This window comes from Pseudomonas sp. BIGb0164 (assembly GCF_024810135.1).
Classification (GTDB): Bacteria; Pseudomonadota; Gammaproteobacteria; order Pseudomonadales; family Pseudomonadaceae; genus Aquipseudomonas.
Genome location: NZ_JANUEA010000003.1, coordinates 511,102 through 568,772 on the forward strand (window position 1 = coordinate 511,102; position 57,671 = coordinate 568,772).

Sequence of the window (57,671 nt, forward strand, 5' to 3'; positions counted from 1 at the left end):
CGAGGATGAAGCTGGCGCTGTCGATCAGGGTCTTGTCGGCCAGCATCGCCACGTGGATGCCGTAGGCTTTCTCGACAATCGGGATCGGCGTGGCCTTGCTGTCGATCAGCATCGACAGGGCCTCGCGCAGCGCTGCCATCACCGGGGCAAAGCTCAGGGCCAGGTCGTCGTGCTGGTAGTGCGGGTATTCCTGGGGGCGCCGGCCGGTGGTGGAGAAGGTGGAGAACTCGCCGGCCAGGCTCACCAGCTCGCTGAAAAAACGCTCCGGGTGCAACGGGCTCAACTGGCTGAAATGCTGGATCAGCGGCTGGGCGCGGTTGACCAATTGCAGCAGCATGAAGTCGGCAATCTCCGACGCGCCACCGGCGCCCGAGGCGACCACGCGGCCGGCCAGGGCTTCGCCACGCTGGTGCAAAAGGCCCAGCAGTTCGCTGCGGAACGCCGTGAGCGGTTTGCTGGCGGCCACGTCGAGCACCGGCGGGATGTAGGTGTCGTCGAGCACCAGCGCACGGTCGGCGCGTTTTTCCTTGATGCGCACCAGGCCCACGGCGGCGTAATCGCTGATGCCGTCCTGGGCGGTCAACAGGCGCAGGGCCCGGGAACCCACGGCCACCGGCGCGCGGTTTTCGAACGGCGCGTTGTCATCACGCACTTCGCGCACCTGGCTCACATAGCGCGCGGCGCCAAGGGCTTCGCCCTCGTCGACCGTGTCGCGGGCGCCTGCACGCTTGAGCGGCAAGGCCAGGTACACCAGACCGTCACGCAGGTTGTCGTCGATGTTCAGCGGGCTCGGCGCCAGGTCGTCCTGGGGGATATTGAACGGTGTGCCGTCGGGCAACAGGCCGCGTGCAGACACAATGGCCAGCTTGCCCTGGGCCAGCAGGCCCTGGTCGATCAGCAATTCGGAAAACCCCCAGCTGCCTGCCGACAACGGGCGGCTGCGGGCATCGATGAGGTTTTCCAGGTAACGGTCATGCTGCTGGAAGTGCTGCGTTCCGATGAACATGCCTTCCGACCAGACCACGCGATTGTTCCAGGACATGGGGGCTCCGATTGCTTCTTATCTGGCAGGGCTGGATGGGGGAACCACGACGTCGGCGCGCACGGCACGCACATCGAGGCTGATCTGGTATTCGGTGTATTGGCGCGCCGGCACATTGATCACCGTGCGCCATTGCGCGCGATCAAGCTCGCGGTAACCCACCAGCAAGCCGATCTGGCGGGTGGACGGGTCGAGGTCGCGCTGAATGCTCAATTGCTGGCCGGGCTGCACCATCACTTCGTCTTGGTCGAGCAGGTCCAGGCCGAGGGTGGATTGCGCACGGTCGGCCAGGGCGAAGTAATCGGAACGGCCGAAGGTGGCGGCGTTTTTCAGCTCGAAGATGCGCACCCGCACCGGTGCCGCCTGGCCGTTGGCACCGGGGTTGAGCCCGGCAATCGCGTGGAAGTGCAATTCGACGGCGGCGGTGTCGGCTTCAGCCTCGGCCGGTGCGTCGGGTTTGGCGGCGTCCGTGGCACACGCCGCCAGCAGAAGCGCCGTGGCGGCTGCGAGTAAAAACCTGGGAATCATCCTGCGTCCTCAATGACGTACTTAGCTATCCGTTAATCCATGTACTGCGTGTCAGCGTCGCTGTCGGGCGCTGTGTTCTTCGTAGGCTCGGCTGAATTCGCGGCCGAACAGGTCCTGGAAGTCTTCCTGGGCCTCGCGGGAAATATTGCTGTAGAGCTCGGTGAACTGTTGCCAGTACTGGGCCTGACGCGAACCGTTGAACAGGCTGGAGAGCCCGCCCGGCTTGCCCATGCGCTCTTCCAGCTGGGCCGGTTCAAAGCGCTTGAGCAGGTGCTTGATGGCCGCTTCCACCCCGGCCATTACCGCCAACTGGTGAGCGCGCAAGTCGTCGAAACTGTCGCGCACTGCTGCGTCCGGCGCCATGAACGCCTGATTGCCGTGGCGAAGCAGCAGCAGTAAGGCTTCATCGGCATTCGGGGCGAATTTCAACGGGTTGTTTTCGGCGGGCTGGATCATCGTCTGCTGCATGCGGAACTCGCCCTTGAGGCTGGCCCGGGCACGCAACACATCGATCAGGCCTTCGACCATCAGGCGGTAGCTGCGGCCGATGTTTTCCATCTGGGCGCAGGCGTCGGCCTTGTCCAGGCGCAGCTGGTCCAGGCCGGCACCGCGCAGGAAGGCTTGCAGCAGGTCGGGTTGCGCGGTATCGGCAAGCACCGGCGGCGCGATGACGGGCGCAGGGGGCGGCTCAGGTGTGGCGACTGGTACGGGCGTGGCCACCACAGGCGCGGGCGCGGGCGTGTCGCCGAACAGGTCCCAGTCCTCGGGGATCACCGAGCCGGACACCACGGGTTTTTCGACCACTGGGACTGCCACGGGCGTCGGTGGGCGGAAATCGTGCTGCTCGGAAGGCACATGGTCCGCCACGGTCGGCGGCGGCACGGCGGTGGGGCTGAGGAAGTCGAACAGGTCGGGCAAGGTGTCCATCGAGGACGCGCCCTGAAATTGCGGGGCGATCACCGGCACGGGGGCCGGCGTGGGCGTGTTCACCACGGCCCCCATCAGCGCTTCGAAGCTGTTGGGTGAATCTCCGACAAACGGCTGGCTGTCGACGGCCTGCACGTTGAAGTCGATGCGGGCCTGGATCTCGTAATCGCCGATACGGATCAGCTCGCCGTCCTGCAGGGGCTCGCTGTTGCCCCGGCGCAAACGAATACCGGCGTTGACCAACTCCACGCCGTTGGTGCTGTTATCGGTTAAATAATAACGGCCATCTTTGTATTGAATAACACAGTGTTGCGAAGAAACCAGACGCTCAGGATCAGGCAATACCCAGTCATTATCCGAGCTGCGGCCAATAGCCATCGAGCCCTGGTTCAAGGACTTTTCCGGACACTGCCCAGGGGTAATCTTGTGATAACTAGTGATAGTCAAACACAGCGACATCTTGCCTCCTTGCTGATACTTCGCGCGCGGTCGGCTCCCAGGACAGCGTTTCCCGGGAGATCCCCACCAGGCCGTGCAATCGACCTTAAAAACCTGCTTTTGTCAGCATGATCGCTGATCTTAACTGGCCTCTATGACAAAAATCCTGTCCTGGTGCGCCACCAGACCCACCAGTCGCGCAGGTTGTTAAGCACCGCACATCTGTCACAGAGGGCGAATAGCTTACCTTGACAAGGCATAAGTACTACACCAAAAATGCACAACTTCTTGAATACCAGTGATGGCACTTTGAAATCAACTTGAGTTCAAAGTTCCAATATGACCAAGAAAACATGCCTAGTTCCTCGCGCAACTAATGCATGCATTGCCCGCCATCTAACGGGCTGATAGGGAGATCAATTTCAGTGGATGTGCCGTTGCTGCTCACCGCCGTTTCCGCGACTTCGCCCTGTGGCGAAGACATGGAATATGACGCGGACTTTCTCCACCTGGAGCGTGCCGCCAAGGGTCAACCCGAGCGCAGCATGGGCGACTCGATCCTGCCCGCCGAACCTCCGGAATGGCGCAGCATCCAGCAGCAAAGCCTCGACCTGCTGGCGCGCAGCAAAGACCTGCGCATCACCCACTTTCTGGTGCAAAGCTCGCTCGCCCTGCAAGGCGTTGCCGGGTTTGCCGAAGCCCTTTCGCTGATCAACGCGCTGTTGCGCGACTACTGGGCCGAGCTGCACCCGCGCCTGGACGCCGACGACGATAACGACCCCACCGTGCGCATCAACGCCCTCACCGGCCTGACTTGCGACACGAACATCCGCCTGCTGCGCGAAAGCATCCTCACGCGCTCGCGCACCTTCGGCCCCGTGAGCCTGCGCGCCGCGCTCAACGCCAGCGGCCTGCAGAGCTTTGCCGACGAGCAACTGGGCACCCAGCAGCTCAACGCCGCCTTCCTCGACAGCGACCCCGAGCAACTGCAAGCCACCCGCGATGCCTTGAGCGCCGCGCGCGCGGCCTGCGAAGCCATCGAGCAACAGGTCAACGATCAAGTCGGTTCCGCCCAGGGCGTGGACCTCAGTGCCCTGAAGCAGCCGCTCAAGCAAGCGCTGCAGATACTCAACCAAGCGGTGCCCGGCACCGACAGCAGCAGCGAACCCGAGGCCGTCAGTGACGACAATGCCCCCTCGGCCGACTTCGCTGCCCCCCCCGCAGTACAGCGTCCGGTCGGCGATATCGCCAGCCGCGACGACGTGCTGCGCAGCCTCGACAAGATCCTTGCGTACTACACCCGTCACGAGCCTTCGAGCCCGCTACCGGTGCTGTTGAACCGGGCGAAGCATCTGGTGCACGCCGACTTCGCGGCCATCGTGCGCAACCTGATTCCCGACGGCATGTCCCAATTTGAAAACCTGCGCGGTCCGGACGGCGAGTAAGCCGCGCCAACGTGCAGTAACAACACCGTCGCTCAAGCGACCAGGAGCAGCAACGTGGCGAAGCAAAGTTCTCAGAAATTCATCGCGCGCAACCGTGCGCCTCGAGTGCAGATCGAGTACGACGTCGAGCTCTACGGCGCCGAGAAAAAGGTCCAGCTGCCCTTCGTGATGGGTGTGATGGCCGACCTCGCCGGCAAGCCTGCCGAGCCGCTCGCGCCCGTGGCCGACCGCAAGTTCCTTGAAGTGGACGTCGACAATTTCGACTCGCGCCTCAAGGCCATGCAGCCGCGCGTGGCGTTCCACGTGCCCAACGAGCTGACCGGTGAAGGCAACCTGAGCCTGGACATCACCTTCGAGAGCATGGACGACTTCAGCCCGGCCGCTGTGGCCCGCAAGGTCGACTCACTGAACCAACTGCTCGAAGCCCGCACCCAGCTGGCCAACCTGCTGACCTACATGGACGGCAAGACCGGCGCTGAAGAAATCATCATGAAGGCGATCAAGGACCCGGCACTGCTCCAGGCACTTGCCAGCGCGCCGAAGCCTGCAGGGGACCAGTAATCATGACCGACAATACCGCCCGCGAAGGCTCCCAGATCCTGGGTACCCAGACCGAAGAAGCCAGCGAATTCGCGAACCTGCTGCTGCAAGAGTTCAAGCCCAAGACCGAGCGTGCCCGCGAAGCCGTGGAAACCGCCGTGCGCACCTTGGCCGAACAGGCATTGGCGCAAACCGACCTGGTGTCCAATGACGCGATCAAGTCGATCGAGTCGATCATCGCCGCCATCGACGCCAAGCTGACCGCCCAGGTCAACCAGATTATTCATCACCAGGATTTCCAGCAGCTGGAAAGCGCCTGGCGTGGCCTGCACTACCTGGTCAACAACACCGAGAGCGATGAGCAGCTCAAGATCCGCGTGCTCAACATCTCCAAACCGGACCTGCACAAGACCCTGAAGAAATTCAAGGGCACCGCGTGGGACCAGAGCCCGATCTTCAAGAAGATGTACGAAGAAGAATACGGCCAGTTCGGTGGCGAACCTTACGGCTGCCTGGTGGGCGACTACTACTTCGACCAGTCGCCTCCCGACGTGGAGCTGCTGGGCGAGCTGTCGAAAGTCTGCGCCGCCATGCACTCCCCGTTCATCGCCGCTGCTTCGCCAACCGTGATGGGCATGGGCTCGTGGCAGGAACTGTCGAACCCGCGCGACCTGACCAAGATCTTCACCACCCCGGAATACGCCGGCTGGCGTTCGCTGCGTGAATCGGAAGATTCGCGCTACATCGGCCTGACCATGCCGCGCTTCCTGGCGCGCCTGCCGTACGGCGCCAAGACCGACCCGGTGGAAGCCTTCGCCTTCGAAGAAAACACCGACGGCGCCGACAGCTCCAAGTACACCTGGGCCAACGCCGCCTACGCGATGGCAGTGAACATCAACCGTTCGTTCAAGCACTACGGCTGGTGCTCGCGTATCCGTGGCGTGGAATCGGGCGGTGAAGTGGAAAACCTGCCGGCTCACACGTTCCCGACCGATGACGGTGGCGTGGACATGAAGTGCCCGACCGAAATCGCCATCAGCGACCGCCGCGAAGCGGAACTGGCCAAGAACGGTTTCATGCCGCTGCTGCACAAGAAAAACACCGACTTCGCCGCGTTCATCGGCGCCCAGTCGCTGCAGAAACCGGCCGAATACGACGACCCGGACGCCACTGCCAACGCCAACCTGGCCGCGCGCCTGCCGTACCTGTTCGCCACCTGCCGTTTCGCCCACTACTTGAAGTGCATCGTGCGCGACAAGATCGGTTCCTTCAAAGAGAAGGACGAGATGCAGCGCTGGTTGCAGGACTGGATCCTCAACTACGTGGACGGTGACCCTGCGCACTCCACCGAAACCACCAAGGCCCAGCACCCGTTGGCGGCGGCCGAAGTGATCGTGGAAGAAGTCGAAGGCAACCCGGGGTACTACAACTCCAAGTTCTACCTGCGCCCGCACTACCAGCTTGAAGGGCTGACGGTGTCGCTGCGCCTGGTATCGAAGCTGCCCTCGGCCAAGAGCGCGTAAGTAGCTGTTGAACCGGCTCTTCTGTGGGAGCCGGGCTTGCCCGCGATGCAGGCGGCGCGGTCCGGCAGGCAGACCGCGGTGATGCCATCGCAGGCAAGCCAGCTCCCACAGAAAAGCAAAGCCCCCTTGGGCTTAACCAAATTTCGTGGCCTGGGCCACACAGGGAGAAAACATGGCTGTTGATATTTTCATCAAGATCGGCGACATCAAGGGCGAGTCCATGGACAAGGCCCACAAGGACGAAATCGACGTGCTGAACTGGAGCTGGGGCATGGCCCAGTCCGGCAACATGCATGTGGGCGGTGGCGGTGGCGCGGGCAAGGTGAATATCCAGGACCTGTCGCTGACCAAGTACGTCGACAAGGCCTCGCCCAACCTGATGATGCACTGCGCCAGCGGCAAGCACATCGACAAGGTCAAGCTGACCGTGCGCAAGGCCGGTGGCGAGAGCCAGGTCGAGTACATGGTGATCAACCTGGAAGAAGTGCTGGTGACGTCCCTGAGCACCGGCGGTTCGGGCACCGATGACCGCCTGACCGAGAACGTCACCCTGAACTTTGCCCAAGTGATGGTCGACTACCAGCCGCAGAAAGCCGACGGCACCAAAGACGGCGGCGCGATCAAGTTTGGCTGGAACATCCGTTCCAACACCAAGCGCTGATAGCCCTTGAGGCCGTGGCTTCGCGCCACGGCCACAGCCCACTTGCCCCTCTCAAACCCCGTCCGTGGAGCCGCTTTGGTGGTCACTGAAATCGCTTCCCGCGACCGTCTGCAACCGTCCCTGCTGGACCGGTTGACCGACGACGATCCGACCAATCCCAAGGAAAGCGCCGATAAACGCGTGCTATCCCTGACCCAATTGAAAGCCTCGGTGCTGCGTGACCTGGCGTGGCTGCTCAACACCACGTCGTTGCTCGATGCCGATGCCACACTGCACACCCCGGCCGGTACGTCGGTGGTCAATTACGGCCTGCCGGCACTGGCGGGCAACAGTGTTTCCAGCGTGGACATCAAGGCCCTCGAAGCCCTGATCTACCAGGCCATCGCCACCTTTGAGCCACGTATTCTGCGCCACACCCTGCGCGTCAAAGCCCGCGTCGGCCATGGCGAGATGAACCACAACGCGCTGAGTTTCGAGATCGAGGGCGACCTGTGGGCACAGCCCGTGCCGTTGCGCCTGCTGCTGCAAACCGACCTGGACCTGGAGTCAGGCCACGTGCGCGTGGTCAATGCCGACCAGCGGAGACGCCCATGAACCCGCGCCTGCTGGAGCTGTACAACCAGGAACTGCACCACGTGCGCGAAAGCGCCGCCGAGTTCGCCAAGGAATACCCGAAGATCGCCAGTCGGCTGACCCTGTCCGGCATGGACTGCGCCGACCCGTACGTCGAACGTTTGCTCGAAGGTTTTGCCTACCTCACCGCCCGCGTGCAGCTCAAGCTCGACGCCGAGTACCCGACCTTCACCCACAACCTGCTGGAAATCGCCTACCCGCACTACCTGGCGCCGACGCCGTCGATGACCGTGGTGCAATTGCAGACCGACCCGGACGAAGGCTCCCTGGCCAGTGGGTTTCCGTTGCCCCGCGACAGTGTATTGCGGGCCGCGTTGGGCCGCGAAACCCAGACCTGCTGCGAGTACCGCACTGCCCAGCCGGTGACGTTGTGGCCGTTGCAAGTGGCCAATGCCGAATACTTCGGCAACCCCGCTGCCGTGCTCGGGCGTCTGGCCGCCAGCGAACCGAAAGCCAAGGCCGGCTTGCGCCTGACCCTGCGCACGGGCGCCGAATTGCCGTTCAACAGCCTCGACCTCGACAGCCTGCCGCTGTACCTCAGCGGCGCCGACGAGCAGCCGTTCCGCCTCTACGAGCAACTCTTGGGCAATGCCTGCGCAGTGTTCGCACGCAAGCCGGGGGGCGACTGGGTCGAGCGACTGCCCCAGGATGCGCTGCGCTCCCGTGGTTTCGACGATGCAGACGCCGCCATGCCCGTGGTCGCGCGAGCGTTCCAGGGCTATCGCCTGCTGCAGGAATACTTCGCCCTGCCCCACCGCTTCCTGTTCGTCGAGTTCGCCGAGCTGAGCCGTGCGGTCAAGCGCTGCGACGGCCAGGAGCTGGAACTGATCGTGCTGTTTGACCGCCATGAGCCGAGCCTGGAAGGCAGCGTCGGCGCGGCGCAGTTCCTGCCGTTCTGCACGCCGGCGATCAACCTGTTTCCCAAGCGGGTGGACCGTATCCACTTGTCTGACCGGGTCAACGAACACCATGTAATCGCCGACCGCACGCGGCCGATGGATTTCGAGATTCACTCGTTGAGCGGCATCACCGGCCACGGCACCGGGCCGGAGCAACCATTCTTGCCGTTCTACGCGGTGCGCGACCCGTCGCGGTACGGCCGCGACCAGGCCTACTACACCGTGCGCCGTGAGCCGCGTGTGCTGTCCAGCGACCAGCGCCGCAACGGCCCGCGCTCGACCTATGTGGGCAGCGAGACCTTTGTCAGCCTGGTCGACAGCCGGCAGGCCCCCTACGGCCACGACCTGCGCCAGCTCGGCGTGACCGCGCTGTGCACCAACCGCGACCTGCCGCTGTTCATGAGCGTGGGCAATGGCAAGACCGACTTCACCCTGGCCGACAGCGCACCGGTATTGGCCGTGCGCTGCGTGGCCGGCCCGAGTCGGCCACGTGCCAGCCATGCCCATGACGCCAAGGCCTGGCGCCTGATCAGCCAACTCTCGCTCAACTATCTGTCGTTGAGCGAGCAAGGCCAGGGCGCCGGTGCCTTGCGCGAACTGCTGCGCCTGTACGGCGACAGCAACGACGCCGCCCTGCAATTGCAGATCGAAGGCCTGCGTGAAGTCAGCAGCAAGGCCGTGACCCGGCGCCTGCCGATGCCCGGCCCGATTGTGTTTGGCCGTGGCTTGGAAATCACCTTGGAATTCGATGAAAACGCGTTTCGCGGCACCGGCGTGTTCCTGCTCGGTGCCGTGCTGGAACGTTTCCTGGCGCGCTACGTGTCGATCAACAGTTTTACCGAGACGGTGATCCGTACCACCGAACGCGGCGAGATCATGCGATGGAAAGCCAAGCCCGGACGGCGTCCGACCCTGTGAACACACTGGATGCGATGCATCAGGAACCCTGGGAATACGATTTCTTCCAGGCGCTGCGCCGTCTCGAGTGTGAATCGCCGGAGCTGCCCCGCCTGGGCCATTCCCTGCGCCTGGCCGATGACCCGTTGCGCCTGGGCCAGCAGGCCGATTGCACCTTTGCCCCGGCCACCCTGGCGTCGGTCGACCCCGGTGGCGACGGCAAGCCGGCGCGCCTGGAGCAGTTCTTCTTCGGCCTTGGCGGCCCCAACGGCCCGCTGCCGCTGCACATCACCGAGTACGTGCGCGAACGTCAGCGCAACAACGCTGACAGCACCAGCAAACAGTTTTTGGATGTGTTCCACCATCGCCTGCTCAGCCTGTTCTATCGGGCCTGGGCCGAGGCGCGACCGACGGTCAGCCATGACCGACCGGACGACGACTACTGGTCGGCACGCCTCGCCGCTCTGAGTGGACGCGGCATGCCGAGCCTGCTCAACCAGGGGCTCATCCCGGATACCGCGAAGCTGCATTACAGCGGCCACCTGTCGGCGCAGACCCGCTACCCAGACGGCCTGAAAGCCATTCTCGGCGAGTATTTCGGCCTGCCGGTGCAGATCGAAGAGTATGTCGGCCAATGGCTCGAATTACCCGAGCGCAGCCGCGTCAGCGTGAGCGCCAACCGGTTGGGCGTGGACTTTTGCCTGGGCAGCTTCGTGTGGGACCGCCAGCACAAATTCCGCATCCGCCTGGGCCCGCTCAAGCTTGATGACTACATGAGCATGCTGCCCGGCCAGCAGCCGTTCAACGAGCTGGTGGCGTGGGTGGCCGAGTACCTGGGCCATGAACTGGACTGGGACCTGAACCTGGTCCTGCAACAACCCGAAGTCCCGGCGCTGCAACTCAACGGCAGGTTCCGCCTGGGCTTCAACACCTGGCTTGGCCAGCCCGAGCGAGACGCCAACGACCTAATCCTGGCCCGGCATTACGCCGATCAGGCCACCACCTCAAGGAATCCAGAGCATGGGTGAAATCAGTCGCGCCGCACTGTTCGGCAAACTCAACAGCGTGGCCTACAAGGCCATCGAAGCCGCCACCGTGTTCTGCAAACTGCGGGGCAACCCGTATGTGGAACTGGCCCACTGGTTTCACCAGTTGCTGCAACTGCAGGACTCGGACCTGCACCGCATCATCCGCCAGTTCAACGTGGAACCGGCGCGCCTGGCCCGTGACCTCACCGAAGCCCTGGACCGCCTGCCGCGCGGCTCAACCTCGATCACCGACTTGTCGTCCCATGTGGAAGAAGCCGTGGAGCGCGGTTGGGTCTACGGCAGCCTGATGTTCGGCGAAAGCCAGGTGCGTACCGGCTACCTGGTGCTCGGCATCCTCAAGACGCCAAGCCTGCGCCATGCATTGCTGGGCCTGTCGTCGGAGTTCGACAAGATCAAGGCCGAGGCCCTGAGCGAACGCTTTGACGAGTACGTCGGCGACTCGCCGGAGAACGCGCTGAGCGCCAGCGACGGTTTCAATGCCGGCGCCGTACCGGGCGAAGCCAGCGGGGCCATGGCGCCGAGCGCGATGGGCAAGCAGGAAGCCCTCAAGCGCTTTACCGTGGACCTGACCGAACAAGCGCGCAGCGGCAAGCTCGACCCGATCGTTGGCCGTGATGAAGAGATCCGCCAATTGGTGGACATCCTCATGCGCCGCCGCCAGAACAACCCGATCCTCACCGGTGAAGCCGGCGTGGGCAAGACGGCCGTGGTCGAAGGTTTCGCCCTGCGTATCGTTGCCGGTGACGTACCACCCGCCCTGAAAGACGTGGAGCTGCGCAGCCTGGACGTGGGCCTGTTGCAGGCCGGCGCCAGCATGAAAGGCGAGTTCGAACAGCGCCTGCGCCAGGTCATCGAAGACGTGCAGGCGTCGCCCAAGCCGATCATCCTGTTCATCGACGAAGCGCACACCCTGGTGGGTGCCGGTGGTGCTGCGGGCACGGGCGATGCGGCCAACCTGCTCAAGCCGGCCCTGGCACGCGGCACCTTGCGCACCGTGGCCGCAACCACCTGGGCCGAGTACAAGAAGCACATCGAGAAAGACCCGGCCCTGACCCGCCGCTTCCAGGTGGTACAAGTGGCCGAGCCGTCGGAAGACAAGGCGCTGCTGATGATGCGCGGCGTGGCGTCGACCATGGAAAAACACCACCAGGTGCAGATCCTCGACGAAGCGCTGGAAGCCTCGGTGAAACTGTCTCACCGTTACATCCCGGCGCGCCAGTTGCCGGACAAATCCGTGAGCCTGTTGGACACCGCCTGCGCCCGCGTCGCCATCAGCCTGCACGCGGTGCCGGCCGAAGTGGACGACAGCCGCCGCCGCATCGAGGCGCTGGAAACCGAGCTGCAAATCATCGCCCGCGAGCATGCCATCGGCATTGCGATTGGCGCGCGCCAGACCACGACCGACGCGCTGTTGAGTGCTGAGCGTGAGCGCCTGGCGACCCTGGAAAGCCGCTGGGCTGAAGAGAAAACACTGGTGGACGAACTGCTCGCCACCCGTGCAACGCTGCGTGAAACCGCAGGCGTGGTGGATAGCGCTGCTGGTAATAACGAGAGCGACGAACTGCGTGCCCAACTGGTCGACCTGCAACACCGCCTCAGCGCCCTGCAAGGCGAAACCCCGCTGATCCTGCCGACCGTGGATTACCAGGCCGTGGCCTCAGTGGTCGCCGACTGGACCGGCATTCCGGTGGGTCGCATGGCGCGCAACGAGCTGGAGACGGTGCTCAACCTCGACCAGCACCTGAAAAAACGCATCATCGGCCAGGACCATGCCCTGCAGATGATCGCCAAGCGCATCCAGACCTCCCGCGCCGGCCTCGACAACCCGAGCAAGCCGATTGGCGTGTTCATGCTGGCCGGCACCTCCGGCGTGGGCAAGACCGAAACCGCCCTGGCCCTGGCCGAAGCCATGTACGGCGGCGAGCAGAACGTCATCACCATCAACATGAGCGAGTTCCAGGAAGCCCACACCGTGTCGACCCTCAAGGGCGCGCCACCGGGTTACATCGGCTATGGCGAAGGCGGCGTGCTGACCGAAGCCGTACGACGCAAACCCTACAGCGTGGTACTGCTGGACGAGGTGGAAAAAGCCCACCCGGACGTGCATGAGATCTTCTTCCAGGTGTTCGACAAGGGCGTGATGGAAGACGGCGAAGGCCGGGTGATCGACTTCAAGAACACCCTGATCCTGCTCACCACCAACGCCGGTACCGAGCTGATCTCCCACGTGTGCAAAGACCCGGCGAACGTGCCGGAGCCAGAAGAGATCGCCAAGGCCCTGCGCCAGCCGCTGCTGGAAATCTTCCCGCCGGCGCTGCTCGGCCGCCTGGTGACTATTCCGTACTACCCGCTCAGCGACGAGATGCTCAAGGCGATCACCCGCCTGCAGCTCAACCGCATCAAGAAGCGCGTGGAGAGTACGCACAAGGTGGCCTTCGACTACGACGACGCGGTGGTCGACCTGATCGTCTCGCGGTGCACCGAGACCGAAAGCGGCGGGCGCATGATCGACACCCTCCTCACCAACAGTTTGCTGCCGGACATGAGCCGTGAGTTCCTCACGCGCATGCTGGAGGGCAAGGCGTTGGCGGGTGTGCGGATCAGCAACCGGGATAACGAATTGCACTACGACTTCAGCGAAGTCGAGTAACTAAAGGTGGATGCGGTCAGTGTGGGAGCTGGCTTGCCTGCGAAAGCGGTCTGACATTCAACTTTGATGTTGACTGATACACCGCTTTCGCAGGCAAGCCAGCTCCCACATTTGATCCGGTTCCGTCAGTGAAAACGGTATTTACGGGTTAACCGATGCTATTCAACCAAGCCTCACGCCTGGCCAAAGTCACCAGCCCCCTCGGGCCGGATGTGCTGCTGCTCAATGAAATGGGCGGCGGTGAAGAGCTGGGCAGGCTGTTCAACTATGAGCTGCAACTGACGTCCCTGGACGCCAACATCGACCTCAATCAATTGCTCGGCAAACCCATGAGTGTGGGCCTGCAATTGGCGGATGGCGGTGAGCGGCACTTCCACGGCATCGTCGCGCGGTGCAGCCAGAATATCGACCAGGGCCAGTTCGCCAGCTACCAGGTGACCCTGCGCCCGTGGTTGTGGTTGCTCAGCCGCACCTCCGATTGCCGGATTTTCCAGAACCTGAGCATCCCGCAGATCATCAAGCAGGTGTTCCGCGACCTGGGGTTTTCCGATTTCGAAGACGCCTTGAGCCGGCCGTACCGCGAGTGGGAATACTGCGTGCAGTACCGCGAGACCAGTTTCGATTTCGTCAGCCGCCTGATGGAACAGGAAGGGATCTACTACTTCTTCCGCCATGAGCAGGACCGCCATGTGCTGGTGCTGGCCGATGCCTACGGTGCCCACACCACGGTGCCCGGCTACGCGTCGATCCCGTATTACCCCAAGGACGAGCAGCAGCGCGAACGTGACCACATGCATAACTGGCACCTGGCGCACGAGGTGCAGCCGGGCTCGCTGGAGCTCAACGACTACGACTTCCAACGCCCCAGCGCCAGCATCGATGTGCGTTCCGTCATGCCGCGCCCGCACACCGCCGGCGACTACCCGCTGTACGACTACCCCGGCACCTACGTGCAGAGCGAAGACGGCGAACACTACGCGCGCACCCGCATCGAAGCCCTGCAAACCTTGCACGAACAAATCGAGTTCAGCGGCAATGCGCGAGGCCTGGGCTCAGGCCATTTGTTCAGCCTCACCGGCTTCAGCCGCCAGGACCAGAACCGCGAATACCTGATCGTCGGCTGCCGCTACTACATCGTCCAGGAAAGCCTGGAAAGCGGCGGCGGCTCGGGTTCGGCACAGTTTGAAAGCAGCCTCACCTGTATCGACGCCCAACAGAGCTTCCGCCCGCTGGCCAACACCCACCGGCCTGTCGTCAAAGGCCCGCAAACCGCCCTGGTGGTGGGCCCCAAGGGCGAGGAAATCTGGACCGACCAGTACGGCCGCGTGAAGGTGCATTTCTATTGGGACCGCCATGACCAATCCAACGAAAACAGCTCGTGCTGGATTCGTGTATCGCAGTCCTGGGCCGGCAAGAACTGGGGCTCGATGCAGATCCCACGGATCGGCCAGGAAGTGATTGTGAGCTTTCTTGAAGGTGACCCCGACCGGCCGATCATCACCGGCCGCGTCTACAACGCCGAGCAGACCGTGCCCTACGACCTGCCGGAAAACGCGACCCAGAGCGGCATGAAAAGCCGTTCGAGCAAGGGCGGCACGCCGGCCAACTTCAATGAAATCCGCATGGAGGACAAGAAGGGCCTGGAGCAGCTGTATATCCACGCCGAGCGTAACCAGGACATTGTGGTGGAGGTGGATGAAAGCCACTCGGTGGGGCATGACCGCAACAAGAGCATCGGCCACAACGAGACGGTGACCATCGGCAACAACCGCCTGCGCATCGTCAAGCAGGAAGACATCCTCTCGGTGGGCCAGCGCAAGACCGATAGCATCAGCCAGAGCTATGTCATCGAAGTGGGTGAAAACCTGCGGCTGGTCTGCGGCGAAAGCATTCTGGAGTTGAACGCCAGCGGGCAGATCAACCTGACCGGCGTGCAAATCAGCTTCTATGCCAGCGGCGATGCCGAATTCAACACGGGCGGCGTGCTGCACTTGAACAACGGCGGTGGCCCCGGCGCCACGCCCGATGGCCAGGGCCAGAAAGGCGCCATCGACGCCAATATCAAAGCCGCGTTCCCCGCGCCTAAAAGCTCCTGACGAGACCTGCTTTCATGACGTATCGAATCAACGAATTCCAGTTTCAACTGCCGGCCAGCGAGCTGCAGGACGCGACGATCAATATCCTCAAGTTCCCGGAACTGGGGACTTCACTGATCGTCAGCCGCAGCCTGCTCGCCGAGGGTGAAACCCTGCACAGCAACTTCAATGACCAACTCCAGCGCCTGGAAAAACAGGTGCAGGATTTACGCTATCAACCCGGTGTCGACGTGCGTTTGGGCGCGGCCCAAGAGGTGGAAGGCATCGAGCTGCGCAGCCAATTCAACAAGGGCAATGACAAGGTGTTCCAGTATCAGTTGGCGCTGGTACTACCGGGTACGCGCAAGATGCTCGCCTTGAGTTACGTGAAGGCCGACAAGCTTGGGGATGCCGAGGCGGCGCACTGGGCGTTGATCAAAAACTCGCTATCGTTCGACGCTGTTTCCTGATGAGCTGCCTGCATGTCTGACGCGTTATGGGCGGCCCGTATGGGCGATGCGCTGACCCACACCTCCATGATGGCCGATATCCTCGGCGGCGTGCTGGAGGTGGCGGCCAACGTGGCGATTACTGCGCTGGCGACTGCAGCTGTAGCGGCTGCCGTGGGGGTGACAATTGCTACCGCCGGTATCGGCGGCTGCATCCTCGGTGCGGTGGTGGGCATCGTCGTCGGCATGGCCATGAGCAAGACGGGGGCCGACAAGGGCCTCAGTAAGATGTGCGAGAGCTTCGCCAATGCGCTGTTCCCGCCCGTGGTGGAAGCTACGATTGCGGTGGGTTCGACCGACACCTTCGTCAACAGCATTCCGGCTGCGCGGGCTGCGGGCTCCATTCCCTCGCACGTGGCGCCCGCTGGTACGGAGCTTGAGCAAGCGCCGCCGGAGCTCGACCCCGAGCCAAAACCCGAGCCTGGCTTCCTGGACATGGCCGAGGGTTTCTTCTCCCAGCTATGGCGGCCCACCGTCGCCACGCCTGCACCGGGTGTGGTGCCGGCCCTCACCGACATGGTCCTGTGCGCCCGCCATCCGCCGATGCCGCCACAGCTTCTGGCCGAAGGGTCTGACAAAGTCACCATCAACGGCCAGCCCGCCGTGCGCAGCGGTGATCGCAGCATGTGCGAGGCGACGGTGGTGTCATCGGGGCTGATCTCGCCAAACGTCACCATTGGTGGTGGGACGGTGGTGGTGCAGGAAATTCGCAGCGGGAAGACCCCCGGCGTTGGCTTGGCGATTGAAGCATTAATGATGCTTAAAGGAGCCAAGGGCAAGACGCTGAGTAATTTGCCGTGCATGTTGTTGGGCGGTGTCAGCTCCTTTGCCGTGAGCCAGGCCATCGGCGCCATGACAAACGCCGCCATGTCTTCACTTAACCCCGTGCATACCGCGACAGGCGCCAAAATACTGGGCGGCACGAATGAATTGGATTTCGTGCTGCCAGGTGCGTTGCCCATGGCCTGGCAGCGCGTCTATAACAGCCACGATATACGCACAGCAGGTCTCTTCGGCGCGGGCTGGAGCGTTGCCTATGAGGTGAGTGTCGAAGTCCTGATGCATCCTGAAGGCGGCGAAGAGCTGATCTATACAGATGAGCAAGGGCGGCGTATCAACCTGGGTTCGCTTGTGCCAGGCAGCGCAATGTTCAGCCCTGCAGAAGTACTGAGCTTCAGGCGCCATTACAACGGTCAGTTATTGATCGAGAGCGATGATGGGTTGTATCGCCTCTTCGATCTCACACCAGGTTCGACCACGCACCTTCGGTTGAGTCAGTTGGGGGATCGCAATGACAATCGGATTTTCGTCGGTTACCACGAGAACGGCCGCATTGCGCGCCTGCGGGACACATCGAACCAGGTCCAGGTTGAGCTGGTTTACGACCAGGATCGCCTGGAGCGAATCGAACGCCTGTACGCCGACCAGTCGCGTGAGGTTCTCGTCAGCTACCGCTACAACGCGATAGGTGAATTGGCGCAAGTAAGCAACGCCTCCGGCGAGGTTCAGCGACGCTTTGCCTACGACGCCGGTCGCAGGATGATTGAACACCAGCTCCCTACCGGTCTGCGCTGCTTTTATGAGTGGGGCCACATCGACAACACTGAATGGCGAGTGGTACGACACTGGACCGACGAGGGCGACGCCTACCAATTCGAGTATGACTTGCAAAAGGGCATCACACGCGTCACAGACAGCCTGCAACGTGTCAGTACTCGTCAGTGGAATGCCCAGCATCAGATAATCGCATTCACCGACAATCTGGATAAAACCTGGCTATTCGAGTGGAACGACGAGCGTCAGTTACTGAGCGCTACGGACCCTCAAGGAGGGCGCTACGAATACAGCTACGATGAGTCCGGCAACCTGACGGCTGAGACGGATCCACTCGGGCGTAGCGTATCCACACTTTGGCTGGAGCATTGGTCGCTGCCACGCACACAAACCGACGCCGCCGGTAACACGTGGCAGTATCGCTATGATCAACGCGGTAATTGTGTCGCCGAGACCGACCCGCTGGGCCATATGACCCGTTATCGCTATAACGCACAAGGCTTGGTGGTGGAGGTCATAGATGCAACCGGCAAAAGCAAACAGTTGAAATGGAACACGCTCGGGCAACTGACCGACCACTTGGATTGCTCGGGATTCCCGACTCGCTTTGGCTACGACCTTCACGGGTACTTGCAGGAGATTACCAATGCAATGGGCGAACGCACGCAGTTCCAGCATGACCGCCAGGGTCGGCTGATCAGCAAGCAATTTCCGGACGGTCGAACCGAATATTTCCAGCGCGACAGTGCCGGCCTACTGCTGGGTCATACAGACCCTGCGGGGCACACGACTCTTTACCAGCACAATCGCAGGGGCCAGGTCTGCCAACGTACGGATGCACAGGGTCGCCAGGTTAGCCTGGGCTATGACACGTTCGGCCGGTTACAGTCGTTGAGCAACGAAAATGGTGAGCACTATCGGTTCACCTGGGATGCCTGTGATCGGATGATCCAGCAACAAGGCCTCGACGGGGGCACAAAATCCTACGCCTACGATGGGCTGGACAACCTGATCCGCGTGACGTCCACTCCAGCGCCTTATGGCACCGGGCTCGCAATTGTCCCCCGAGCACCTGAAGCACCGATCATTCATCAATTGGAACGCGACGCCGTTGGACGACTGATCGCAAAAGTCACGGATGATGGCCGCACCGAATACCACTACGATCCACTGAACCAACTCAGCGCCGTCACGTTCAAGGAGGCGTCGGGCGCTGAACAGAGGCTTGGCTTTGCCTACAACGCGCTCGGCCAATTGCTTGAGGAACACAGTGCCTCTGGCAGCCTTCACCATCGCTATGATGAACTCGGCAACCTGATACAAACCCAAGTACCTGATGGCCGCTGGCTCAACCGCCTCTACTACGGGAGCGGTCATTTGCACCAAATCAATCTTGACGGCGAGGTGATCAGTGACTTCGAGCGTGACCGACTCCATCGTGAAGTCTTGCGCACTCAGGGTCAGCTTAGTACGCGCAGCGACTACGACCCCGTCGGCCGCTTACGTGCTCGCATACGCCGTCATGACAGCCAGCCCGCCTTGCTGCCACCCGATATGCAAAGACAGTTCGAGTACGACCCGGCTGACAATTTGATCGGAAAGCTGGATCAGCGGTCCTCTGCGCGCCATCAACAACTGTTTCATTACGACGCAACAGACCGCCTTATCGCGAGCCAAGACTCTTTGTACGGCACTCGTGAGACCTTTGCATATGACGCAGCAGCCAACTTGCTTGACAGCGTCCACCCCAGCCAGGGGAAGGTGCTCCACAACAGGTTGGTCAGCTTTCAAGACAAGCGTTATCGCTATGACGGCTTCGGCCGAGTAATCGAAAAGCGCAGCGGGCGATACGGTGTACAAAGGTTTAGCTATGACGCCGAAAGCCGCCTGGTAGAAGTACGCAATGAAAAGGGCCATGTGGTTCGGATGGCCTACGACGCGCTGGATCGGCGTATCAAAAAGACCGAACAGGATCGCAATGGTTATACCTTGAGCCAAGTCAGCTTCATTTGGGACGGTCTGCGACTGCTCTCAGAGACGCAAAATGAACGCAGCAGCCTCTATCTCTATCTCAATCAAGGACACGAGCCCTTGGCGCGAGTCGATGGATTGGGCGTGCACAAGAAGACCCGTTATTACCACAACGACCTCAATGGTTTGCCCGAGCAATTGACCGAGAGCGATGGAAACATCGTCTGGAAAGCGATCTATCAGGTGTGGGGCAATACCGTTAGTGAAGAACGGGAACCCTATTATCTGGAAGATCAGAATATTCGCTTCCAAGGCCAGTATCTGGACCGGGAAACCGGACTGCACTACAACACGTTCCGCTTTTATGACCCCGATATCGGCAGATTCACTACAGAAGACCCGGTTGGATTACTGGGTGGCATTAACCTCTATCAGTACGCCCCCAACCCTCTGGGCTGGAGTGACCCACTGGGCTGGTGCTCGACGAAGCTAGGCAAGAACATGGGGGCTCGCAAAGGTGACGGTATGGCCAACCATCACCTGATACCCGAGGAGCTGATCAAACACAAAGAGTTCGGCAAAATGTTCTCCAGGCTGAAAAAGATAGGTTGGGACCCGGATGGCGCCTCCAACGGTGCTTTCCTGCCAGGATCAAAGGACCTTGCCGCCAAAACGCAGCTTCCTGGACATTGGTCGAACCATAACAAGTACACCGATGCTGTCAGGGACAGGCTCAGGGGCTTGAACAAACAACAAGCCGGGTTATCTGACATGGACCTCGCACTGGAAGTCTCGAACATCCAAAAATGGGCGAGCGGCGGGCTGCAGAATGGCCTCTTCAAAACTGATGCAGTTACAGGACGACTTTTATGACCGGCGCCAGCGCTGATTTCTTCATCGTGAACTACCACACCAACGGGGCGGATGCGCCCAGCTTCTTTGAGTCGGACTGGACTCCTGGCGTCCCGGAGTTTCATTACCCTTCAGAAACACCGGATGAGAGTCAGTTTGCCAGTGCTTATAAAGTCAAGGCCAAGATCAAGGAGTTGAAAGCGGACCTCATGATTGAGGAATTGCTGGCGACAGATGCCGTCTTGAACATCTGCGCAACGCTCGAAATTCCTCATATCACGCGTCAGGTCGAGATAGAGTTAAAAGGAAAAAAAACACCTGAAAAACGCTACAACCTTTTCATTCCGACCGCCCGACTCAGCCTGCTTGATCTTGAGCATTCGGTATTCACCATCGACCGCGACAAATACACCGGCAAACTCAAGACACCAGAAGAAAGTGATGTACCCGCTATCGTTTTTGAGTCCATCGAATCATTCAAGATAAAACCCGGTATTCATCAACACCTGTTTCTATGCACGGATATTAACGAAACGGTCTGTTCGGCTGAATTCAAGGCGATGTTCGAATCCAAGGCGCTTTTTGGGCTAGCGTTCACACCGTTGGATGCCACTTATAAATTCGATCCTTGGGGGGAGTTGTAACCGGGAGGTGTCTACGGGTCTGACATTCTCCAGCCTACAAAAAATGGGCACCCGACCCTGTCGGCGTGCCCATTCTTTTACCGCCCCGCCTCCCTTCGAGACGGTGTCGCTGTTACGGGTTGACGCTGTCTTTGAGCGACTTGCCCGGCTTGAACGCAACGGTGTTGCTGGCCTTGATCTTCACAGGCTCACCGGTTTGCGGGTTTTTACCGGTGCGGGCGCCGCGGTGGCGTTGCAGGAAGGTGCCGAAGCCAACCAGGGTGACGCTGTCCTTGCGGTGCAGGGCGCCAGTGATTTCTTCGAGAACGGCGTTGAGGACGCGGTTGGCCTGTTCTTTGGTGAGATCCGCTTTTTCAGCGATGGCGGCTGCGAGTTCTGGTTTACGCATAAGTGAAGCCTCTTTGACGGTTTTTTGTTGTTATGTCCGTGCTGCTCTCTGCTGGAGCAGCGCCCAAGGCGCCGCAGGCTCTACTCTGCGGCAGACGGGAGTGAGGATGGCATGCCCTCGCACGCTCCGCCAGTCTCGCGGCGACCTTTCTAGGGGTAAGAACGTGCTGATTCCGACAGAACGACAGGTATTTACGCCAGCAACGGCGGAAGTTCTTTGTTCAGGGCCAGTTTTTCCATGACGGCGGTGCCGGTCAGGGCGTAACCCAGCAGGCGCCCGCCTGCGTCGCGGCACAGGGCCTTGATGTCGGCGCCCTGGCCTTCAACGCTCCACACACCTTCGGTGCCCCGTGGCGGTGGCGATACCACCAGCGGGCAGACCGGCGTCTTCACGGTGACCGGCATCGGCCCATAGCTGACGGCCGTGGCGTTGCCCGCCAGGGTCTGGGCCAGGGCACGGGCGCAGCTCATCAACGGCATCACGTACAGCAGGTTCAGGCCATCAACCTCGGCGCAGTCGCCCAGGGCGTAGATATTGGCATGGGAGGTCTTGAGATGGCGGTCTACCATGATCCCACGGTTGGTTTGCAAGCCGGCAGCGGCCGCCAGGTCGACACGCGGGCGCAGCCCGATGGCCGAGACCACCAGGTCGCAGTGCACCACTTCACCGTCGGACAGGTGCGCTTCCAGGCCGTCCGCCGTGCGCTGCAAGCGGTTGAGCACGGGGCCCAGGTGGAAGCGTGCACCGAGCCCTTCGAGCCCGGCCTGCACGGCAGCGGCGGCCGCCGGGTGCAGCAGGGTCGGCATGACTTGCTCGCAGGGCGCCACCAGGTCGATCTCATAGCCACCGAGGATCAGGTCGTTGGCAAACTCGCAGCCGATCAGGCCGGCGCCGAGCAGCAACACCCGGCGTTTGCCGGCAGCAGCCGCGCGAAAGCGCGCATAGTCTTCGAGGTCGTTGATCGGGAAAATCAGTTCAGCGGCGTCGCCCTCGACCGGCACGCGCACAGTCTCGGCGCCCCAGGCCAGGACCAGGTCGCGGTAGGCCACTGCTTCCTCGCCGATCCACAGGCGCTTGTGGCCGGGGTCGATGCCGCTGACGCGGGTGTGGGTGCGCACTTCGGCCTTGAGTTGCTCGGCCATCGCGCCGGGTTCAGCCATGCTCAGGCCATCGGCTTCCTTGTTCTTGCCAAAGCCGGTGGAGAGCATGGGCTTGGAGTAGGAGCGCCCGTCGTCTGCGGTGATCAGCAGCAATGGGGTCTCGCTGTCGAGCTTGCGAAACTCCCGGGCCACGTTATAACCGGCCAATCCTGTGCCGATGATCACGACAGGTGCGTTCATTCCTTTCTCCTTGTAGTACGGTTCTTAAAAATTCAGATCAGCCGATTTCGATCATCTCGAAATCCATCTTGCCCACGCCGCAGTCCGGGCACAGCCAGTCTTCCGGGACGTCTTCCCAACGGGTGCCAGGCAGAATTCCGTCATCTGGCCAGCCGTCTTTCTCGTCATAGATCAGGCCGCAGACTACACATTGCCACTTCTTCATTTACTTGCTTCCTCAGGGTCCAGGCTTCTTGGCCGACGGTCGATAGACCCGCGTTGCCGTGCGGCTCAGGGCGTTTTGTACTGATCGGGGCCGGCAGATGCAAGCACGATCGACGCATGGGGCCGGTTCAGCCCGGCAAAAGATCAAGACGCCATGGTAAGCTCGCCGCCTCTTTTGCTGCCAATACTGACTCACCGTGCCGCACTCAATCGCCCGTCCCGATGCTTGCCAATGGCTGACCCAGAGCCTTCTGAGCCCCTTGCCCACGCCCCTGACCCTCAATTGGCTGTTCAACGAAGACTCGCTGACGCGACGGCTGACGTGGCTGTCCAACGATGGTTTCAGCGTGACGCCGCTGTTCGAAGGCTGGCAGCCACTGCGCGAAGACGAGTGCGCGGCCCTGGGCCTGCCTGCGGCCACCATCGGCTGGGTGCGCGAGGTGTACCTGCGTGGGCACGGCCAGCCGTGGGTGTTCGCCCGTAGCGTGGCCTCACGCAGTGCCTTGCAAGGCGACGGCCTGCACATGGATGAACTGGGCAGCCGCTCGCTGGGCGAGCTGCTGTTTTGCGACCAGGCGTTCACCCGCCAAGCCATTGAGGTGTGCCATTACCCAAGCGACTGGCTGCCTGCGGCGGACAAGGCCGAGGGGTTGTGGGGGCGCCGTTCGCGCTTCGACCGTGGGGCGTTGAGCGTGCTGGTGGCGGAAATCTTCTTGCCGAGCTTCTGGCACGCGCTGCACGACCACCCGGAGAACTGCTGATGTACCAACGTCTGCTCAAGTCCTTGAACCACCTGAATCCCAGGGCCTGGGACTTCATTCAGCTGACCCGCATGGACAAGCCGATCGGCATCTACCTGCTGCTGTGGCCGACATTGTGGGCGCTGTGGATTGCCGGCAAGGGCTCGCCTTCCCTGATCAATATCGTGATTTTCGTGCTGGGCGTGGTGCTGACCCGCGCCGGTGGTTGCGTGATCAATGACTGGGCCGACCGCAAGGTCGATGGCCATGTGAAGCGCACCGAGCAGCGCCCGCTGGTCAGCGGCAAGATCAGCTCAAAAGAGGCGCTGGTGTTTTTTGCGGTGCTGATGGGCATCAGTTTCCTGCTGGTATTGCTGACCAACGCCACCACCATCCTGCTGTCCTTGGGCGGCCTGGCCCTGGCGGCGAGCTACCCGTTCATGAAGCGCTACACCTATTACCCGCAAGTGGTGCTGGGTGCGGCGTTTTCCTGGGGCATGCCGATGGCGTTCACCGCAGAGACTGGCCACCTGCCGGCCACGGCCTGGCTTCTCTATATTGCCAACCTGCTGTGGACGGTGGGCTACGACACCTATTACGCGATGACCGACCGTGACGACGACCTGAAGATCGGTGTGAAATCCACCGCCATTCTGTTCGGCGATGCCGACCGCGTGATCATCCTCACCCTGCAGGGCCTTTCTCTGGTGTGCCTGTTGCTGGCGGGTGCACGGTTCGAACTGGGGGGCTGGTTCCATTTGGGACTGTTGGCCGCGGCGGGCTGTTTTGCCTGGGAGTTCTGGTACACACGGGACAAGGACCGAATGAAATGCTTCAAGGCATTCCTGCATAACCATTGGGCAGGGTTGGCGATCTTTGTCGGTATCGTCGCCGACTACGCCCTGCGCTGAAATTTTGCGGCGGCTGGGCTGACGCCTTCGCGGGCAAGCCCGCTCCCACATTCGACTGTGTTCACAAATCCAAATGTGGGAGCGGGCTTGCTCGCGAAGGTCTCAGCGGCGCCTCGGGCTCAAGGTTTGATGACGTGCCACGCCCCACCCTTGCCGTCGCCAGTCTTGTCCCCAGCCTTATGGTCATCCTTGTAGGTGTAGACCGGCTTGCCTTTGTAGGCCCATTGGCTGCTCTGGTCATCGCGGGTGATGACGGTCCAATCGCCCATGGACTTGTCGGTAGACTCAGCCTTCAGCGGCGGCCAGTTGGTTGCGCACTGATCCTTGCATACAGACTTGCCGCCTGCGTCTTTGTCGAAGGTGTAGAGCGTCATACCCTTGTGGTCGACCAGCATCCCGTCTTTCGTCATCGCGGGTTCCGCCGCGAAGGCCAGCGTCGGCAGCGTCAACGCCGCCGTGACCAGCAGGGCTTTCCAGGAAACACTGTTGATAGCCATCGGAACCTTCCTTTTGTGGTTGTAAGGATTCGGACCCAAAGCGTAGTCCAGAGAGGCGCGAATTGCCCAAGCGACTAAATTACTGTCACACGACTGCAATAATTCCGTTATCTAATGCGGCGCAAGACAGTTAAATGACAAGAGGATTTAGGCATGGTTGGCAGGAGCATTCTGATCGTTGACGACGAAGCGCCCATTCGCGAAATGATCGCCGTTGCGTTGGAAATGGCCGGCTATGACTGCCTGGAGGCGGAGAACTCCCAGCAGGCCCATGCCATTATCGTCGACCGCAAGCCGGACCTGATCCTGCTGGACTGGATGCTGCCCGGCACCTCCGGCATCGAGCTGGCCCGTCGCCTCAAGCGTGACGAGCTGACCGGGGATATCCCGATCATCATGCTCACCGCCAAGGGCGAAGAGGACAACAAGATCCAGGGCCTGGAAGTGGGCGCCGACGACTACATCACCAAGCCGTTTTCCCCACGGGAGCTGGTCGCGCGTCTGAAGGCCGTATTGCGCCGTGCCGGCCCGACCGACGGTGAAGCGCCGATCGAAGTCGACGGCCTGATCCTGGACCCGATCAGCCACCGCGTGACCATCGACGGCAAGCCGGCCGAGATGGGCCCGACCGAATACCGCCTGCTGCAATTTTTCATGACCCACCAGGAGCGCGCCTACACCCGTGGCCAACTGCTGGATCAGGTCTGGGGCGGCAACGTATACGTGGAAGAGCGCACCGTGGACGTGCATATCCGTCGCCTGCGCAAAGCCTTGGGCGATGCCTACGAGAATCTGGTACAAACCGTGCGCGGCACTGGCTATCGCTTTTCCACCAAAGGCTGAGCCAGCCCCTTTCCTTCCTTAACAGCTGACAAGGACGCATGTTTAAGTGAACCAGAACTGGCATGGCACCCTGATCCGCCACATGCTTCTGTTGATCACCGGCTGCCTGTTGGTGGGCCTGGTCAGCGGTTATTACGGCTGGAGCCTGGCCGTTGGTATCGGCCTGTATCTGGGCTGGACCCTCAAGCAACTGTTGCGCCTGCATGAATGGCTGCGCCAGCACAAACCCGATGAAGCACCACCCGACGGCTATGGCCTGTGGGGCGAGGTGTTCGACAGCATTTACCACCTGCAACGCCGCGACCAACGGGTACGCGGGCGCCTGCAAGCGGTGATCGACCGCGTGCAAGAGTCCACTGCCGCGCTCAAAGACGCGGTGATCATGCTCGACAGCGACGGCAACCTGGAATGGTGGAACCGCGCCGCCGAGACCTTGCTGGGCCTCAAGACACCCCAGGACAGCGGCCAACCGGTGACCAACCTGGTGCGCCACCCGCGCTTCAAGGAGTACTTCGAACAGGAGAACTACGAAGAAGCCCTGGAAATCCCTTCGCCCACCAACGACCGCGTGCGCATCCAGCTGTACCTGACGCGTTACGGCAACAACGAACACTTGATGCTGGTGCGCGACGTCACCCGCATCCACCAGCTTGAACAGATGCGTAAAGACTTCGTCGCCAACGTCTCCCACGAACTGCGCACGCCGTTGACGGTGATCTGCGGTTACCTGGAAACGTTGCTGGACAACGTCGACGAGATCAACCCGCGCTGGAGCCGCGCCCTGCAGCAGATGCAGCAGCAAGGTTCACGCATGCAGACCCTGCTCAACGACCTGCTGTTGCTGGCCAAGCTGGAAGCCACCGACTACCCGTCGGACAACCACCCGGTGGCCGTGCAGAGCCTGCTGCAGACCATCAAGAACGACGCCCAGGCCCTTTCCGGCCAGCGCGGGCAGCAGATCACCCTGGAAGCCGACCCGGCCGTGTTGCTCAAGGGCAGCGAAGGCGAGTTGCGCAGCGCGTTTTCCAACCTGGTGTTCAACGCCGTGAAGTACACCCAGGACAAGGGCAATATCCGCATCCGCTGGTGGGCCGACGAGCACGGCGCGCACCTGAGCGTGCAAGACTCGGGCATCGGCATCGACGCCAAGCACCTGCCGCGCCTGACCGAACGTTTCTACCGTGTCGATTCCAGTCGCAACTCCAACACCGGCGGCACCGGGCTGGGGCTGGCCATCGTCAAGCACGTGTTGCTGCGCCATCGTGCGCGCCTGGAGATCAGCAGCGTGCTGGGCCATGGCAGTACCTTTACCTGCCACTTTCCCCCGGTGCAGATGACCCGTTCGCGGCTGGTCGAAAATGATGAATAACCTGAAGTAACAGTTGCCCGGTGTGGGAGCTGGCTTGCCTGCGATGACATTGGCACAGCCAATAGAGAGGTCGCCTGACACTCCGCTATCGCTGGCAAGCCAGCTCCTACAGGGGTTCGGCTATACGACTTTCCACGTCCCACCCGGCAGCGGGCACTAGGCAAGCGCCCCGTCAGCCGCTACATTGGCCGACTTGCGCCTGCCTTTGCGGCCCACCTGCCACCCCTTATTGAACACACGGAACCTGCAAAACCCCATCATGGACCCTTCCCCTGGTATCACCCTCGCCACACTCTTCGCCGACTTCGGCATGATTCTTTTTGCACTGATCCTGGTACTGCTCAACGGTTTCTTCGTTGCGGCGGAATTTGCCATGGTCAAACTACGCGCCACCCGGGTCGAGGCCATTGCCCACAAAAACGGCTGGCGCGGACAGATCCTGCGCACCGTGCACAGCCAGCTCGACGCTTACCTGTCGGCCTGCCAGTTGGGTATCACCCTCGCCTCCCTGGGCCTGGGCTGGGTCGGTGAGCCGGCGTTTGCGCACATCCTCGAGCCGCTGCTGAGCGCGGTGGGCGTGCAATCGCCGGAAGTGATCAAGGGCGTGTCGTTCTTTGCGGCGTTCTTCGTGATTTCCTACCTGCACATCGTGGTCGGCGAGTTGGCGCCCAAATCCTGGGCCATCCGCAAACCCGAGTTGCTGTCGCTGTGGACGGCGGTGCCGCTGTACCTGTTCTACTGGGCCATGTACCCGGCGATCTACCTGCTCAACGCCAGCGCCAACGCGATCCTGCGCATTGCCGGCCAGGGTGAGCCCGGCCCGCACCACGAACACCATTACAGCCGCGAAGAACTCAAGCTGATCCTGCACTCCAGCCGTGGCCAGGATCCGAGCGACCAAGGTATGCGCGTGCTGGCCTCGGCCGTGGAAATGGGCGAACTGGAAGTGGTGGACTGGGCCAACTCCCGGGAAGACCTGGTGACCCTGGACTTCAACGCCCCGCTCAAGGAAATCCTCGCGCTGTTCCGTCGCCACAAATTCAGCCGCTATCCGGTGTACGACGCCGACCGCAACGAATTCGTGGGCCTGTTGCACATCAAGGACCTGCTGCTGGAACTGGCAGCCCTGGACCACATCCCCGAGTCGTTCAACCTGGCCGAACTGACCCGCCCACTGGAGCGCGTATCGCGGCATATGCCGCTGTCGCAGTTGCTGGAGCAGTTCCGCAAAGGCGGCGCGCACTTCGCCCTGGTGGAAGAGGCTGACGGCAAGATCATCGGCTACCTCACCATGGAAGACGTGCTGGAAGTGCTGGTGGGCGATATCCAGGACGAACACCGCAAGGCCGAACGCGGCATCCTGGCGTACCAGCCGGGCAAGTTGCTGGTACGCGGTGACACCCCGCTGTTCAAGGTGGAGCGCCTGCTGGGCGTGGACCTGGACCACATCGAAGCCGAAACCCTGGCCGGCCTGATCTACGACACGCTCAAGCGCGTGCCGGAAGAGGAAGAAGTGCTGGAAGTGGAAGGCCTGCGCATCATCATCAAGAAGATGAAAGGCCCGAAGATCGTGTTGGCCAAGGTCCTGTTGCTCGACTAACCCCCCCTCGTAGGAGCCCGGCTTGCCGGCGATGGGGCCCGTGAGAACATCACAGTTCTCGAGGTCGCTATCGCCGGCAAGCCGGGCGCCTACAGGCCTGCTGCAAAATTGGGCAGCGTGCCCACCGGCTGGTTGAACTCATACGGAATCGATACCAGCCCCGCCTCCGTGGCACGCTGCACCACAAAGTGCAGGTGCGGCCCGCTGCTGTTGCCCGTATTGCCCGACAGCGCCAGCGGGCTCCCCACACTCACACGCTGCCCCGCCCTGACACTCACCGAGCCTTGCTTGAGGTGCAGGTACACCGCCTCGCTGCCATCGTCATGGCGCACCCGTACAAAATTCCCTGACGCATCATTGCCGCGCCCGACTTGCTCGTTCTCGGTCTTCACCACCATGCCACTGCGCGCCGCAATGATTGGCGTGCCTTCAGGCATGGCGATATCCATGGCGTAGCGGCTTTTGGCGTCGGTATGGCTGAAGTTGCCGTTGGGCCCTTGGGTGAGGCGAAACGGGCCGCCGCGCCAGGGCAGCGGGTAACGGTAGGCTTGTTGGGGATAAGTCGGCTTCGGCCTTTCGAGCAACAAACGCGCAGGTTTGCGCTCCTGGATCACAAACGCCTGGGCCCCGGGGGTTTGCCGGTCGCTGTAGACCACGTTGCCCTGGGCATCGATGGATTTGTAGACGGTCATGGCCAGGGCCGAAGGAACGACCGTGGCCAGGCCGCAGCACAGCAATACGCGCATGAGCATGGCGTGTCCCTGCCAGAATGACTGAACGGCAGGCTAGCAAGCGAACATGACGATTGTAGTGAGCGGGCTTGCCCCGCGCTGGGTGGCGAAGCCGCCCGGCACCTGGACGAAGGACCGCAGTGCCTGAATGGGGGCCGCTGCGCGGTCCGGCGTGGGGCCCGGCGCGGGGCAAGCCCGCTCACTACAAAAGCCCTGCAATCGGGCGATAGGTTTTTATCAGGCGCCTGGTACGAAGTGTTTTTGCGCCGTGCCGCGGGCGATCAGGCGGGAGATGTAGTCGAGCTTCTGCGCATCCTGGTCGATGAACCGGAAGGTCAGTTGCAGCCAGTCGCTGTCGGGCTTGGGTTCGTAGGCGACGATAGCGTGCAGGTAGCCGTTGAGGCGCGCCACTTCGGCGTTGTCACCTTGCTCAAGGTCGAGCACCGCGCTTTCCAGTACCTGAGGCAGCACTTCACCGCGGCGTACCACCAGCAGCGCTTCCTTGATGCTCAGCGCCTTGATCACACATTGCTGGTTGCCGCTGGACAAACGCAGTTGGCCCTGGCCACGACCACCCGCCGGCGCGGCAGCAGGCGCCTGGACCGGTGGGCTGTTGAGCAGGCCTTTGCTCGGTGCGGGTGCCGCTGCAGCCACCGGTGCCGGGCGCACGGCTTCGGGCTTGCCGCCCGTCAGGGCGCTCAGGGAGTCGTTGCCAAAGGCCGAGTTCATCTTGGTCGGGGCGCTGGCGATCAGGGCGTCGAGGCGGCCGATCTTGTGCAGGGCTTGCTTGACCTTGTTCAACAACTGCTCGTTGGTGAACGGCTTGCTGACGTAGCCGGAGACGCCGGCCTGGATCGCCTGGACCACGTTTTCCTTGTCACCACGGCTGGTCACCATCACGAAAGGCATGGCCTTCAGATGGGCTTGCTCACGGCACCAGGTCAGCAGCTCCAGGCCCGACATTTCCGGCATTTCCCAGTCGCACAGCACCAGGTCGAAGGTCTCGCGCATCAGGATGGCCTGGGCCTTTTTGCCGTTTACCGCATCTTCAATCTTGATCCCGGGGAAGTAGTTGCGCAGGCACTTCTTCACCAGGTCGCGGATAAACGAGGCGTCATCCACCACCAATACACTGACTTTACTCATCGACCCTTCACCCTATAAACGGCACGCAAGACGCCTGACTGATGGCATTTTGCCAAAACTCGGTAGTCACAGTCGGACTTTATTGCCCCGGCTGCGCAAAAAATTCATGTGCCACAAACAAAAACGCCCGGCCTGAGGCCGGGCGTTAATTTCTCGGGCAACCTTACTTATCGTCAGGTTCGCCCGGAACATTAGGGATTTGGTCGGCTGTGCCTTCAACTTCGGCTTTCATGCGCTTGAGGCCCATGTGCCGCACATCGGTGCCGCGCACCAGGTAAATCACCAGCTCGGAAATGTTGCGTGCGTGGTCACCGATACGCTCCAGGGAACGCAGCACCCAGATAATGTTCAAGACCCGCGAGATAGAGCGTGGGTCTTCCATCATGTAGGTGGCCAGCTCACGCAACGCGGTCTTGTATTCGCGGTCGATGATCTTGTCGTACTGCGCCACCGACAACGCCAGCTCGGCGTCGAAGCGGGCAAACGCGTCCAACGCGTCGCGCACCATGTTGCGCACCTGGTCGCCGATATGGCGCACTTCCACATAACCGCGCGGGGCTTCGCCTTCTTCGCACAGCTGGATGGCACGACGGGCGATCTTGGTGGCTTCGTCGCCGATGCGCTCCAGGTCGATCACCGACTTGGAGATGCTGATGATCAAGCGCAGGTCGGAGGCCGCTGGCTGGCGACGGGCCAGAATGCGCAGGCATTCTTCGTCGATGTTGCGCTCCATCTGGTTGATTTGGTCATCGATCTCGCGCACTTGCTGGGCCAGGCCCGAGTCGGCCTCGATCAGCGCGGTGACGGCGTCGTTGACTTGCTTCTCCACCAGCCCGCCCATCGCCAGGAGGTGGCTGCGCACTTCCTCAAGCTCGGCGTTGAACTGCGCGGAGATGTGATGGGTAAGGCCTTCTTTGCTAATCATGTGGGTGTCCTTGGAGCGTCCGGTAAGGTGCGGAGAACCGCAGCATTCAGTGCAATCAGAACCCGCGAGCTCTAGCCGTAGCGACCGGTGATGTAGTCTTCGGTCTGCTTCTTGGCCGGGTTGGTGAACAGGGTATCGGTGTCGCCGAATTCCACCAGCTTGCCCATGTACATGAACGCGGTGTAGTCGGAAACCCGTGCCGCCTGTTGCATGTTGTGGGTCACGATCACGATGGTGAACTTGGACTTGAGCTCGTAGATCAGTTCTTCGACTTTCAGCGTCGAGATCGGGTCGAGTGCCGAGCACGGTTCGTCGAGCAGCAATACTTCCGGCTCCACGGCGATGGTACGGGCGATCACCAGACGTTGCTGCTGGCCACCAGACAGGCCGAGTGCCGAATCGTGCAGGCGGTCCTTGACCTCATCCCACAGCGCCGCGCCTTTCAACGCCCACTCAACGGCTTCGTCGAGGATGCGCTTCTTGTTGATGCCCTGGATGCGCAGGCCGTAGACCACGTTTTCGTAGATGGTCTTGGGGAACGGGTTCGGCTTCTGGAACACCATGCCCACGCGGCGACGCAGCTCGGCCACGTCTTCGCCCTTACGGTAGATGTTGCTGCCGTAGAGGTTGATGGCGCCTTCCACACGGCAGCCGTCCACCAGGTCGTTCATGCGGTTGAAGGTACGCAGCAGCGTGGACTTGCCGCAGCCCGACGGGCCGATGAAGGCGGTCACGCGCTGCTTGGGGATGTTCATGCTGACGTCGAACAGCGCCTGCTTTTCACCGTAGTACAGGCTCAGGCCCGGCACTTCGATGGCCACGGTTTCCTGGGCCAGGCTCAGGCTCTGCTTGTCGCGACCCAGGGCAGACATGTTGATGCCGTGGGTAGGGGTTTCGTGTTGCATGGGATGCTCCCTGTGCTACCAATTCGTTGTGTGGGAGCGGGCTTGCTCGCGAAGGCGTCGGGTCAGTCGACCTATGTGTTTCTGAGACACCGCATTCGCGAGCAAGCCCGCTCCCACATTGAGTCCGCGTTCAATTCAGATCAGCTATCCAGCGCTTTGTACTTTTCGCGCAGGTGGTTACGGATCCACACTGCCGACAGGTTGAGCGTGGCGATCACCAGCACCAGCAGCAAGGCGGTGGCGTACACCAGCGGCCGTGCGGCTTCGACGTTCGGGCTCTGGAAGCCGACGTCATAAATATGGAAGCCCAAGTGCATGATCTTCTGGTCCAGATGCAGGTACGGGTAGTTGCCGTCCAGCGGCAGCGACGGCGCCAGTTTCACCACACCAACCAGCATCAGCGGCGCCACTTCACCGGCGGCGCGGGCCACGGCGAGGATCATGCCGGTCATCATTGCCGGGCTGGCCATCGGCAGCACGATCTTCCACAGCGTTTCCGCCTTGGTCGCGCCCAGTGCCAAGGAGCCTTCACGCACGGTGCGAGGAATTCGCGCCAGGCCTTCTTCAGTGGCCACGATCACCACCGGCACCGCCAGCAACGCCAGGGTCAGCGAAGCCCACAGCAGGCCCGGCGTACCGAAGGTCGGTGCCGGCAAGGCTTCGGCGAAGAACAGGCGGTCAACCGAGCCACCCAGTACATACACGAAGAAGCCCAGGCCGAACACGCCGTAGACGATGGCCGGTACGCCCGCCAGGTTGTTCACCGCAATGCGGATAACCCGCGTCAGGGTGTTCTGCTTGGCGTATTCACGCAGGTACACCGCCGCCAGTACGCCGAACGGGGTCACGATCATCGCCATGATCAGGGTCATCATCACGGTGCCGAAGATGGCCGGGAAGATCCCGCCTTCGGTGTTGGCTTCCCGTGGGTCATCGCTGAGGAATTCCCAGACCTTGCTGAAGTAGAAGCCGATCTTGGTCAGGGTGCCCATGGCGTTCGGCTGGTAAGCGTGCACCACTTTGCCGATGCCGATTTCCACTTCCTTGCCGTTGCCATCGCGGGCCGTCAGCGAGTCGCGGTTGAACTGGGTGTGCAGGTCAGCCAGGCGCGCTTCGATCTCTTTATAGCGGTTGTTCAGCTCGGCACGGCCAGTGTCCATGTCGGCCTGGGCGGTGGCGTCGAGCTTGCCTTCCAGCTCCAGCTTGCGACCGTGCAGGCGAATGCGCTCCAGCCCGGCGTTGATCGCGCCGATATCGGTTTTTTCCAGGCTTTTGAGCTGAGCTGCCAGCTTGTTCACACGGTCGACACGCGCCTGCAGCTCAGGCCACGCGGCCTCGCCTTCAGCAATGACCTTGCCGTCCTGCTTCACGTTGACCAGGGTGCCGTAGAAGTTGCCCCACTCGCGACGCTCGATGGCCATCAGGTCCGCAGGCTTGGTCTGGTCCTTCAACCACTCGCCGACGATCCAGGTGAAGTCGTTGCCGTTCAGGTCCCGGTTACCGACCTTGATCAGCTCGCGGGTCATGAATTCCGGGCCTTGCTCCGGCACGGGCAGGCCGGCGCTTTTCAGGCGCTCACGCGGCACTTCTTCCTTCTGCACCACTTCGCCGATGACGATATGGTTTTCCAGGCCAGGCACGCTGTAGTTGGCCTGGATCAGGTCGGCCGGCCAGAAGTGGCCGAGACCACGCACGGCAATCACCGCCAGCAAGCCAATGGTCATGATGACCGCGATGGACACCGCGCCACCGCTGATCCAGACGCCGGGGGCGCCGCTCTTGAACCATCCATTCAGGGAGTTCTGTTTCACAGACTTCTACCTTTCTTAAAGCGACGAGTATTTCTTGCGCAGACGCTGACGGATCAGCTCGGCGAGGGTGTTCATGATGAAGGTGAACAGCAGCAGTACCAGTGCCGAGAGGAACAGCACGCGGTAGTGACTACCGCCCACTTCCGACTCCGGCATCTCGACCGCCACGTTGGCCGCCAGGGTGCGCAGGCCTTCGAACAGGTTCATCTCCATCACCGGGGTGTTGCCGGTGGCCATCAACACGATCATGGTTTCGCCGACCGCACGGCCCATGCCGATCATCAGCGCCGAGAAGATACCCGGGCTGGCGGTCAGGATGACCACGCGAGTCATGGTCTGCCATGGTGTGGCGCCGAGGGCCAGGGAGCCCAGGGTGAGGCCGCGCGGCACGCTGAACACGGCGTCTTCGGCGATGGAGTAGATGTTCGGGATCACCGCAAAACCCATGGCCAGGCCGACTACCAGTGCGTTGCGCTGGTCGTAGGTGATGCCCAGGTCGTGGGAGATCCACATGCGCATGTCGCCGCCGAAGAACCAGGTTTCCAGGTACGGGCTCATGTACAGCGAGAGCCAGCCCACGAACAGGATCACCGGGATCAGGATCGCGCTTTCCCAGCCATCAGGAACGCGCAGGCGCAGCGACTCAGGCAGGCGGCTGAAGATGAAACCAGCCACCAGGATGCCAATCGGTAGCAGCATCAGCAGGCTGAAGATGCCCGGCAGGTGCCCTTCCACATACGGCGCCAGGAACAGGCCGGCGAAGAAGCCGAGGATCACCGTCGGCATCGCTTCCATCAACTCGATCACCGGCTTGACCTTGCGGCGCAGGCTCGGGGCCATGAAGTAAGCGGTGTAGATCGCAGCGGCAACGGCCAGCGGTGCAGCCAGCAGCATGGCGTAGAACGCAGCTTTCAACGTACCGAACGTCAGCGGAGCCAGGCTCATCTTCGGTTCGAAGTCGGTGTTGGCGGCGGTCGATTGCCAGACGTACTTAGGCTCGTCGTAGTTTTCGTACCAGACCTTGCTCCACAACGCGCTCCAGGACACTTCCGGGTGCGGGTTGTCCAGCAGCAGCGGTTGCAGCTTGCCACCGGCTTCCACGATCACGCGGTTGGCGCGTGGCGACAGGCCGAACAGGCCTTGGCCATCAACCACCGGGTCGACCAGCAGGGTGCGGTGGGCGGTGCTGTGGAACACGCCGAACTTGCCGGAAGCATCCAGGGCAGTGAAGCCTTTGCGACGCTCTTCAGCGGTGATTTCCACGATGGGTGCAGTACCCATCTGGAAGGTGCGGATCTGTTTCAGGCGTTGCTCGCCGTCCGGGTCGCGGGCCATGAACCACTGGGCCAGGCCACCCTTGGAGTTACCGACGATCAGCGAGATACCGCCCACCAGTTGGGTACTGGCCGTGATCTCGGCAGCGCCGTCTTCGAGCAGTTTGTAGCGACCGTTGAGGCTCTTGTCACGCAGGCTGAACACGTCGGCCAACGCGCGACCGTTGATCACGTACAGCCACTGCTGGCGTGGGTCGATGAAGATCGCCTTCACCGGCTCGGTCATTTGCGGCAGCTCGATACGCTTCTGCTCGCTGGTGACTTCACCGGTCATCATGTTTTCTTCGCGGCTCAGTGACAGCACGTTCAAGTGCGAGCCCGACGAACCGGCAACCACCAGGGAGGAGTCAGTGGCGTTCAGTGCAACGTGTTCCAGCGGGCGACCACCATCGTCCAGCACGATTGGCGTTTCACCGTAAGGGTATTCGACTGCTGGGTTGATGGTTTTCTTGCCGTCCGGGTACGACACTTTATAGGTGTGGCGGAACACCAGGGATTGGCCATTGGACAAACCGAGGATCACCAACGGGCTGCCCGGTTGGTCTTTACCAATGGACACCACTTGGCTGCCAGCCGGCAACGGCAATTCGACGCGCTTGATCTCGGCGCCACTGTCCACATCAAAGAACAGCGCCTGGCCCTTGTCGGAAACCCGCATGGCGACCTGGTTCTGTTCTTCCAGAGAGATCATCAGCGGCTTGCCGGCGTCCTGGATCCACGCAGGCGTGAGGGCATCTTCCTTGGTCAACGAGGCACCCTGGAACAAAGGCGCGACGACATAGGCGAGGAAGAAGAAGATCAGGGTGATGGCGCCGAGGACGGCGAGGCCGCCGATCAAGACGTACCAACGGGTCAGGCGATCTTTGAGCGCGCGAATGCGGCGCTTGCGTTGCAGCTCAGGCGTATTGAAATCAATGCGCTTGGGGGGAGAAGTAGTCGTCATGGTGGAATTGGCCAGATCATTCATGCGCACACCCTAGCGATCCTGTATGACAGAAAGATGACAATGCAGTGACGCAACAAAGCCGCCGCGTAGCAAGGCTGGCAGCGGACTAGAAAATGGACTGTAGGAGCCGGCTTGCCGGCGAAGCGGTGTGCCTGGCACACCGCGTCACTTCCATCGCTGGCGAGCCAGCTCCTACAGGTGTTGCAGGCTTAGTTGCCTTCTTTCAGACCCAGGTCAGCCAGGGCCTTGGCGGCGACTTTGGCGGGCAGTGGGATGTAGCCGTCTTTCACCACAACTTCCTGGCCTTGTTTGGACAGAACCAGTTTCACGAACTCAGCTTCCAGCGGGGCCAGAGGCTTGTTCGGGGCTTTGTTGACATAGACGTAGAGGAAACGCGACAGCGGGTATTTGCCGTTCAGGGCGTTTTCTTCGCTGTCTTCGATGAAGTCAGTGCTGCCTTTCTTGGCCAGAGCAACGGTCTTCACGCTTGCAGTCTTGTAGCCGATGCCCGAGTAACCGATGCCGTTCAGCGAGGAGCTGATCGACTGCACGACCGAAGCCGAGCCTGGTTGTTCGTTCACGTTTGGCTTGTAGTCGCCTTTGCACAGGGCTTCTTCTTTGAAGTAGCCGTAGGTGCCGGATACCGAGTTACGGCCGAACAGTTGCACTGGCTTGTTGGCCAGGTCGCCGGTCACGCCCAGGTCACCCCAGGTTTTCACGTCGGCTTTGGCGCCGCACAGACGAGTCGAGGAGAAAATCGCGTCGACTTGTTCCATGGTCAGGTGCTGGATCGGGTTGTCTTTGTGTACGAACACGGCCAGGGCGTCCACGGCAACCGGGATAGCGGTTGGCTTGTAGCCGTACTTCTGCTCGAAGGCAGCCAGTTCGGTGTCCTTCATCTTGCGGCTCATCGGGCCCAGGTTGGAGGTGCCTTCAGTCAGCGCAGGAGGTGCAGTGGCGGAGCCGGCAGCCTGAATCTGGATGTTGACGTTCGGGTATTCCTTTTTGTAGGACTCAGCCCACAGGGTCATCAGGTTAGCCAGGGTGTCGGAACCAACGCTGGACAGGTTGCCCGATACACCGGTGGTCTTGGCGTAAGCCGGAATTGCCGGGTCAACACCAGCGGCCACCGCGTGGGCGGTCGCAACGCCAGCAGCGACAAAAGTCATTGCCGCCATCAAACGCTTCAGTTTCATGCCTTGCTCCTAGCAGATAGGGATAGTTGGATCGGGGCCAAGTATCGGTAGGCCGTGTGAACACTCTATGTCTGGAATATGACAATTAGATGAAAGGCCAGCATTTGTGAAAATCCTGACAGGAAGGGCAAAGATCAATAAAACCGGGGCTTGCGGGGGAAAAGCGGGGATTTAGGCGATGTTTCAGAAACACTCTGAAAACGTTGGCATAAACAAACTGTGTGGCGAGCGAGCTTGCTCGCGCTGGAGTGCGTAGCGCTCCCGCTTTTTTCTGGGGCTGCTGCGCAGCCCAGCGGGAGCAAGCTCCCTCGCCACAGGGTTATCAGTGAGTCAGCGCCCGCGTTTCCACAGGTAGCCACCCACCAGCGTCCCCATCACACACAGTACGGCGACATAGTAGGCAGGGCCCATCGGGCTTTCCTTCATCAGCAGCGACACCGCCAGCGGCGTCAGGCCGCCAAACACGGCGTAGGCAACATTGTACGAGAACGACAACCCGCTGAAGCGCACCACCGGCGGGAAGGCCTTGACCATCACGTAGGGCACCACACCAATCACGCCCACAAACAAGCCGGTCAGGGTGTACAGCGGGAAGAGCCAGTTCGGGTGCTCGATGAGGCTGTGGTACAGCGTCCACGAGGTTGCCAGCAGCAGCAGGCAACCAATCACCAGCACGCGGCCTGCACCGAAGCGGTCGGCCAGGGCGCCAGAGGCGATACAGCCCAGGCTGAGGGTAACGATGGCCAGGCTGTTGGCTTGCAACGAAACCGTAGGGCTGAAGTGGTAGACGGTCTGCAGCACGGTCGGGGTCATCAGGATGACCACCACCACACCGGCCGACAGCAGCCAGGTCAGCAGCATCGACAGCACGATGGCGCTACGGTGATCACGCAGGACCGCACGCAATGGCAACTCGGCCGCCAAGGCTTTGCGCTGCTGCATTTCGGCGAAGATCGGCGTTTCATGCAGCCAGCGGCGCAGGTACACCGACAACAGGCCGAATACGCCGCCGAGCAGGAATGGGATACGCCACGCGTAGTCCGAGACCTGCTCCGGGCTGTAGAGCGTATTGATGGCGGTGGCCACCAGCGAGCCCAGCAGGATGCCCGCAGTCAGGCCACTGGTCAGGGTGCCGCAGGCGTAGCCGATGTGACGGGGTGGCACGTGTTCGGACACAAACACCCAGGCACCCGGCACTTCGCCGCCGATCGCCGCGCCCTGGATGACGCGCATCAGCAGCAACAGCAGCGGCGCCCACAGGCCGATCTGCGCGTAGGTGGGCAGCAGGCCCATGATCAGGGTCGGCACGGCCATCATGAAGATGCTCAGGGTGAACATCTTCTTGCGGCCCAGCAGGTCGCCGAAGTGCGCCATGATGATGCCGCCCAGCGGGCGCGCCAGATAGCCCGCAGCGAAAATGCCGAAGGTTTGTACCAGGCGCAGCCATTCAGGCATGTCGGCGGGGAAGAACAGTTTTCCGACCACGGTGGCGAAAAACACAAAAATGATGAAGTCGTAGAATTCCAGCGCCCCGCCCAAGGCAGACAGCGACAGGGTTTTGTAGTCGTTGCGGGTCAGCGGGCGCGAAGGTTGCGCACTGCTTGCGGGCACGGAGGACATGGCAAGGCTTCTCTTATTGTCAGGACGGCGAACGCGAGACCCCGGCAAGCGCCGGGGTCGGTTCGGCACGATAACAAATCGCCCGCAAAAGCACAGCGTTGCTTAGCGCCCGCGCTTGCAGAGGTACCCACCCACCCCCATGCCCATGACGCACACCAGCGCCACATAGTAGGCCGGGCCCATCGGGCTCTCCTTGAGCAACAGCGACACAAACACCGGGCTCAGCCCGCCAAGCACGGCATAGGCCAGGTTGTAGGAAAACGACAGGCCACTGAAACGCACGGCCGCCGGGAAGCCCGTCACCATGACGAAGGGGGCTGCGGTCACCGTGCCGACAAATAGCCCCGTCAGCATGTACAACGGGAAGAGCCACTGCGGATGGCCAGCCAGGCTGGCGTACAGCGCCCAGCACGTCACCATCAAGCCGAAGCAGCCAACCACCAGCACCCGGCCAGCGCCCAGGCGGTCGCACAACTTGCCGGCAATCACCAAGCCCAGCGCCATGCTGATGATCGCCAGGCTATTGGCCTGCAACGCCACCTTGGGGGCGACATGGTAGACACCTTGCAGCAGGGCGGGCGTCATCAGGATCACCACCACCACACCCGCCGACAAGAACCAGGTCATCAACATCGACAACACAATCGACTCGCGACTCTCGCGCAACACCGTGCGCAGCGGCACGTCACGGGACAATGCCTTGCGCTGCTGCAACTCGGCGAACACCGGCGTTTCATGCAACCAGCGACGCAGGTACACCGACATCAAGCCGAATACCCCGCCCAGCAGAAACGGAATACGCCACGCATATTCAGCCACCTGCTCGGGGCTGTAGGCACCGTTGATACCCGTAGCGACCAGCGAACCCAGCAGAATCCCCAGGTTCAGGCCTACCGACAACACACCAACGGCATAGCCAATCCGCTTGGCTGGCACGTGCTCGGCCACAAAAATCCACGCGCCCGGCACCTCGCCGCCAATCGCCGCGCCCTGGATGATGCGCATCAACAGCAACAACACCGGCGCCAGCAGGCCGACCTGTGCATACGTCGGCAGCAAGCCGATGGCCAGGGTCGGCAATGCCATCAGGAAAATACTCAGGGTGAACATCTTCTTGCGCCCCAGCAGGTCGCCGAAGTGCGCCATGACGATGCCGCCCAGGGGGCGGATCAGGTAGCCGGCCGCAAAAATGCCGAAGGTCTGCACCAGGCGCATCCATTCAGGCATGTCCGGTGGGAAAAACAGCTTGCCCACCACCGCCGCGAAAAACACAAAAATGATGAAGTCATAGAACTCCAGGGCACTGCCCAGGGCGGACAGCGACAGGGTTTTGTAGTCGCTGCGGGTCAGCGAGCGCACGAGGGGCGCAGAAGTAGACATCGGCAAGGCTTCTCTATAAAGACGGGTACTTGCCGGAACAACACCCCACGCCCTGCAAATATTCCGTGCCATGAGCACAGTTTCCGGAAAAAGCCCCATTACAGCTGGGATTTGGCGACCAAATGAACGCTGGGAGGTCGTCGCGACGCCAGCGTCTCGATATACTCGGCCCTTGCAAGCGCCAAACCCGCTGTCTTGAGGGGCTGCTGTGCCAAAACGTCGTTGGGTGCCATCCAGCCGATTTGGCAGAGTTTCCCTTTAGTACGCCTTACGAGAAACGCATCACGCGGTGTATGTTGGTGCTGAAACGTTTTTTTCGAAGACGGCTATCCACTTGAAATACCCATGAAGCGTTACGGGTCAGAGGCACCCTTGGCATGATCGAACTCGAACAAGAAGATCCTATCCCGCAAGGCGATCTCGCCCTGCAAATCACCGCGCTCCCGCGTGAAACCAACGGTTTTGGCGATATCTTCGGCGGCTGGCTGGTCGCGCAGATGGACCTGGCCGGCACCGCCATGGCCAGCAAAGTTGCAGGCGGTCGCGTGGCGACCGTGGCCATCGATCGCATGGCGTTCCTGGTACCGGTGGCAGTGGGCGCGCAGCTGTCCTTCTATACCCAGGCCCTGGAAATCGGCCGCAGCTCGATCCAGATGATGGTCGAAGTGTGGAGCGATGACCCGCTGTCCAGCGAATGGCGCAAGGTCACCGAGGCGGTGTTCGTGTTCGTCGCCATCGATGGCAGCGGTCGCACGCGTTCGGTTCCGTCGCGCGCACGTTAAACCTCATTGGGTTTTGACGGTCAATTGCCCCATTGCCTGCCATAAAGAGTGCTTTGTATGCCTGTGCCCCACGTTGAAACCGTGAAAATCGACGAGCTGGACTGCTGGCGCATTCGCCACGACGGCGCCGAACTGATGATCGCCCAGCAAGGCGCGCACATCTTCAGTTACCGGCGCGAAGGCGAACAGCCGTTGATCTGGCCCAACCCTGAGGCGGTGTTCAAACAAGGCAAGGGCATTCGTACCGGCGTACCGGTGTGCTGGCCGTGGTTCGGCGTATTCGACCGCAACCCGCAGAGCGTGAAGGCGATGCGCCAGAGCGAACGGCCTGCCGGCGCCCATGGCTTTGTGCGTACAGCACTCTGGGAATTGGCCGGGACCGCATTCGAAGGCGAAGCGCTGCGAGTGGACCTGGCGCTTCCAGTCCCGGCGGGCAGCTTCCCGGGATGGCCCCATCAAGTCGACCTGACGCTAAGCCTGTTGCTGGATGACCAGTTGCACATCCGCCTGACCAGCCATAACCGTGGCAGCGAGACCGTGACCCTGAGCCAGGCGCTGCACACCTACTTCGCCGTGAGCGACGTGCGCAATGTGCAGGTAGAAGGCCTGGACGGGCTGGCGTATATCGACACCGCCGATGGCTGGGCCGAGAAGACGCAGTCCGGCCTCTTGCATTTCACCGCCGAGACCGACCGCATCTACCTCGACACCCCGGCGCAACTGCACATCGTCGACAAAGACTGGCAGCGCCGCCTCCAGCTCACGGCCGAGGGTTCAAAGTCCACCGTGATCTGGAACCCGTGGACCGAACGCGCCAAGGCGTTCGACGACATGGCCGATGATGGCTGGCAAGGCATGCTGTGCATCGAAACGGCGAATGTGCTGGATGATGTGGTGACCTTGGCACCAGGCCAACACCACACCTTGGGCGTGAGCATCACCAGTATCGCGCTGTAAACCCGATCCAAATGTGGGAGCTGGCTTGCCTGCGATAGCATCGCCTCGGTGACACTGATACACGGAGGTGCCTGCATCGCAGGCAAGCCAGCTCCCACATTGATAGGTGTTGGGTTTTAGAGATCCGACTCCTTCACCACCCTCACCTTCCCCGCATCCAGCGCATACGCGGCGTCCGCCAGGTCGTTATTGACCTTCTCCACCTTCAACGTGCCCGTCACCCACAACGGCGTGTAGATATCATCCAGCTTCAACCCTTTGGGGTAGCGCACCAGCACCAGCTGATTAGGCGGCGGTGGCGGCACGTGGATGCAGGCGCCCGGGTACGGCACGAGGAAGAACAAGGTGCTGCGGCCCTTGGCGTCGGTTTCCAGCGGAACGGGGTAGCCACCAATGCGGATGTTCTTGCCGTTCATGGCGGCCACGGTCTTGGTGGAGTACATCACCGCCGGCAAGCCTTTGCTTTGTTTCAAGCCACCTTTTTCGGTGAACGTGCCTTGGGCTTCAGGGGAGTTGTGATCAATCTCGGGCATGGCCTCGAGGGCTTTCTGATCCGACAGCGGCATCAGGTCGAGCCAGTCGGTTTCCGGCAATTCGCCGGCGTGTGCAAGGCCGGAACCCAGCAAGAGAAGAGTCAACAGAAGACGGCGCATGGAGAGGCTCGACAAATACAGGTGGCGAGCATTCTAGCCCTCTGCGCCTGCGCAGCGCAGAGGGCTTTGTCGCTTAGATCATTTCTTTTTGATCAGGCCGTAGATCACCAGCAGCACGATGGCACCGATCAGTGCACCGATGAAGCCCGCGCCCTGGCCCGCCTGGTAGATACCCAGCGCCTGGCCACCGTAGGTGGCGACCAGGGAACCGGCGATACCCAGCAGGATGGTCATGATCCAGCCCATGCTGTCGTCGCCTGGCTTGAGGAAACGCGCCAGCAGGCCGACGATCAGGCCGATAAAGATGGTTCCGATGATACCCATGGCATTTCCCTCTGAATGAAGTGAACTATGCCAAAGCCTAGTCAGGCTTTGGCATCCTGCAATCAGAGGACGACGGTTACCGAATGGTTCCCGTCGGACTCGGCTTATTGCTCGGCGATCAGCGCCTCAACCTTGAGGATCTGCGCCTGCAGCGTCGCACGGTCCTTGCAGCGCAGGTTGGCGTGACCTACCTTGCGCCCGGCCTTGAAGGCCTTGCCGTAGTGATGCAGGTGGCAATCGTCGATGGCGATGACTTTTTCCACCGCAGGCACGGTGCCGATGAAGTTGAGCATGGCGCTCTCGCCGACCTTGGCCGTGGAACCCAATGGCAAGCCCGCCACCGCCCGCAGGTGGTTTTCGAACTGGCTGCACTCGGCGCCTTCGGTGGTCCAGTGCCCGGAGTTGTGCACACGCGGGGCGATTTCGTTGGCCTTGAGGCCACCGTCGACTTCAAAGAACTCGAACGCCATCACCCCCACGTAATCCAGCTGCTTGAGCACACGGCTGGAATAATCTTCGGCCAGGGCCTGCAACGGGTGGTCGGTACTGGCCACGGACAGCTTGAGGATGCCGCTGTCGTGGGTGTTGTGCACCAACGGGTAGAAGCGGGTTTCGCCATCGCGGGCACGCACGGCGATCAGCGAAACTTCACCGGTGAACGGCACGAAGCCTTCCAGCAGGCAGGCAACGCTGCCCAACTCGGCGAAGGTGCCAACCACATCAGCGGCGGTGCGCAGGACCTTCTGACCCTTGCCGTCGTAACCCAGGGTGCGGGTTTTCAACACGGCCGGCAGGCCGATGCTGGCAACGGCCGCGTCCAGGTCTGCCTGGGACTGGATATCGGCGAAGGCCGGGGTCGGAATGCCCAGGTCCTTGAACATGCTTTTCTCGAACCAGCGGTCGCGGGCGATGCGCAAGGCTTCGGCACTCGGGTACACCGGCACGAACTGCGACAGGAAGGCCACGGTTTCAGCCGGGACGCTTTCGAACTCGAAGGTCACCAGGTCGACTTCGTCCGCCAGTTGACGCAGGTGGTCCGGGTCGCTGTAGTCAGCACGCAGGTGTTCACCCAATGCAGCCGCGCAAGCGTCCGGCGCCGGGTCCAGGAAAGCGAAGTTCATCCCCAGCGGGGTTCCCGCCAGGGCCAGCATGCGACCCAGTTGGCCGCCACCGATTACACCGATTTTCATCGTCAACAACCTCAGGCGATGCGTGGGTCTGGATTGTCCAGCACGCTGTCTGTCTGCTCAGCACGGAATTTTTTCAGCACCGCGTGGAACTGCGGGTGCTTGGCGCCCAGGATGCTGGCGGACAGCAAGGCGGCATTGATCGCGCCCGCCTTGCCGATTGCCAGGGTGGCTACCGGGATACCGGCCGGCATCTGCACGATGGACAACAGCGAGTCCACGCCCGAGAGCATCGCCGACTGCACCGGCACGCCGAGTACCGGCAGGTGGGTCTTGGCCGCACACATGCCTGGCAGGTGCGCCGCACCGCCGGCACCGGCGATGATCACCTCGATGCCACGGGATTCTGCTTCATCGGCATACTGGAACAGCAGATCCGGGGTGCGGTGGGCAGAGACCACTTTCACTTCATACGGAATGCCGAGTTTTTCCAGCATATCGGCGGTGTGGCTAAGGGTGGACCAATCGGACTTGGAGCCCATGATCACGCCAACCAATGCACTCATCGTCGTGCCTCTTCTCTCTGGGCGCCCGCAGGCGCGTCAAAAAACAACAAGCCACGCGGGAAATCCGGCGTGGCTTGTTGTACGAAATTTGGCCGGTTGGACCGGCCGAAGGCCGCGCAGTATACCGTAATAATCAAGATAAACAGCCCCTGGCATGACCATCTGTCTAGCGTATCGCTCAAGACGATTTACTGACTCAAAAGTCAGCCAATTTCTATTTAAACCCATTAAATACGCCACACGAATAACCAAAAACTTACAAAACCAGACACAGTTTCCCACTAACTGTTCAGATAAGTTAATACTTCATGAAAACGCATAAATTATACGCTTGTCCCTGGCTACTTAATTTTCAACACGAAGCACGAGGGATATATCCGTGAGCGCTAATTCCATCTTCGATTTCTATCGAATCACTTCACAAGGAACCCCAACAATAACGGAAAAATCCGAGCGCCCCCCCAAACAACCGATTCATGTAAATGTAGTTTTCCACAAAGATTTGGGTTATGTCGCCGAACAGGAATTCGAGCAAACTCATTTGGCGTTGGCCAAAAAGCATATTCAGAAGATTTCAGGACGAGAAGTTGTCATCAATGTGATCCGCGATCCCAAAATGCGCGACTTCAACTACAAATCCGACAATGATGTCGAACGTGGCCTTCGCGAGCACTGGAACAGAAACGAGAACCCAGGTCACAACCACAAATCGAAAAAGCCCGAGCTGCAGAAAACGTTATTCGTAACACCGGCCCATCTAAGCTTCAGCGAACCTGCCAAGGCCGACTCCGGCTATGAGTTTGGAATGACTTCTTACAACAATCCTCGAGGCGCAGCGCACGCACTTGGACTTTTGCTGGGCGCAACGCGCAAGGACGCGGATATCACTTATAACGGTTGGTGGAATGATACGTTTATGAAATACAACGGCGAGTCCGTTCTGCGCGGCAATGATTTGAACTACTCCGACGCGAACAAACAAAACATTCGCAAATACCTTGATAAATTCGACTGAGCCACCCTCCCAGTCAATTTCAACAGGTCACAATTGCCCCGGGCCCGCCGTTCACAGTGTTGCGCTGGCCGCCCCACCTTCAAGCTTGCGCCACAACAACCGCACATTCGCCTTGCGCACCAACGCACAGCGATACAGGCGGATCTCCAGCGGCACATGCCATTGCGGCCCGCCGCATACCACCAGTTCGCCTCGGGCCAACTCTGCTCGCACACTCAGCTGCGGCACCCAGGCGATGCCCAGGCCTTCCAGGGCCATGCTCTTGAGGCTGTCGGCCATGGCGGTTTCGTACACGGTGGTAAAGCGCAGCGCACGCTGGCGCAGCAGCAGGTGCACCGAACGGCCAAGGAACGCGCCGGCGCTGTAGGCCAGCAGCGGCACACTGCCCTCGCCTTCCAGGTCGAACAGCGGCTTGCCGTCGGCATCGGCGGCACACACCGGGAGCATTTCGGTATTGCCCAGGTGCAGCGAAGGGAAAATCTCGGCATCCATCTGCATGGCCGCATCCGGGTCGTAGAACGCCAGCATCAGGTCGCAACCGCCTTCGCGCAGGGCGTGCACAGCATCACCGACGTTGGTGGCCACCAACCGTGTGGCGATGTTCAAGCCTTCGTTGCGCAGTTGCGCGATCCACCGCGGGAAGAAGCCCAGCGCCAGGGAGTGCGCTGCCGCCACTTGCATGACCTCGCCTTGCCCACCTTCCAGGTGATGCAAATGGCGCAACACTTCACCCAGCTGTTCGACCACGGTGCGCGCCGTCACCAGGAACAGCTGGCCCGCCGCCGTCAATTCCACTGGCGTACGCGACCGGTTGACCAGCGTCAGCCCCAACGCAGCTTCCAGGCTACGGATACGGCGGCTGAACGCCGGCTGGGTCACAAAGCGCCGCTCTGCCGCCTGGGAAAAACTGCGCGTCGCCGCCAGGGCGCTGAAGTCTTCCAGCCATTTGCTCTCAAGGTTCATCAGTTCCTCCCACGGGTACGCACCATTTTGGCACACACGCCCGCCATGATAACCGGGTCACACGCATATTATGCCGTTTGTGCATAGGTTAGTGCTTAACAGCATTGGCCCAAAAACTTCTACAAGCCTAGCATTCGCAGCGTTCCGGCCAGTTCCGGGTCCATATCGAGATGATTTCCGTCATGTCCTCCGCTGCATCTTTCCGCACAGAAAAAGACCTGCTTGGCGTACTCGAAGTACCGGCTCAAGCGTATTACGGCATCCAGACCCTGCGAGCGGTGAACAACTTCCGCCTCTCGGGTGTTCCGATTTCGCATTACCCGAAATTGGTGGTCGGCCTGGCAATGGTCAAGCAAGCGGCGGCAGACGCCAACCGCGAGCTGGGTCAGCTCAGCGAAGCCAAGCACGCGGCCATCAGCGAAGCCTGTGCCCGCCTGATCCGCGGCGATTTCCACGAAGAGTTCGTGGTGGACATGATTCAAGGCGGCGCTGGCACTTCAACCAACATGAATGCCAACGAAGTCATCGCCAACATCGCGTTGGAGGCCATGGGCCACAACAAGGGCGAATACCAGTACCTGCACCCCAACAACGACGTGAACATGGCGCAGTCGACCAACGACGCCTACCCGACCGCGATCCGCCTGGGTCTGCTGCTGGGCCATGACGCGCTGCTGGCCAGCCTCGACAGCCTGATCCAGGCGTTCGCCGCCAAAGGCGAAGAGTTCAGCCACGTGCTGAAAATGGGCCGCACCCAATTGCAAGACGCCGTGCCGATGACCCTCGGCCAGGAATTCCGTGCCTTCGCCACCACCCTGGGTGAAGACCTGGCCCGCCTGAAAACACTGGCGCCAGAACTGCTGACCGAAGTGAACCTGGGCGGCACCGCCATCGGTACCGGCATCAACGCCGACCCGCGCTACCAGGCCCTGGCCGTACAACGCCTGGCCGTCATCAGCGGCCAGCCGGTTGTTCCAGCCGCCGACCTGATCGAAGCCACCTCCGACATGGGCGCCTTCGTGCTGTTCTCCGGCATGCTCAAGCGTACTGCCGTGAAGCTGTCGAAGATCTGCAACGACCTGCGCCTGCTGTCCAGCGGCCCACGCACCGGCATCAACGAGATCAATCTGCCGGCACGCCAGCCAGGCAGCTCGATCATGCCCGGCAAGGTCAACCCGGTGATCCCGGAAGCCGTAAACCAAGTGGCATTCCAGGTGATCGGCAACGACCTGGCCCTGACCATGGCGGCCGAAGGCGGCCAACTGCAACTGAACGTGATGGAACCGCTGATCGCCTTCAAGATCTTCGACTCGATCCGCCTGCTGCAACGCGCCATGGACATGCTGCGTGAGCATTGCATCACTGGCATTACCGCCAACGAAGCCCGCTGCCGCGAGCTGGTAGAGCACTCCATCGGCCTGGTCACCGCGCTGAACCCGTACATCGGCTACGAGAACGCCACCCGCATCGCCCGCATCGCCCTTGAAAGCGGCCGCGGCGTGCTGGAACTGGTGCGCGAAGAAGGCTTGCTCGACGACGCCATGCTCGACGACATCCTGCGCCCCGAAAACATGATTGCCCCACGCTTGGTTCCACTGAAGGCCTAAGCGTTTGTTGCACCGCTCACCAGGTTGAGGGACTAGACACCTCTCACCTTTTGAGGGCTTGAAGGCTCGTTCTTCAGGCCCTTTTTTTTGCCTCAAGGTTGTGAAATGACGCTTATAAAAAATCCAATATCGCCCTGCAAACCCACTACCCCCGCCACAGCTCGGCTGAAACCTTTAATCGCCCCGTGCAGACGGATCACGCTTGCCTAGGTATAGTGCCGCCCCTCTTCGCGCCTGCGGCCGTCGGTAACGAGGCCCGGACACAACGCGAAAGCGCATGAATAACAACACCCGCAAAAGGATTGGGTTCCAAGCGTCGTGCACTGCCTGGTGCTGAGCGATGCGTCGGACCGTCCTGCGTTTGCCATTAGAAAAATCAGCGAGGAACACTCCATGCTCGAAGTCATCAACGACTTCCTCTCAGGGAAAGTACTGATCGTGCTCATTGTCGGGCTCGGCGGTTATTTCACGATTCGCTCGCGTTTCGTACAACTGCGTCACTTCTTCCACATGTTCTCGGTGTTTCGCGACAGCTTGAAGAACAGCTCCGACCAACTCAGCTCGTTCCAGGCGCTGATGCTCAGCCTGGCCGGTCGTGTAGGTGCGGGTAACATTGCCGGTGTCGGCATTGCCGTGACCCTGGGTGGCCCGGGCGCCGTGTTCTGGATGTGGGTCACCGCACTGGTGGGCATGTCGTCGAGCTTTATCGAATGCGCCCTCGGCCAGCTGTACAAACGCACCGATGCCGAAGGCACCTTCCGTGGCGGCCCGGCCTACTACATCCAGCACGGCCTGCAAAAACGCTGGCTGGGCATGGTCATCGCGTTCCTGTTGCTGGTGACCTTCGGTTTCGCCTTCAACGGCCTGCAAGCCCACGCCGTGACTCACTCGCTGAACAGCGCTTTCGGCCTGGACACCACCTACACCGGCCTGGCCCTGGCCGTGTTGCTGGGCATGGTGTTCATTGGCGGGATCAAGCGCATCGCCTCGATCGCCGACCTGCTGGTACCGGTCAAGACCCTGATCTACATCGCCGTGACGCTCTACGTGATCGTGCTGCAGTTCGACCACGTGCCAGCCATGCTCGCGACCATCGTCAAGAGCGCCTTCGGCCTCGACCAGGCCTTTGGTGGCCTGGTGGGCAGCGCGATCATCATGGGTGTGAAGCGCGGCGTGTTCGCCAACGAAGCCGGCCTGGGCAGTGCGCCTAACGTGGCCGCAGTCGCGTCCGTAGAACACCCGATCGCCCAAGGCGTGGTCCAGGCATTCAGCGTGTTCCTCGACACCTTTGTGATCTGCACCTGCACTGCGCTGCTGATCCTGCTGTCCGGTTTCTACACCCCGGGTTTTGAAGGCGACGGCATTGCCCTGACCCAGAACTCCCTGGCCGCTGTAGTCGGTGACTGGGGCCGCATGTTCATCTCCGTGGCCCTGGCGTTGTTCGTGTTCACGTCGATCATGTACAACTACTACCTGGGCGAGAGCAACCTGCGCTTCCTGGTAGGCAACAACCGCAAGATGCTGATGGCCTACCGTGCGGTGGTGCTGGCGCTGATTTTCTGGGGTTCGATCGAGAACCTGAGCACCGTGTTCGCCTTCGCCGACATCACCATGACGATGCTCGCGTTCGTCAACCTGTTCGCCCTGGCATTCCTGTTCAAGATCGCCATGCGCATCCTCAACGACTACGACAACCAGCGTGCAGCGGGGATCAAGACCCCGGTGTTCGACTCCAGCCAGTTCCCTGACCTGGACCTGGACCTCAAGGCCTGGCCGGCCAACCCGGTGAAACCGGACGTGGCGGTGTCGGCAGAGCTGAACGCTCAAACGCAACGCTGAAACGCTAAGCAGTGACACGCCGCCCGGCCTTGGGCATGCTCTGGGCCCGGCGGCGTTTTTCGTTCAGGAGAATCTCAATGTCAGCATCCAACCACGTCATGGTGCTCTACACCGGCGGCACTATCGGCATGCAGGCCAGCGCCAACGGCCTGGCCCCCGCATCCGGTTTCGAAGCGCGCATGCGCGAACAGCTTGCCGGCCAGCCATTGCCCGCCTGGCGCTTCCAGGAAATGACCCCGCTGATCGACAGCGCCAACATGACGCCCGCCTACTGGCAGCGCCTGCGCATCGCCGTGATCGATGCGGTGGACCAGGGCTGCGATGGCGTGCTGATCCTGCACGGCACCGACACCCTGGCCTACAGCGCGGCCGCCATGAGCTTCCAACTGCTGGGCTTGCCGGCACCGGTGGTGTTCACCGGCTCCATGTTGCCGGCCGGCGTGCCGGACAGCGATGCGTGGGAAAACGTCAGCGGCGCCTTGCAGGCACTGGGCACAGGCCTGACGCCGGGTGTGCACCTGCATTTCCACGGCGCGATGATCGCGCCGACCCGCTGCGCGAAGATCCGCAGTTTCGGCCGCAACCCGTTCGCGGCGCTGAATCGCCAAGGCGGTGCGGCCCGTGCCGATACCCTTCCCCCGGTCCTGGACTACCGCCAGCCCAAAGCCTTGGCCAACGTCGGTGTACTGCCGCTGGTGCCGGGTATTGGCGCTGCGCAGTTGGACGCCATGATCGGCAGCGGCATCCAGGCCCTGATTCTCGAATGCTTCGGCAGCGGCACCGGCCCAAGTGACAATCCAGGCTTTCTCGCCAGCCTCCAGCGCGCCCAGGAACTGGGTATTGTGGTGGTGGCGATCACCCAATGCCATGAGGGCGGCGTGGAGCTGGATGTCTACGAAGCCGGCAGCCGCCTGCGCGGCGTCGGTGTGCTGTCCGGCGGTGGCATGACCCGCGAAGCGGCGTTCGGCAAGCTCAATGCGCTGCTCGGCAGCGGGCTCGACACCCAGACAGTCCGCCGCCTGGTGGAACTGGACCTGTGCGGCGAGCTGCGCTGAGTACCCGCCTTAGATAAGCACCACCGCACCCGGCACGACGCTCCCTAGCATGGCAACGCCCCAGGTTTTACTGGGCTCGTTGCCATTCTTTCGTGCCAGGAAGCGTCATGACTTCATCCCCATCATCTGAACCCACCCAAAGCCTCACCGACACGCTGATCGCGCAAATGTCCAGCGGCCCCGCGTTTCGCGAAGTGGCCGCCCTCTTGCTGCGTGAGCAATTGCAGGCGCTGTACCCCACGCTGGACATCGACCCGAATACCGCCGTGGTCGGCACTCCGCTGTGGGACATCGAGGATGACCAGGTGGTGCCGGCCGGTCGCCATTACCAGGTGCTCACCGACGTCCTCGCCGTGCAGTCCGTACTGGCGGTGCCCACGCTCTACATCGAAGGCCAGCATTTTCTGACCCAACTGCCCGTCATTGAACCGGCGGTCCACCTGCCAGTGCGCATCCTCGATATCGCCAGCATCCTCAATACCCTGGCGCCCGTGATGTTGCGCGGCTACCAACAGGCCCAACTGGAGTACTGGAACGCCACCGAAGGTGACAGCGACCCACGCTGGCATGCGCTGTCGGATGTGCTGCGCGACCACTGGAACCTGGAGCGAATGCCCGGCTGGAGCGCTGCCGATTGCCAGATGGCACGCCAGCTGTTCCGCACACCGGACGCGGCCACGCGCAAGCGGGATGACCCGGCCGAAGGTCGAGCTTATGTGGTGGATGTCGACCAGGTCGATGACGCGGGCAACACCACCCACCTGGATGAAAACCTGATCAGCGTGCTCATCGGCAAGCCGGAGGGCACCGAGGTGGTGCTTACCCATTCGTTGATGTCGGGGTTCAAGAAGTACCGCTCCCTCGACGAGTTGGGCAAGGACCTGCCGCTGCTGGCGAGGCATAAAAAACTGGAGTGGCGCCTGGTCGAACCTGACGGGGATTTCTTCGACTACCTGGCCAGTGCCTTCATCGGCATCCAGATCAAGGCGATTGGAGCTATCGACTTTTCCTACCTGCGCGAGCCGGACGCTTCACAACACAACCTGGCGCAACCCCCCACACCCCGCGTCAAACGGAATGCACCGGACTTGCTCAATTACATCCAGGCGCTCCCCGAGTGGCTGACCAGCGCCTCTACATCAGACCAGGCTGCGTACTCACGCCACCTCAAGGACCTGGCAACCCTGCACAGCGCCAACGAGGGCCGCACCTACGACGAAGGCATCAACCCGCTGCCTCGATACACGCTCGAACAGCTCAGCGCCGAAATGCTCAAGGACCACCCTGACGCACTCACGCAGTGGCTGAGCGACCTCGACATCGTCGTGCGCAGCCCCGTGGTCTGGGGCACTTTCGCGGTGCCGGGGCAAATCGAGACCACGGTGTTCAGCCTGGCAGAACTGGCCCTGCAAAACCTGATTGCCTTGCCGTTGGGTATCAAATCCCTGCGCCTGCGCAAACCGCTTGCGCTACCGGATTGGCTGACCGTCGACTACCTGGAAGGCCTGATCAACCGCGTGGACATCGGCAGCACCTACCCGGCGCTGATCCAGCGAACGCTGCTGGGTGATCCACAGGAGTCCGCACGCAGGCGCGCGCTCTACGTCCAGCACTTGCGCATTCAACTGCCGTTGCTGGCATTGCAATGCAAGCTGCGCGGCGAGGGAGACATCGATGAGCAAGGCTATGCGTATGTGAAGGCCGTGATGCAGGCCGAGTCCGCCGAGCGCCAGGTACAGGGCCAGCGCATCGTGATACGGGCGCTGGCGTTCGTACCGACCCGCCGACAGGGCAGTACGGCGGACCCGGTCACCAATATGTTCGTGATCGGGCCGGAAGACCCGACCGCCGGCCCCTGCCTGCTGTACCGGCCGCTGCTGGACAAACCCCTGTCCCAGTTCCCATCGCAGAGCAATCTGCTCTACGCCTTGCAGCAGTCCAGAAGCCTGCGCGATTCGGTGCTGGCGTGGCTGCCGGATGACGTGCGCGATGACTATGCCCAATACGTGTTTCCTGGCGACCTGCCGTCACCCTGGGCGGTGGTCGAATTCCTGGTGGACCCGTTCAAGCTGTGGATCATGGGCGGGCCGCTGGTGCTCGGCCAGGAGGCCATCGAGGACGATTTGCTCAGCGCGCTGTACGATGCCAACGCCAAGGCCCTGATCACCCTCGCCGACCGGCAATCGGTGTCCAACGCCGAAGCGCGCTGGGCCACGTTCAAGCGTGCCGGCTGGCTGATCTTCAACAGTGCGCTGCCCTTTCTGGGGCGCACCGTCGGCGTGGCAGCCTGGATCTGGCAGATCATGGATCAACTGCAAAACGTGGTTGACGCCCAACAGCATCCCGAGCAGCAATCCACGTGGGCCGCGCTCGCCGAGCTGCTGCTCAACCTCGGCACGGCCCTGACCCTGCACAGTGTCACCCGCACCGCGCCACGCCGGCCAACGCCGGGCAAGCCTGTGATTGCGCCAAAGCAGCCCTCTCCTCCAGCGCCCGTCAGTATTACCCGATTGACGCCAATTGCCTCGGACGCACTGATCACCCATGACCAACCGTTGCACATCAGCGGCGCCATCAACCGAGCGCCCGCCCGCCTGGCCACCGTGCTGGACAGCTTCATGGTGGTCAAACCCGATGCACTGGGAGACGCCAATAGCGAACCTGGGGCCTATCACTTTCTGCATCGCGGCGGGCAAGACTGGTACGCCCCGGTGGCACATCGCTGGTTCAAGGTGCTGGTCGACGAGAATGACGATGTGCAGATTGTCGACCCTGTGCTGCCCAGCCGTACCGGCCCGATGTTGATTCACAACAGCAGCGGCCAGTGGTTTATCGATACCCGCCTGCGCCTGCGCGGTGGCGGGCCCAAGCTCATGACCGCCAAGGCCCGCGCGCAGGCCAAGCAAAAGGCCCGGCAGTTGCGTGAGCGCCTGGAAGCTTTCGAAAGCGGCAAAAAAGCCGCCCAGAACGAGCTGCAACGCGCCCGACAGGCGTTGGACGCCGGCCCCTCCACCTCAGCCGATGCGCTCCGGCATACCTATATCCAGACCCTGGAGACCCAGCGCACGGAGTACGAATCGGCCCTGCAGATGCTCAAGGAAATGAATGTCCACGAACCCAGCGCTGAGTACGCGCCCAAGGCCCTCAACTACATCAAGGCTCAGGCCAGGCTGACCCAGGCAGCGCTCAGCGACATCCTCGCCCGCTTCACCCCCAAATGGCGCACCGTGCACGATCAGATGCAGCGCCAGATCGAAGAGCCGCAAGAGCGCCACATCGAAGACTTCCGCGAACTGCGCGAACTGGCCGGCAAGCTGCTCGTGCAATTGGAATACATGCACGGCCGCTTCACCGAACTCAAGGGCCTGGCCAGGGATGGTGCGCTGCTGCTCAATACCCTCAAGGGTTCAATGCCGGTCTACACCCCCGACGATCTCAAAGCGATACGCATATCACTGACGCGCAACCTGTGCCTTCCCGAAACCAGTATCAAGCAGACGCCGCAAGCCTGGTTGGCGATTGACCAGATTGTCGACACCGCCGACATCGCGATCCAGTGCCTGCGTGACACCCTCGAAGAGCACAGTGATCGGCGCCTGGACGAGCGCATTGACACCTTGAGCAGCCTGATCGAACAGTTTCAATTGCTGGACGAGCGCCTACAGGATTTTCCCGTGGAGTTTTCCGAACAAGCCATCACTGATCAACTGCTTGAACTGCGCGGGGAGCTGAGCGAGTTCCAACGCCGGGCCACCAGCAACCTCGGCAGACTGAGCCTGGAAAGAACCGCGCTCAGAAACCGTCCCACCCCACCTTCTACGCCGCCGCGCCCCAGGAAACAATTTATCCACACCCGCTACAACGGCCTGCTGATCGGTGAGCCGCGCTTGAACGCCCTGGGCCTGGAAACCGGCCTGGTGGATATCCGCTCACCCCTGACCCAGCAAGTGCTGGCCACCTATCATGAGAAAACCAAAGGCGTCTGGGTGGTACGCGACCGCACCCCACCGCCGTCGGCCGGGCCCATTGCAGTGGATGTGCAGCAGAGCATCAGCGAAGGCCAGCGCCTGTTGGACGAGTTGCCTGCGTTCCTTGCTCGGGCCCGTACCCACGCTAACCTCGCTGACCGTGCACCGTTTGGCATCGAGCACCTGTACCACCAGCACGCCAGCAGGCTGGAGCTGGCCCGTCACTCGATCGAAGAGGCCCTGACGCAGCGCAACATCACCGACGGCGGGGCCTTTTCAGCACCGGCCAGCGCCGTGATCAAAGCCCTCGACGGTGCCTTGGCCGACCTGTATCAGCAGAGCAATCAGCTGGTGCAACGCACGCTCAAGCTGCGCCCGCCCACCGTGCCAGGGGTTGAATGGCTCAAGCGGCACAATGCGGTGTCCATCAAGAAAACCGTGGCCCGCCGTCGCATCAAGTCCATGAAACCGGACTACCTGGACGAATACACCATCAGCGACCGCGCCACGGGCCAGGTGCTGTGGTATGCGCACTTTCACTACAGTACCCACTGGACGCCGGACAAAGCCTACCTGTCTGCTCGCCTGAAAACGCCGGACGAGTACCGGCTGGGCACCGCTGCGGATACCGCCAAGGGCCTTGATCGCACCCAGACCGTGGCGTTCTATCGCAGCGAGATCAGCCTGGAACAGGCCCGTGAACTGTTTTTCCAACGACCCAAGTCCGAGTCCGGGAGCTGACACCCGGCATGTAACTTGCTGCCCGTAAGCCATACCCCGCACAGGTTTGCCCATGCTGCATTCACACCTGACCACCCTCAACGCCGTGTCCCTGGTGTTGTCCACCTTCAACGCCCAGGGCCTGGCGAGCGAGGTATTGCTGGCCGGCAGCGGCATCGGCCTGACGGATCTGCGCCACGCCGACACGCGCATCACCACGTGCCAGGAGATGCGTGTGTGCGCCAATGCAGTGGCGCTGCGCCAGGACATCGGCCTGGAGCTGGGCCAGCGCATGCATGTGTCGAGCTACGGTCTGCTCGGTTACGCCCTGCTCACCAGTGCCACCTTAGGTGACGCTTTGCGCCTGGCATTGCGCTACCCGGCGCTGTTGGGAACACTTTTCGAGCTGCGCCTGGTGGAGGACGGGGAGCAGATCTGGCTGACCGCCGGGGACTATCGGGAAGACCCGGCGCTGGCCGCGTTCAATGTGGAGTTTTGCCTGGTGTCGATGAAGGTCATCTGCGATGACTTGCTCGGCTGCGCGCTGCCGTTGCGGGAGGCGCGCTTCGACTACCCGGCGCCGGACTATCACGCCCGCTATGCCGAGCGCTTTGGCTGCCCGCTACAGTTCGACGCCTCGGTCAGCGGGTTTGCCTTCGACCAGGCATTGCTGGAACAGCCCTTGCCCCTGGCAGACCCCATCACCCATCGAGCCATGGCCGAACGCTGTCGCAAACAGAACTCCGAGTTCACAGGGCGCCAGGCCTGGCTGAACCGTGTGCGCCAATTACTGGCTGACCAACTGCACGCCGCTCCCGGCCTTGAGGGTTTGGCCGCGCAGATGAATTGTTCTGCACGCACGTTGCGCCGGCACTTGCAGGCCCTGGGGTGCAGTTACCAGCAACTGCTCGACGAGCTGCGCTTTGAAAAAGCCAAGCTGTGGCTGGCGCAAGACCAGATGCCGATCCACAAGATCGCCGAACAGCTGGGTTTCAGCGAAACCGCGAGCTTTCGCCACGCGTTTGTGCGCTGGAGTGGGGTAGCGCCCAGCCTGATGCGCCATTGAAGGGCGAATTACGGTCACGTTCTTTGGCCACATTTATCCCCTTCTGGCCGCTCCTGCCGTTTTCATGACTCCCGCTGAACGCAACACTGCAAGGCACAACAATGAGCCTGCGGGAGCCACCCATGCTGACGATCTACTCCGACGACCACCACCTGCACCACGGCCGCTGCGAACTGATGGACGGGCAACTGATGCCCTGTTTCGAGATGCCGTCCCGTGCCGACCATGTGCTGCAACGGGTCAAGGACCGTGAACTGGGCCCGGTGCAGGCGCCACAGGACTTCGGCCTGGCGCCCCTGCAACGCA

47 protein-coding genes (2 of these 47 only partly in view) are annotated in these 57,671 nt (G+C 61.6%); 26 read left to right on the plus strand and 21 right to left on the minus strand.

The window, feature by feature from the left end:
* The 3 genes in view from tssK to tagH are tightly spaced (at most 51 nt apart) and all read right to left on the minus strand, a layout consistent with a single transcriptional unit that may run on beyond the window.
* Positions 1–1,042: the 5' portion of a type VI secretion system baseplate subunit TssK gene (gene tssK, locus M2394_RS10220; protein WP_178920385.1), read on the minus strand. It extends 293 nt beyond the left edge of the window; only the first 1,042 of its 1,335 coding nucleotides appear in the window; it begins with the start codon at positions 1,040–1,042; the stop codon falls past the left edge of the window.
* An 18-nt stretch (positions 1,043–1,060) separates the two neighbouring features.
* Complete coding sequence (tssJ, locus tag M2394_RS10225) at positions 1,061–1,570, minus strand: type VI secretion system lipoprotein TssJ (RefSeq protein ID WP_259172393.1); 510 nt, start codon at positions 1,568–1,570, stop codon at positions 1,061–1,063.
* 51 nt (positions 1,571–1,621) lie between these two features.
* Complete coding sequence (gene tagH / locus M2394_RS10230) at positions 1,622–2,956, minus strand: type VI secretion system-associated FHA domain protein TagH (protein ID WP_178920387.1); 1,335 nt, start codon at positions 2,954–2,956, stop codon at positions 1,622–1,624.
* Positions 2,957–3,360: 404 nt separating this feature from the next.
* On the opposite strand from tagH, the gene tssA reads away from it, so the two are divergent.
* The 12 genes from tssA (at position 3,361) to M2394_RS10290 (ending at position 20,837) form a co-directional block, all read left to right on the plus strand.
* Positions 3,361–4,380 (plus strand): type VI secretion system protein TssA, encoded by a 1,020-nt coding sequence (tssA, locus tag M2394_RS10235; protein WP_259172394.1) that lies wholly within the window; start codon positions 3,361–3,363, stop codon positions 4,378–4,380.
* A gap of 54 nt (positions 4,381–4,434) precedes the next feature.
* Positions 4,435–4,941: a type VI secretion system contractile sheath small subunit gene (gene tssB, locus M2394_RS10240; RefSeq protein WP_010207547.1), complete on the plus strand. Its 507-nt coding sequence runs from the start codon at positions 4,435–4,437 to the stop codon at positions 4,939–4,941.
* Between the two features lie 2 nt (positions 4,942–4,943).
* Positions 4,944–6,443: a type VI secretion system contractile sheath large subunit gene (tssC, locus tag M2394_RS10245; protein WP_178920391.1), complete on the plus strand. Its 1,500-nt coding sequence runs from the start codon at positions 4,944–4,946 to the stop codon at positions 6,441–6,443.
* Positions 6,444–6,615: 172 nt separating this feature from the next.
* Positions 6,616–7,104, plus strand: a complete 489-nt coding sequence (locus M2394_RS10250) for a type VI secretion system tube protein Hcp (RefSeq protein WP_005792512.1) — start codon at positions 6,616–6,618, stop codon at positions 7,102–7,104.
* 78 nt (positions 7,105–7,182) lie between these two features.
* On the plus strand, positions 7,183–7,698 hold the full coding sequence (gene tssE, locus M2394_RS10255) for a type VI secretion system baseplate subunit TssE (protein WP_005792513.1): 516 nt from the start codon (positions 7,183–7,185) through the stop codon (positions 7,696–7,698).
* The gene (gene tssF / locus M2394_RS10260; protein WP_259172395.1) at positions 7,695–9,554 is read left to right on the plus strand and encodes a type VI secretion system baseplate subunit TssF; all 1,860 of its coding nucleotides are present in this window, start codon (positions 7,695–7,697) and stop codon (positions 9,552–9,554) included. The genes tssE and tssF overlap by 4 nt, the downstream gene beginning before the upstream one ends.
* Complete coding sequence (gene tssG, locus M2394_RS10265; protein ID WP_178920396.1) at positions 9,518–10,561, plus strand: type VI secretion system baseplate subunit TssG; 1,044 nt, start codon at positions 9,518–9,520, stop codon at positions 10,559–10,561. The genes tssF and tssG overlap by 37 nt, the downstream gene beginning before the upstream one ends.
* On the plus strand, positions 10,554–13,232 hold the full coding sequence (gene tssH / locus M2394_RS10270) for a type VI secretion system ATPase TssH (protein WP_259172396.1): 2,679 nt from the start codon (positions 10,554–10,556) through the stop codon (positions 13,230–13,232). Before tssG ends, tssH begins: the two co-directional genes overlap by 8 nt.
* Before the next feature lie 155 nt (positions 13,233–13,387).
* Positions 13,388–15,328 carry a type VI secretion system Vgr family protein gene (locus M2394_RS10275; protein ID WP_259172397.1) on the plus strand — a complete coding sequence of 647 codons (1,941 nt, stop codon included), beginning with the start codon at positions 13,388–13,390 and terminating at the stop codon, positions 15,326–15,328.
* Positions 15,329–15,342: 14 nt separating this feature from the next.
* Positions 15,343–15,777 (plus strand): DcrB-related protein, encoded by a 435-nt coding sequence (locus M2394_RS10280; RefSeq protein WP_021492582.1) that lies wholly within the window; start codon positions 15,343–15,345, stop codon positions 15,775–15,777.
* 12 nt (positions 15,778–15,789) lie between these two features.
* Positions 15,790–20,214 carry an RHS repeat-associated core domain-containing protein gene (locus M2394_RS10285; protein WP_259172398.1) on the plus strand — a complete coding sequence of 1,475 codons (4,425 nt, stop codon included), beginning with the start codon at positions 15,790–15,792 and terminating at the stop codon, positions 20,212–20,214.
* Positions 20,211–20,837 (plus strand): hypothetical protein, encoded by a 627-nt coding sequence (locus M2394_RS10290; protein WP_259172399.1) that lies wholly within the window; start codon positions 20,211–20,213, stop codon positions 20,835–20,837. Before M2394_RS10285 ends, M2394_RS10290 begins: the two co-directional genes overlap by 4 nt.
* Positions 20,838–20,949: 112 nt before the next feature.
* Here the strand turns inward: M2394_RS10290 and M2394_RS10295 are convergent, their stop codons facing one another.
* The 3 genes from M2394_RS10295 to M2394_RS10305 all read right to left on the minus strand — a co-directional run bounded on the left by M2394_RS10295 (position 20,950) and on the right by M2394_RS10305 (position 22,770).
* On the minus strand, positions 20,950–21,225 hold the full coding sequence (locus tag M2394_RS10295) for an HU family DNA-binding protein (RefSeq protein WP_003213368.1): 276 nt from the start codon (positions 21,223–21,225) through the stop codon (positions 20,950–20,952).
* A gap of 191 nt (positions 21,226–21,416) precedes the next feature.
* Positions 21,417–22,565 carry an NAD(P)/FAD-dependent oxidoreductase gene (locus M2394_RS10300; protein WP_178920403.1) on the minus strand — a complete coding sequence of 383 codons (1,149 nt, stop codon included), beginning with the start codon at positions 22,563–22,565 and terminating at the stop codon, positions 21,417–21,419.
* 37 nt (positions 22,566–22,602) lie between these two features.
* Positions 22,603–22,770 (minus strand): rubredoxin, encoded by a 168-nt coding sequence (locus tag M2394_RS10305; protein ID WP_015886569.1) that lies wholly within the window; start codon positions 22,768–22,770, stop codon positions 22,603–22,605.
* Between the two features lie 196 nt (positions 22,771–22,966).
* Here M2394_RS10305 and M2394_RS10310 point away from each other — a divergent pair, with 196 nt between their 5' ends.
* Positions 22,967–23,530, plus strand: a complete 564-nt coding sequence (locus tag M2394_RS10310; RefSeq protein WP_178920405.1) for a chorismate lyase — start codon at positions 22,967–22,969, stop codon at positions 23,528–23,530.
* Positions 23,530–24,420, plus strand: coding sequence for a 4-hydroxybenzoate octaprenyltransferase (ubiA, locus tag M2394_RS10315; RefSeq protein ID WP_259172400.1), 891 nt, complete (start codon positions 23,530–23,532; stop codon positions 24,418–24,420). The genes M2394_RS10310 and ubiA overlap by 1 nt, the downstream gene beginning before the upstream one ends.
* Before the next feature lie 119 nt (positions 24,421–24,539).
* On the opposite strand, the gene M2394_RS10320 is transcribed toward ubiA, so the two are convergent.
* Positions 24,540–24,917: a hypothetical protein gene (locus M2394_RS10320; protein WP_178920409.1), complete on the minus strand. Its 378-nt coding sequence runs from the start codon at positions 24,915–24,917 to the stop codon at positions 24,540–24,542.
* Between the two features lie 153 nt (positions 24,918–25,070).
* Here M2394_RS10320 and phoB point away from each other — a divergent pair, with 153 nt between their 5' ends.
* From phoB to M2394_RS10335, 3 genes are all read left to right on the plus strand, one after another.
* Positions 25,071–25,760: a phosphate regulon transcriptional regulator PhoB gene (phoB, locus tag M2394_RS10325; RefSeq protein WP_003195617.1), complete on the plus strand. Its 690-nt coding sequence runs from the start codon at positions 25,071–25,073 to the stop codon at positions 25,758–25,760.
* Between the two features lie 82 nt (positions 25,761–25,842).
* Positions 25,843–27,129 carry a phosphate regulon sensor histidine kinase PhoR gene (gene phoR / locus M2394_RS10330; RefSeq protein WP_218172521.1) on the plus strand — a complete coding sequence of 429 codons (1,287 nt, stop codon included), beginning with the start codon at positions 25,843–25,845 and terminating at the stop codon, positions 27,127–27,129.
* Positions 27,130–27,388: 259 nt separating this feature from the next.
* Positions 27,389–28,729, plus strand: coding sequence for a hemolysin family protein (locus M2394_RS10335; protein ID WP_178920411.1), 1,341 nt, complete (start codon positions 27,389–27,391; stop codon positions 28,727–28,729).
* 89 nt (positions 28,730–28,818) lie between these two features.
* Here the strand turns inward: M2394_RS10335 and M2394_RS10340 are convergent, their stop codons facing one another.
* The 9 genes from M2394_RS10340 to M2394_RS10380 form a co-directional block, all read right to left on the minus strand.
* Complete coding sequence (locus M2394_RS10340; RefSeq protein WP_259172401.1) at positions 28,819–29,481, minus strand: M23 family metallopeptidase; 663 nt, start codon at positions 29,479–29,481, stop codon at positions 28,819–28,821.
* A 216-nt stretch (positions 29,482–29,697) separates the two neighbouring features.
* Positions 29,698–30,606 (minus strand): response regulator, encoded by a 909-nt coding sequence (locus tag M2394_RS10345; RefSeq protein WP_178920415.1) that lies wholly within the window; start codon positions 30,604–30,606, stop codon positions 29,698–29,700.
* A 163-nt stretch (positions 30,607–30,769) separates the two neighbouring features.
* A complete protein-coding gene (gene phoU, locus M2394_RS10350) occupies positions 30,770–31,531 on the minus strand; it encodes a phosphate signaling complex protein PhoU (RefSeq protein WP_176994499.1) in 762 nt (253 codons plus the stop codon).
* 71 nt (positions 31,532–31,602) lie between these two features.
* Positions 31,603–32,436, minus strand: a complete 834-nt coding sequence (gene pstB / locus M2394_RS10355; protein ID WP_178920417.1) for a phosphate ABC transporter ATP-binding protein PstB — start codon at positions 32,434–32,436, stop codon at positions 31,603–31,605.
* A 140-nt stretch (positions 32,437–32,576) separates the two neighbouring features.
* The gene (gene pstA / locus M2394_RS10360) at positions 32,577–34,247 is read right to left on the minus strand and encodes a phosphate ABC transporter permease PstA (RefSeq protein ID WP_178920419.1); all 1,671 of its coding nucleotides are present in this window, start codon (positions 34,245–34,247) and stop codon (positions 32,577–32,579) included.
* 15 nt (positions 34,248–34,262) lie between these two features.
* The gene (locus tag M2394_RS10365; protein WP_259172550.1) at positions 34,263–36,296 is read right to left on the minus strand and encodes an ABC transporter permease subunit; all 2,034 of its coding nucleotides are present in this window, start codon (positions 36,294–36,296) and stop codon (positions 34,263–34,265) included.
* Positions 36,297–36,736: 440 nt separating this feature from the next.
* Positions 36,737–37,723, minus strand: a complete 987-nt coding sequence (locus tag M2394_RS10370; protein ID WP_053258707.1) for a phosphate ABC transporter substrate-binding protein PstS — start codon at positions 37,721–37,723, stop codon at positions 36,737–36,739.
* Between the two features lie 330 nt (positions 37,724–38,053).
* On the minus strand, positions 38,054–39,343 hold the full coding sequence (locus M2394_RS10375) for an MFS transporter (RefSeq protein WP_259172402.1): 1,290 nt from the start codon (positions 39,341–39,343) through the stop codon (positions 38,054–38,056).
* Between the two features lie 102 nt (positions 39,344–39,445).
* Positions 39,446–40,723 carry an MFS transporter gene (locus M2394_RS10380; RefSeq protein WP_259172403.1) on the minus strand — a complete coding sequence of 426 codons (1,278 nt, stop codon included), beginning with the start codon at positions 40,721–40,723 and terminating at the stop codon, positions 39,446–39,448.
* 377 nt (positions 40,724–41,100) lie between these two features.
* On the opposite strand from M2394_RS10380, the gene M2394_RS10385 reads away from it, so the two are divergent.
* Together M2394_RS10385 and M2394_RS10390 are read left to right on the plus strand one after the other, a co-directional pair.
* On the plus strand, positions 41,101–41,505 hold the full coding sequence (locus M2394_RS10385; RefSeq protein ID WP_003176975.1) for an acyl-CoA thioesterase: 405 nt from the start codon (positions 41,101–41,103) through the stop codon (positions 41,503–41,505).
* Positions 41,506–41,562: 57 nt separating this feature from the next.
* Positions 41,563–42,462, plus strand: coding sequence for a D-hexose-6-phosphate mutarotase (locus tag M2394_RS10390; protein WP_259172405.1), 900 nt, complete (start codon positions 41,563–41,565; stop codon positions 42,460–42,462).
* Between the two features lie 116 nt (positions 42,463–42,578).
* Here the strand turns inward: M2394_RS10390 and M2394_RS10395 are convergent, their stop codons facing one another.
* The 4 genes from M2394_RS10395 to purE form a co-directional block, all read right to left on the minus strand.
* Entirely contained in the window at positions 42,579–43,115 is a 537-nt protein-coding gene (locus M2394_RS10395; RefSeq protein WP_259172406.1) for a DUF3299 domain-containing protein, read from the minus strand.
* 78 nt (positions 43,116–43,193) lie between these two features.
* Positions 43,194–43,439, minus strand: a complete 246-nt coding sequence (locus M2394_RS10400; protein WP_017253508.1) for a GlsB/YeaQ/YmgE family stress response membrane protein — start codon at positions 43,437–43,439, stop codon at positions 43,194–43,196.
* Between the two features lie 104 nt (positions 43,440–43,543).
* A complete protein-coding gene (locus tag M2394_RS10405) occupies positions 43,544–44,629 on the minus strand; it encodes a 5-(carboxyamino)imidazole ribonucleotide synthase (RefSeq protein ID WP_176994505.1) in 1,086 nt (361 codons plus the stop codon).
* Between the two features lie 11 nt (positions 44,630–44,640).
* The gene (gene purE, locus M2394_RS10410; protein ID WP_003176980.1) at positions 44,641–45,132 is read right to left on the minus strand and encodes a 5-(carboxyamino)imidazole ribonucleotide mutase; all 492 of its coding nucleotides are present in this window, start codon (positions 45,130–45,132) and stop codon (positions 44,641–44,643) included.
* A gap of 379 nt (positions 45,133–45,511) precedes the next feature.
* On the opposite strand from purE, the gene M2394_RS10415 reads away from it, so the two are divergent.
* Positions 45,512–46,147: a hypothetical protein gene (locus M2394_RS10415; RefSeq protein WP_259172408.1), complete on the plus strand. Its 636-nt coding sequence runs from the start codon at positions 45,512–45,514 to the stop codon at positions 46,145–46,147.
* Positions 46,148–46,198: 51 nt separating this feature from the next.
* On the opposite strand, the gene M2394_RS10420 is transcribed toward M2394_RS10415, so the two are convergent.
* Positions 46,199–47,110, minus strand: coding sequence for a LysR substrate-binding domain-containing protein (locus M2394_RS10420; protein ID WP_178920429.1), 912 nt, complete (start codon positions 47,108–47,110; stop codon positions 46,199–46,201).
* A 182-nt stretch (positions 47,111–47,292) separates the two neighbouring features.
* On the opposite strand from M2394_RS10420, the gene aspA reads away from it, so the two are divergent.
* The 6 genes from aspA to M2394_RS10450 form a co-directional block, all read left to right on the plus strand.
* Positions 47,293–48,717 carry an aspartate ammonia-lyase gene (gene aspA, locus M2394_RS10425; protein ID WP_178920431.1) on the plus strand — a complete coding sequence of 475 codons (1,425 nt, stop codon included), beginning with the start codon at positions 47,293–47,295 and terminating at the stop codon, positions 48,715–48,717.
* A gap of 393 nt (positions 48,718–49,110) precedes the next feature.
* A complete protein-coding gene (locus tag M2394_RS10430) occupies positions 49,111–50,556 on the plus strand; it encodes a sodium:alanine symporter family protein (protein ID WP_178920433.1) in 1,446 nt (481 codons plus the stop codon).
* Between the two features lie 77 nt (positions 50,557–50,633).
* Positions 50,634–51,611 carry an asparaginase gene (locus M2394_RS10435; RefSeq protein ID WP_178920435.1) on the plus strand — a complete coding sequence of 326 codons (978 nt, stop codon included), beginning with the start codon at positions 50,634–50,636 and terminating at the stop codon, positions 51,609–51,611.
* A gap of 107 nt (positions 51,612–51,718) precedes the next feature.
* Positions 51,719–56,320 (plus strand): dermonecrotic toxin domain-containing protein, encoded by a 4,602-nt coding sequence (locus tag M2394_RS10440; protein WP_259172410.1) that lies wholly within the window; start codon positions 51,719–51,721, stop codon positions 56,318–56,320.
* A 52-nt stretch (positions 56,321–56,372) separates the two neighbouring features.
* Positions 56,373–57,365 carry an AraC family transcriptional regulator gene (locus M2394_RS10445; RefSeq protein ID WP_178920439.1) on the plus strand — a complete coding sequence of 331 codons (993 nt, stop codon included), beginning with the start codon at positions 56,373–56,375 and terminating at the stop codon, positions 57,363–57,365.
* Between the two features lie 122 nt (positions 57,366–57,487).
* A protein-coding gene (locus M2394_RS10450) for a histone deacetylase family protein (protein ID WP_259172411.1) crosses the window boundary here: on the plus strand, positions 57,488–57,671 show its 5' end (the start). Its footprint extends 857 nt past the window's final position; 184 of the gene's 1,041 nt are visible here — the first part of the coding sequence; it begins with the start codon at positions 57,488–57,490; the stop codon falls past the right edge of the window.

Excerpts from the sequence above, each read along its gene's own strand:
- purE (WP_003176980.1), bottom strand. The coding sequence starts at position 45,132 with ATGAGTGCATTGGTTGGCGTGATCATGGGCTCCAAGTCCGATTGGTCC.
- M2394_RS10420 (WP_178920429.1), bottom strand. The coding sequence starts at position 47,110 with ATGAACCTTGAGAGCAAATGGCTGGAAGACTTCAGCGCCCTGGCGGCG.
- aspA (WP_178920431.1), top strand. The coding sequence starts at position 47,293 with ATGTCCTCCGCTGCATCTTTCCGCACAGAAAAAGACCTGCTTGGCGTA.
- M2394_RS10275 (WP_259172397.1), top strand. The coding sequence starts at position 13,388 with ATGCTATTCAACCAAGCCTCACGCCTGGCCAAAGTCACCAGCCCCCTC.
- tssG (WP_178920396.1), top strand. The coding sequence starts at position 9,518 with ATGGAAAGCCAAGCCCGGACGGCGTCCGACCCTGTGAACACACTGGAT.
- tssC (WP_178920391.1), top strand. The coding sequence starts at position 4,944 with ATGACCGACAATACCGCCCGCGAAGGCTCCCAGATCCTGGGTACCCAG.
- M2394_RS10405 (WP_176994505.1), bottom strand. The coding sequence starts at position 44,629 with ATGAAAATCGGTGTAATCGGTGGCGGCCAACTGGGTCGCATGCTGGCC.
- M2394_RS10400 (WP_017253508.1), bottom strand. The coding sequence starts at position 43,439 with ATGGGTATCATCGGAACCATCTTTATCGGCCTGATCGTCGGCCTGCTG.
- phoU (WP_176994499.1), bottom strand. The coding sequence starts at position 31,531 with ATGATTAGCAAAGAAGGCCTTACCCATCACATCTCCGCGCAGTTCAAC.
- M2394_RS10440 (WP_259172410.1), top strand. The coding sequence starts at position 51,719 with ATGACTTCATCCCCATCATCTGAACCCACCCAAAGCCTCACCGACACG.
- M2394_RS10285 (WP_259172398.1), top strand. The coding sequence starts at position 15,790 with ATGTCTGACGCGTTATGGGCGGCCCGTATGGGCGATGCGCTGACCCAC.
- M2394_RS10370 (WP_053258707.1), bottom strand. The coding sequence starts at position 37,723 with ATGAAACTGAAGCGTTTGATGGCGGCAATGACTTTTGTCGCTGCTGGC.
- ubiA (WP_259172400.1), top strand. The coding sequence starts at position 23,530 with ATGTACCAACGTCTGCTCAAGTCCTTGAACCACCTGAATCCCAGGGCC.
- M2394_RS10375 (WP_259172402.1), bottom strand. The coding sequence starts at position 39,343 with ATGTCCTCCGTGCCCGCAAGCAGTGCGCAACCTTCGCGCCCGCTGACC.
- M2394_RS10280 (WP_021492582.1), top strand. The coding sequence starts at position 15,343 with ATGACGTATCGAATCAACGAATTCCAGTTTCAACTGCCGGCCAGCGAG.
- M2394_RS10345 (WP_178920415.1), bottom strand. The coding sequence starts at position 30,606 with ATGAGTAAAGTCAGTGTATTGGTGGTGGATGACGCCTCGTTTATCCGC.
- M2394_RS10320 (WP_178920409.1), bottom strand. The coding sequence starts at position 24,917 with ATGGCTATCAACAGTGTTTCCTGGAAAGCCCTGCTGGTCACGGCGGCG.
- M2394_RS10385 (WP_003176975.1), top strand. The coding sequence starts at position 41,101 with ATGATCGAACTCGAACAAGAAGATCCTATCCCGCAAGGCGATCTCGCC.
- M2394_RS10295 (WP_003213368.1), bottom strand. The coding sequence starts at position 21,225 with ATGCGTAAACCAGAACTCGCAGCCGCCATCGCTGAAAAAGCGGATCTC.
- pstB (WP_178920417.1), bottom strand. The coding sequence starts at position 32,436 with ATGCAACACGAAACCCCTACCCACGGCATCAACATGTCTGCCCTGGGT.
- M2394_RS10250 (WP_005792512.1), top strand. The coding sequence starts at position 6,616 with ATGGCTGTTGATATTTTCATCAAGATCGGCGACATCAAGGGCGAGTCC.
- M2394_RS10305 (WP_015886569.1), bottom strand. The coding sequence starts at position 22,770 with ATGAAGAAGTGGCAATGTGTAGTCTGCGGCCTGATCTATGACGAGAAA.
- phoR (WP_218172521.1), top strand. The coding sequence starts at position 25,843 with ATGCTTCTGTTGATCACCGGCTGCCTGTTGGTGGGCCTGGTCAGCGGT.
- tssH (WP_259172396.1), top strand. The coding sequence starts at position 10,554 with ATGGGTGAAATCAGTCGCGCCGCACTGTTCGGCAAACTCAACAGCGTG.
- phoB (WP_003195617.1), top strand. The coding sequence starts at position 25,071 with ATGGTTGGCAGGAGCATTCTGATCGTTGACGACGAAGCGCCCATTCGC.
- M2394_RS10435 (WP_178920435.1), top strand. The coding sequence starts at position 50,634 with ATGTCAGCATCCAACCACGTCATGGTGCTCTACACCGGCGGCACTATC.
- tssJ (WP_259172393.1), bottom strand. The coding sequence starts at position 1,570 with ATGATTCCCAGGTTTTTACTCGCAGCCGCCACGGCGCTTCTGCTGGCG.
- M2394_RS10445 (WP_178920439.1), top strand. The coding sequence starts at position 56,373 with ATGCTGCATTCACACCTGACCACCCTCAACGCCGTGTCCCTGGTGTTG.
- M2394_RS10335 (WP_178920411.1), top strand. The coding sequence starts at position 27,389 with ATGGACCCTTCCCCTGGTATCACCCTCGCCACACTCTTCGCCGACTTC.
- M2394_RS10340 (WP_259172401.1), bottom strand. The coding sequence starts at position 29,481 with ATGCTCATGCGCGTATTGCTGTGCTGCGGCCTGGCCACGGTCGTTCCT.
- M2394_RS10395 (WP_259172406.1), bottom strand. The coding sequence starts at position 43,115 with ATGCGCCGTCTTCTGTTGACTCTTCTCTTGCTGGGTTCCGGCCTTGCA.
- tssF (WP_259172395.1), top strand. The coding sequence starts at position 7,695 with ATGAACCCGCGCCTGCTGGAGCTGTACAACCAGGAACTGCACCACGTG.
- M2394_RS10380 (WP_259172403.1), bottom strand. The coding sequence starts at position 40,723 with ATGTCTACTTCTGCGCCCCTCGTGCGCTCGCTGACCCGCAGCGACTAC.
- M2394_RS10390 (WP_259172405.1), top strand. The coding sequence starts at position 41,563 with ATGCCTGTGCCCCACGTTGAAACCGTGAAAATCGACGAGCTGGACTGC.
- M2394_RS10430 (WP_178920433.1), top strand. The coding sequence starts at position 49,111 with ATGCTCGAAGTCATCAACGACTTCCTCTCAGGGAAAGTACTGATCGTG.
- tagH (WP_178920387.1), bottom strand. The coding sequence starts at position 2,956 with ATGTCGCTGTGTTTGACTATCACTAGTTATCACAAGATTACCCCTGGG.
- M2394_RS10300 (WP_178920403.1), bottom strand. The coding sequence starts at position 22,565 with ATGAACGCACCTGTCGTGATCATCGGCACAGGATTGGCCGGTTATAAC.
- M2394_RS10290 (WP_259172399.1), top strand. The coding sequence starts at position 20,211 with ATGACCGGCGCCAGCGCTGATTTCTTCATCGTGAACTACCACACCAAC.